At 64.9% G+C, this 41,654-nt stretch carries 36 protein-coding genes and 1 pseudogene; 22 read left to right on the plus strand and 15 right to left on the minus strand.

The annotated features are described in order from the left end of the window. Positions 1 to 617: 617 nt before the first annotated feature. The 6 genes from alaS to GXP39_06720 all read left to right on the plus strand — a co-directional run bounded on the left by alaS (position 618) and on the right by GXP39_06720 (position 9,074). Entirely contained in the window at positions 618 to 3,338 is a 2,721-nt protein-coding gene (gene alaS, locus GXP39_06695; GenBank protein NOZ27725.1) for an alanine--tRNA ligase, read from the plus strand. A 70-nt stretch (positions 3,339 to 3,408) separates the two neighbouring features. Next, on the plus strand, positions 3,409 to 4,992 hold the full coding sequence (locus tag GXP39_06700; GenBank protein NOZ27726.1) for a hypothetical protein: 1,584 nt from the start codon (positions 3,409 to 3,411) through the stop codon (positions 4,990 to 4,992). A gap of 11 nt (positions 4,993 to 5,003) precedes the next feature. Further along, positions 5,004 to 5,447: a Holliday junction resolvase RuvX gene (ruvX, locus tag GXP39_06705; protein ID NOZ27727.1), complete on the plus strand. Its 444-nt coding sequence runs from the start codon at positions 5,004 to 5,006 to the stop codon at positions 5,445 to 5,447. Position 5,448: 1 nt separating this feature from the next. After that, positions 5,449 to 6,708: an endolytic transglycosylase MltG gene (mltG, locus tag GXP39_06710; protein NOZ27728.1), complete on the plus strand. Its 1,260-nt coding sequence runs from the start codon at positions 5,449 to 5,451 to the stop codon at positions 6,706 to 6,708. 1 nt (position 6,709) lies between these two features. Then, the gene (locus GXP39_06715) at positions 6,710 to 7,852 is read left to right on the plus strand and encodes an ABC transporter substrate-binding protein (GenBank protein ID NOZ27729.1); all 1,143 of its coding nucleotides are present in this window, start codon (positions 6,710 to 6,712) and stop codon (positions 7,850 to 7,852) included. Beyond that, the gene (locus GXP39_06720; GenBank protein NOZ27730.1) at positions 7,794 to 9,074 is read left to right on the plus strand and encodes a glycosyltransferase family 4 protein; all 1,281 of its coding nucleotides are present in this window, start codon (positions 7,794 to 7,796) and stop codon (positions 9,072 to 9,074) included. The genes GXP39_06715 and GXP39_06720 overlap by 59 nt, the downstream gene beginning before the upstream one ends. A 6-nt stretch (positions 9,075 to 9,080) precedes the next feature. Here GXP39_06720 and GXP39_06725 read toward each other — a convergent pair whose 3' ends face one another. Both GXP39_06725 and GXP39_06730 read right to left on the minus strand, forming a co-directional pair. Further along, entirely contained in the window at positions 9,081 to 10,397 is a 1,317-nt protein-coding gene (locus GXP39_06725) for a thymidine phosphorylase (GenBank protein ID NOZ27731.1), read from the minus strand. A 43-nt stretch (positions 10,398 to 10,440) separates the two neighbouring features. Beyond that, positions 10,441 to 11,022 (minus strand): hypothetical protein, encoded by a 582-nt coding sequence (locus tag GXP39_06730; protein NOZ27732.1) that lies wholly within the window; start codon positions 11,020 to 11,022, stop codon positions 10,441 to 10,443. A 542-nt stretch (positions 11,023 to 11,564) separates the two neighbouring features. Here GXP39_06730 and rplU point away from each other — a divergent pair. From rplU to GXP39_06750, 4 genes are all read left to right on the plus strand, one after another. Further along, a complete protein-coding gene (rplU, locus tag GXP39_06735; protein NOZ27733.1) occupies positions 11,565 to 11,876 on the plus strand; it encodes a 50S ribosomal protein L21 in 312 nt (103 codons plus the stop codon). 29 nt (positions 11,877 to 11,905) lie between these two features. Then, positions 11,906 to 12,169: a 50S ribosomal protein L27 gene (rpmA, locus tag GXP39_06740; GenBank protein ID NOZ27734.1), complete on the plus strand. Its 264-nt coding sequence runs from the start codon at positions 11,906 to 11,908 to the stop codon at positions 12,167 to 12,169. 23 nt (positions 12,170 to 12,192) lie between these two features. Beyond that, positions 12,193 to 12,546, plus strand: coding sequence for a 50S ribosomal protein L31 (gene rpmE, locus GXP39_06745; protein NOZ27735.1), 354 nt, complete (start codon positions 12,193 to 12,195; stop codon positions 12,544 to 12,546). A gap of 120 nt (positions 12,547 to 12,666) precedes the next feature. Continuing rightward, a complete protein-coding gene (locus GXP39_06750) occupies positions 12,667 to 13,287 on the plus strand; it encodes a thymidine kinase (protein ID NOZ27736.1) in 621 nt (206 codons plus the stop codon). A 58-nt stretch (positions 13,288 to 13,345) separates the two neighbouring features. On the opposite strand, the gene GXP39_06755 is transcribed toward GXP39_06750, so the two are convergent. From GXP39_06755 to GXP39_06780, 6 genes are all read right to left on the minus strand, one after another. Continuing rightward, positions 13,346 to 14,350 (minus strand): inorganic phosphate transporter, encoded by a 1,005-nt coding sequence (locus GXP39_06755; protein ID NOZ27737.1) that lies wholly within the window; start codon positions 14,348 to 14,350, stop codon positions 13,346 to 13,348. A gap of 276 nt (positions 14,351 to 14,626) precedes the next feature. Then, positions 14,627 to 15,343, minus strand: coding sequence for a MoaD family protein (locus tag GXP39_06760; GenBank protein NOZ27738.1), 717 nt, complete (start codon positions 15,341 to 15,343; stop codon positions 14,627 to 14,629). Positions 15,344 to 15,353: 10 nt separating this feature from the next. Continuing rightward, on the minus strand, positions 15,354 to 15,845 hold the full coding sequence (gene moaC / locus GXP39_06765) for a cyclic pyranopterin monophosphate synthase MoaC (protein ID NOZ27739.1): 492 nt from the start codon (positions 15,843 to 15,845) through the stop codon (positions 15,354 to 15,356). Beyond that, positions 15,845 to 16,597 carry a phosphate ABC transporter ATP-binding protein gene (locus tag GXP39_06770; protein NOZ27740.1) on the minus strand — a complete coding sequence of 251 codons (753 nt, stop codon included), beginning with the start codon at positions 16,595 to 16,597 and terminating at the stop codon, positions 15,845 to 15,847. Before GXP39_06770 ends, moaC begins: the two co-directional genes overlap by 1 nt. Then, positions 16,578 to 17,285 (minus strand): ABC transporter permease subunit, encoded by a 708-nt coding sequence (locus GXP39_06775; protein NOZ27741.1) that lies wholly within the window; start codon positions 17,283 to 17,285, stop codon positions 16,578 to 16,580. Before GXP39_06775 ends, GXP39_06770 begins: the two co-directional genes overlap by 20 nt. A 547-nt stretch (positions 17,286 to 17,832) precedes the next feature. Further along, positions 17,833 to 18,696, minus strand: a complete 864-nt coding sequence (locus tag GXP39_06780; GenBank protein ID NOZ27742.1) for a solute-binding protein — start codon at positions 18,694 to 18,696, stop codon at positions 17,833 to 17,835. A gap of 133 nt (positions 18,697 to 18,829) precedes the next feature. On the opposite strand from GXP39_06780, the gene GXP39_06785 reads away from it, so the two are divergent. Beyond that, positions 18,830 to 19,444, plus strand: a complete 615-nt coding sequence (locus GXP39_06785; GenBank protein ID NOZ27743.1) for an MBL fold metallo-hydrolase — start codon at positions 18,830 to 18,832, stop codon at positions 19,442 to 19,444. Positions 19,445 to 19,516: 72 nt separating this feature from the next. Here the strand turns inward: GXP39_06785 and clpX are convergent, their stop codons facing one another. The 6 genes from clpX to GXP39_06815 form a co-directional block, all read right to left on the minus strand. After that, positions 19,517 to 20,806 carry an ATP-dependent Clp protease ATP-binding subunit ClpX gene (gene clpX / locus GXP39_06790; GenBank protein ID NOZ27744.1) on the minus strand — a complete coding sequence of 430 codons (1,290 nt, stop codon included), beginning with the start codon at positions 20,804 to 20,806 and terminating at the stop codon, positions 19,517 to 19,519. A 1-nt stretch (position 20,807) separates the two neighbouring features. Beyond that, positions 20,808 to 21,470 (minus strand): ATP-dependent Clp protease proteolytic subunit, encoded by a 663-nt coding sequence (locus GXP39_06795; protein ID NOZ27745.1) that lies wholly within the window; start codon positions 21,468 to 21,470, stop codon positions 20,808 to 20,810. Between the two features lie 65 nt (positions 21,471 to 21,535). Beyond that, the gene (tig, locus tag GXP39_06800; protein NOZ27746.1) at positions 21,536 to 23,035 is read right to left on the minus strand and encodes a trigger factor; all 1,500 of its coding nucleotides are present in this window, start codon (positions 23,033 to 23,035) and stop codon (positions 21,536 to 21,538) included. A gap of 199 nt (positions 23,036 to 23,234) precedes the next feature. Further along, the gene (gene mutL / locus GXP39_06805) at positions 23,235 to 24,992 is read right to left on the minus strand and encodes a DNA mismatch repair endonuclease MutL (GenBank protein NOZ27747.1); all 1,758 of its coding nucleotides are present in this window, start codon (positions 24,990 to 24,992) and stop codon (positions 23,235 to 23,237) included. Positions 24,993 to 25,188: 196 nt separating this feature from the next. Then, a complete protein-coding gene (locus GXP39_06810; protein ID NOZ27748.1) occupies positions 25,189 to 25,812 on the minus strand; it encodes a superoxide dismutase in 624 nt (207 codons plus the stop codon). A 557-nt stretch (positions 25,813 to 26,369) separates the two neighbouring features. Continuing rightward, positions 26,370 to 26,627, minus strand: a complete 258-nt coding sequence (locus GXP39_06815) for a hypothetical protein (GenBank protein ID NOZ27749.1) — start codon at positions 26,625 to 26,627, stop codon at positions 26,370 to 26,372. A gap of 631 nt (positions 26,628 to 27,258) precedes the next feature. On the opposite strand from GXP39_06815, the gene GXP39_06820 reads away from it, so the two are divergent. After that, on the plus strand, positions 27,259 to 28,152 hold the full coding sequence (locus tag GXP39_06820; protein NOZ27750.1) for a prolipoprotein diacylglyceryl transferase: 894 nt from the start codon (positions 27,259 to 27,261) through the stop codon (positions 28,150 to 28,152). Positions 28,153 to 28,168: 16 nt separating this feature from the next. Here the strand turns inward: GXP39_06820 and GXP39_06825 are convergent, their stop codons facing one another. After that, the gene (locus GXP39_06825; GenBank protein NOZ27751.1) at positions 28,169 to 29,827 is read right to left on the minus strand and encodes an AarF/ABC1/UbiB kinase family protein; all 1,659 of its coding nucleotides are present in this window, start codon (positions 29,825 to 29,827) and stop codon (positions 28,169 to 28,171) included. A gap of 159 nt (positions 29,828 to 29,986) precedes the next feature. On the opposite strand from GXP39_06825, the pseudogene GXP39_06830 reads away from it, so the two are divergent. The 10 genes and pseudogenes from GXP39_06830 to GXP39_06875 form a co-directional block, all read left to right on the plus strand. Further along, positions 29,987 to 33,204: pseudogene (locus GXP39_06830) on the plus strand (isoleucine--tRNA ligase). 122 nt (positions 33,205 to 33,326) lie between these two features. Beyond that, positions 33,327 to 33,665, plus strand: a complete 339-nt coding sequence (locus tag GXP39_06835; protein NOZ27752.1) for a conjugal transfer protein TraR — start codon at positions 33,327 to 33,329, stop codon at positions 33,663 to 33,665. 123 nt (positions 33,666 to 33,788) lie between these two features. Next, positions 33,789 to 34,331 carry a signal peptidase II gene (gene lspA, locus GXP39_06840; GenBank protein ID NOZ27753.1) on the plus strand — a complete coding sequence of 181 codons (543 nt, stop codon included), beginning with the start codon at positions 33,789 to 33,791 and terminating at the stop codon, positions 34,329 to 34,331. Positions 34,332 to 35,038: 707 nt separating this feature from the next. After that, on the plus strand, positions 35,039 to 35,830 hold the full coding sequence (locus GXP39_06845) for an ABC transporter permease (GenBank protein NOZ27754.1): 792 nt from the start codon (positions 35,039 to 35,041) through the stop codon (positions 35,828 to 35,830). Positions 35,831 to 35,832: 2 nt separating this feature from the next. After that, positions 35,833 to 36,636, plus strand: coding sequence for a transporter (locus GXP39_06850; GenBank protein ID NOZ27755.1), 804 nt, complete (start codon positions 35,833 to 35,835; stop codon positions 36,634 to 36,636). Positions 36,637 to 36,650: 14 nt separating this feature from the next. Continuing rightward, positions 36,651 to 37,673: an ATP-binding cassette domain-containing protein gene (locus tag GXP39_06855; protein NOZ27756.1), complete on the plus strand. Its 1,023-nt coding sequence runs from the start codon at positions 36,651 to 36,653 to the stop codon at positions 37,671 to 37,673. 326 nt (positions 37,674 to 37,999) lie between these two features. Then, positions 38,000 to 39,145, plus strand: a complete 1,146-nt coding sequence (locus GXP39_06860) for a PQQ-binding-like beta-propeller repeat protein (protein NOZ27757.1) — start codon at positions 38,000 to 38,002, stop codon at positions 39,143 to 39,145. 276 nt (positions 39,146 to 39,421) lie between these two features. Then, on the plus strand, positions 39,422 to 40,372 hold the full coding sequence (locus GXP39_06865) for a sugar ABC transporter permease (protein ID NOZ27758.1): 951 nt from the start codon (positions 39,422 to 39,424) through the stop codon (positions 40,370 to 40,372). 35 nt (positions 40,373 to 40,407) lie between these two features. Beyond that, positions 40,408 to 41,310 carry a carbohydrate ABC transporter permease gene (locus GXP39_06870; protein NOZ27759.1) on the plus strand — a complete coding sequence of 301 codons (903 nt, stop codon included), beginning with the start codon at positions 40,408 to 40,410 and terminating at the stop codon, positions 41,308 to 41,310. A 183-nt stretch (positions 41,311 to 41,493) separates the two neighbouring features. Then, positions 41,494 to 41,654: hypothetical protein (locus tag GXP39_06875; protein ID NOZ27760.1), on the plus strand; the 161-nt coding region annotated here is incomplete at its 3' end.

Genomic DNA, 41,654 nt, shown 5'->3' on the forward strand with positions numbered 1-41,654 from the left:
TCATCCTGATCTCCTTGGTGTGGACGTGTTAGTATACGACTATGTTAGCAAACTCCCCCTTTCTTTGTAAACCTATATCAGGACGACACAAGCCCCCTTCTCCCGGGCTCGGGAGAAGGGGGTTTGGGGGATGAGGGCCGTTTTCCCGCGGCCGATGATCAGGGGAATCTCTTGCGTCGGGCGACACGCGGGGTGTTCCTACCACCCCGATTTCCATCACTGACTTTGAAAAAGCCCTGCAGAGGGTAGTGTATCCAAAATGTGTGGAAACCTCGCCAGGCCCATTGCAAGCCCACAGGGAAGGTGCGGAGGGGCCTCCCTTCGCCAGCATATCCTCTCTTCCGCCTTGCATCTGCCCTTTCCCGGCCTGATTCGGGTGGGCAAGGCCAGGCGAGGCAGGTGAGGGGCGGAAACTGGGAGATTTCTTTTGAGGGGCGCAGCCCCTCAAAGCTCCCCACCGTATTTCCACCGGAAAAGATGCACGACCCGCAGGGACGTTCTTATCATGGTCATCACCGGAATGTCTTTGACTTTTGTCTAGAGTTGCCTTACAATCCGCGTCAGTCCCATGCCCAAGAAACCCTTTCGCTACGGCCAGGAGTTCGGTACCCATGACGATGACCAGTCAAGAAATCCGACAACGCTTTCTGGACTACTTCGCCCAACACGGCCACACCGTCGTGGAGAGCTCATCCCTGATCCCGGTGGGTGACCCCACCCTGCTGTTTACCAACGCCGGTATGGTGCAGTTCAAGGACGTATTCCTGGGGCTGGAGCGCCGGCCGTACACCCGGGCCACCTCGGTTCAGAAGTGCATGCGCGTCTCGGGAAAGCACAACGACCTGGAGAACGTGGGCCCCTCACCCCGCCATCACACGTTCTTCGAGATGCTGGGCAACTTCTCCTTCGGCGACTACTTCAAACGAGAGGCCATCCACTACGCCTACGAGGTCGTCACGCAGGTCTATGGCGTCGATCCCGAGCGGCTGGTATACACCGTGTATGAGGACGACGACGAGGCCTTTCGCGTCTGGACCGAGGAGATCGGCGTGCCGGCCGAACGGGTCTATCGCATGGGGGAGAAGACGAACTTCTGGATGATGGGCGACACCGGTCCCTGCGGTCCCACCTCGGAGATCCACTACGATTGGGGGCCAGAGGCGTGCACCTGCGGGGATCCCAACTGTAGCGTGGCACTGGACAACGGATGCGACCGCTGGCTGGAGATCTGGAACCTGGTCTTCATGCAATACAACCAAGGGGCTGACGGGACCCGCACCCCATTGCCGAGGCCGGGCGTCGATACCGGCATGGGATTGGAGCGCATCACATCCGTGGTGCAGAACAAGCGCTCCAACTACGAGACGGATCTGTTCACGCCGATCCTGGCCCACATCCAGGCGCTGTTGGGCGACAGCGACGAGGAAGCCGCCCAAAAACAGGTCGCCTACCGGGTGATCGCCGATCACGGACGGGCCGTGACCTTTCTGGTGGGCGATGGGGTGATCCCCAGCAGCGAGGGGCGGGGGTACGTGCTTCGCCTGATCCTGCGACGCGCCGCCCGATACGGCTACAAAGCCGGCTTCGAGGGGCCGTTCCTGGCCAAGATCGCCGAGAAGGTCATCGAGATCATGGGGCACCACTATCACGAGCTACACGAGCGGGCGGCCTTCATTTATAAGACGATCACCGCGGAGGAGGAGCGCTTCTCGCAGACGCTCGCCACCGGGCTCGCCGTCCTGGAGGAGTTGATCGCCGACCCCAAAGTGCAGGAGACGAAGGTGCTGCCCGGCGAGGCGGCCTTCCGACTGTACGATACCTACGGCTTTCCCCTGGACCTGACCCGGGACGTGGCTCGCGAGCACGGGCTGACCATCGACGAGGCGGGCTACCAGCGGGCGATGGCGGAGCAGCGCGAGCGGGCCCGGGCTGCCTCCCGGTTCACAGCGGACCAGGAAGATCGGGCCGCCCGATATCTGAGCGTGTTGGAGGAGCTGCGCTCGGCCGGCCTGCTGCCCGAGGGCACGGTCCAGCACCTCTGCTACGAGACCAGCGAGGTCGAGGCGCCGGTCCTGGCCATCCTCAAAGACTCGCAATCCGTCTCCCTGGCCCGCGCCGGGGAAGCGGTGGAGATCGTGCTGCCCAAGACGCCCTTCTACGTGGAAAGCGGCGGGCAGGTGTCCGACACGGGCGTCATCGCGCAGTATGACGAGCACGGCGACCCGGTATGGAAGGTGCGCGTCGACGAGGCGCGCCAGCCGGTCCCCGGCCTGATCGTCCACGTCGGCGAGGTGGAGGAGGGCACCGTGCGCGTGGGAGACCTGGCGCGGGCGTCCATCGACCAGGAGCGTCGGCGGGACATCATGCGCAACCACACCGCCACCCACCTGCTCCATGCCGCGCTCCGCCGGGTGCTGGGCGAACACGTCCATCAGGCGGGCTCGCTGGTCGCTCCGGACCGGCTGCGCTTCGACTTTACCCACGGCGCCATGCTGACGGAGGAGGAGCTGGCGGCCATCGAGCAAGGGGTGAACGACGCCATCCTGGCCGCATACCCGGTGGAGGCCCGCTGGACGACGTATCGACAGGCCGTGAACGAGGGCGTCATCGCCCTCTTCGGTGAGAAATACGGCGAGGAGGTGCGCGTCATCCGGGTCGGTCCCGCAGATGAACCGCTCAGCCAGGAGCTGTGCGGCGGCACACACGTGAACAACACATCCGAGATCGGCTTCTTCCATATTCTATCCGAGGGCAGCGTGGGCGCGGGCGTGCGCCGCATCGAAGCGGTCACCGGGCGCTGGGCCCACCGGCTGGTCCAGCGACAGCTGGCCCTGCTCCATCGGACGGCCACCTTCCTGGGATGCCAGGACGAGGAGGTCGATCGGAAGGTGCTCAACCTGCTGGATCAGGTCCAGAGCCTGCAGAAGGAGGTCACCCGGTTGCGACAGGCCCTGGCCCTCCGAGAATTCGAGTCGCTGCTCCAGCAGGTGCAGGACATTGACGGCGTGAAAGTGCTGGCCGTGCCCGTCGACGCGGACGACATGGAGACCATGCGACGGATGAGCGACTGGTTCCGCGAGCGCATGGGCTCGGGCGTGATCGTTTTGGGCGCGGCCATCGGCAATCGGCCCAGCTTCGTGGCCGCCGTCACGCCCGACCTGGTGGAGCGCGGGTTCCACGCAGGGCAGATCGTGAAGGTCGTCGCCGAGGCCGTCGGCGGAGGCGGAGGCGGCCGGCCCACGCTGGCTCAGGCCGGGGGCAAGGACCTCAGCCGGATGCACGAGGCGCTGCGACTGGTCCCGCAATGGGTGGAACGCAAGCTGCACGCCGGCTCTTGAGCGGCGGCCGAGGGAATGGGCCCCATATCCAGCTGAAAGGGATCGGAATTTCCGGCGAACGGACGAAGCCGTGGCCCCTTTCGAGGTGCTGCGGCTTCCCTTCGCTTTGGGGGACATGACACAGATCATCCACCTGACGGACGATTGGCAATTACCCGGCCTGTTGGCCCGGCTGGACACGATCCGCGACCCAGCCGTGATCCTGGTGTTGCCCGCGAACAGTCGCTCCTGGGCCAACCCGGTACGGCTGCGCCTGATCCGTCGCCGCGCGGCCCGACGACGGCTGCGCGTGGCGTTGGTCACCGACAACCCGGCCATGCGGCGGCTGGCTCAAGAGGAGGGCCTCCCCACCTTCTACTCCCCCGAGGAGGCCGCCCAGATCGAATCGTTGCCGATCCCCCCGCCTGATGGCCACCTGCCGGAGGATCCACGCAAGGACCAGCGCGCCAAGCTGACGCGCTGGCGCGCGCAGCGCGTGGAGGAGCGCGCCCGCGTGATCGCCCAGGCGCGATCACGCCGCGTCCCCGCCTGGGGTGAGGTCGTGGGGCTCACCCTGCTGCTGGCGGCGCTGACATCGCTGATCCTCCTGACCGCGGCGTTGATCGTGCCCGTCGCCCACGTGACGCTGGTGCCGGCCCGCCAGACCTCGGCGATCACCGTGGACCTAACGGCGACGACGGGCGTGGACTACCCGGATGCCAACCTGCGACTGATCCCGGCCCGGTGGGTGGAGATCCAGATCGAGGGCAACGGCTCTCTGCCCACCACCGGGCGGCGAGACGCACCGGACCAACGAGCGACGGGCTCCGTGGTGTTCATCAACCGGCAGACGGCCTCCCTGGAGATCCCAGCTGGAACGGTGGTGCGAACCTCCACGGGGACCAATGTGCGCTTCCGCACCACGGTGACTGGGACGCTCCCGGCGGGGATCGGGGCGAAGGTGGAGGTCCCCATCGAGGCGGTGGACCCCGGGCCTGCGGGCAACGTGCGCAGCGGCACCATCACCCTGGTCGATGGCCCGCTATCCCCCGTCCTCCGGGTGATCAACGAGAAGCCGACCACCGGCGGTAGCGTTCGCCAGGTCAACGTCGTCACCAACGCGGACAAGGATCGCCTGCGACAGGCGGTACTGCAACAGGTCCAGCAGACGGCCTACCAGCGCCTCAGCGAGCTGCTGGAGGAGGGGGAGTTCCTCCCCCGAGAGTCCATCGTGACGTTGATCCTGGCGGAGACGTTCGACCACTTCGTGGACGATCCGGCCGACACGCTGGGACTGCGCCTGCGCGTACTGGCGCGCGGCGTCGCCGTCGACGGGGAGGCCGGAAAGCAGATCGCCCTCCGGGTCATGCAGGACCAGATCCCCGAACGGGCGCGCCTCCTGGCCGATAGCGTGCGTTACCAGCAGGGGCCGGTGACCGTGCGCGGGGACCGGGTGATGTACTCGCTCACGGCGACCGGCGAGGTGGTGAGCGATATCGATCGGGCGGCGGTACGGGCAGCCATCGCCGGGCTGCCGCTGGACGAGGCCCGGGAGACGTTGATGAGGGAATGGCCGCTGGCCGCCCCGCCGGAGCTGCAGCTGAAGCCCAGCTGGCTCGGCCGGGTGCCGTGGGTCCCCTTCCGCATCCGGGTGGAGGTGGACTGGTCGCGATGATCGGGCCCGTGATGGCATTGGACGTGGGAGAGCGCCGCATCGGGGTGGCCATCTCCGACCCACTAGGCGTTGTGGCCACGCCGGTGACCACCCTGACGCGCCGCTCGTGGGCCAAGGACCTGGCCGCCATTGAACAGATCGTACAGGAGCGCGGCGTCAAGCGCATCATCGTGGGATATCCGCTTCACATGGACGGCAGCGCGAGCGAGCAGGCCCAGATCAGCGAGCGATTCGCCCAACGGCTGAAGGAGGCCCTGGGGCCGTCCGGCCCTCCGGTGGAGCTGTGGGACGAGCGCCTGTCCACCCAGATCGCCAGCGAGCGGCTGCGCGCCACCGGCAGCTCGGCGCGCGCGGGCCTGGACGCCGCCGCGGCCGCGGTCATCCTCCAGGAGTGGCTGGACGCCCGCAGGGGCCCGGCTCTGTTGCCCGAGCCTCCCGATCCGGATCGAGGTTGAGATGTCCATGCGAGTTCCTTCGGGGCCATCGCGCCTCACGGATTCGTCTTCCACTTCTCCCCGCCCCTTTGCCACCTTGGGGCTGATCCTGCGCGTTTTCATCTTCGTCCTGACCATCGGCACCGTCGCCGGCTCGGGGGCCATCGCCTGGGCGCACCTGCGAGAGCAATGGGAGGACAAACCGACCCTGGAGCGCTATCAGGCGCTCGCTCGTGCTGGCGGCCCGCGCCCGCTGACGTTGGAGACGATCGAGGACTACGCCATCGAGCTGTACCTGCGGTTCCGGGAGGCCGATCTGCTGCGCCCGGCGGCGGAGACGGACGCCGTCGTCCGCTTCACGGTGGCCCCCGGTGAGACGGCCACGCAGATCGCGGATCGGCTCGAGCAGGAGGGGCTCATCACCGACGCCGACCTGTTCCGACTCTACATCCGACACGAGGGAATCGACGCCAAATTGGAGGCGGGCGAGTTCGAGCTATCCCCCGGGATGACGATCCCGGAGATCGCCCAGGCCCTCCAGCAGGCCCGCGCCCGGGAGGTCGTCGTCACCGTGCAGGAGGGGCTGCGGGCGGAGGAGGTGGCGGAGCTGCTGGAGCAATCGGAGGTCACGGACGGCGACGCGTTCCTGGCGCTGGTGCGCAGCGGCGACCCGGTGAGCGCCGGACTGGGCAACTATGACTTCCTCGCCGACCGGCCAACGGGGGCTTCCCTGGAGGGGTACCTGTTCCCCGACACGTACCGTTTCCCCATGCACGCCCAGCCCGCCGAGATCCTGCGCATCTTCCTGGACAACTTCGACCGCCGGGTGACGCCGGAGCTGCGGCAGGAGGCGGCCAATCGCGGCCTCTCCCTGTACACCGTGCTCACGCTGGCCTCCATCGTCGAGAGGGAGGCCGCGCTGCCCGAGGAGCGCCCCATCATCGCCAGCGTTTACCTGAACCGGTTGGAGAAGGGCATGTACCTGAACGCCGATCCCACCGTGCAGTACGCCATGGGATACCAGCCGGACACGGGCCAGTGGTGGAAGAGCCCGGTGACGCTGGAGGAGTACAGCAGCGTCGTCTCGCCCTATAACACCTACCTGAACCCCGGGTTGCCGCCGGGCCCCATCTGTAGCCCCGGGCTCTCGGCCATCGAGGCCGTCATCCGGCCGGCCGAGACGGACTACCTCTACTTCGTCGCCACGGGCGATGGCGGCCACGTATTCGCCCGCACGCTAGAGGAACACAAGGCCAACATCAAGCGCTACCAGGGGCAGTAACGTGGATCAGCCGGATCATCAGCGGGAGGCATCGGTTCGACGCGTGCGATGGGCCGCCGGCCCCCCTCCTCGCAGAGGGCGTCGATATCTGCTCGCGCTCGTGCTGATCTCGCTGCTCCTGGCCGGCTGCACGCTTCCCCGCTCGACACCCCCCATCATCAAGATCGGGATGATCGCCCCATTCGAAGGGCTTTACCGGCCGCGAGGCTACGCCGCCCTGTACGCGGTCAAGCTGGCGCTGCGCGAGCGCAACGCCGCGGGCGGCGTTGCCGGCTATGGGGTCATGCTGGTCGCCCTGAACGACGACGGGGACCCGGAGGAGGCCGCTCTACAGGCGCGCAAGCTGGCGGTGGACCCGGACGTGATGGGGGTGATCGGCCCGTTCAGCCGCACGACGGCCGCCGCGGCCGCGCCCCTGCTGGCGGAGGCAGGGCTGGCCTGGATCGCGCCGGTCTCCGTCCCCGATGGGGTGGTGCAGGCTTATCCGAATGCGTTCCGCCTCTTCGCCTCGGATCAGGCGCTGGCGGAGGCGCTGGTGACGTGGGCCCGGGAGACACCCGGAGGGGATGGGAGGATATGGATCGCCCAGGAGGGCCCGTTCTCGCGGCCGCTACAGGAGGCCGCAGAGCAGAGGGGGATCTCCTGGCGCCCTTCCCCCGGCGCGTCCAAGCCCACGCACACGACCGTCGCCCTGGGGGGAGACCCGGAGCAGGTCGCCGATGCGCTGCGGTCGCTGGATCGGGCGATCTACCAGGGTCCGATCGTCGGGGGGCCGGAGTCGGCGGAGGCCGTGGTCCTGCAACGGGCAGGGTCCTCGGCCATGGGGCTGGTGTGGGCGACCAGCCTGCAACCCGCCGTGTGGCCGGACGCCTTCGTCCTGGGCTACCAGGAAATGGCAGGAGGGCCGCCCGGACCGGAGGCAGCTCTGGTGTACGACGCGACCAACGTGTTGCTGGACGCCATCGCCTGGGACATCACGCGCCGGGCGAGGCCCACGCGAGAGGGTGTAGTGGCCGCGGTAGGGGCGACTCATTGGGACGGGCTCAGCGGCTCCATCGCCTTCGATGCGAACGGAAGCTGGCTGTATGCCCCGGTGCACCTGTATCAGATCATCGGCGGACAGCGGTTTGGGCCGGTGCCATGAGGATCATCGAGGAGGAGATGCAACCGTGCGCGTTCTGATGCTTTCATGGGAATACCCCCCCCATGTCGTGGGTGGACTGGGCAAGCACGTGATGGAGCTGTTGCCGGCTATGGCCCGGCGCGAGGATGTGGAGATCCATCTGTTGACCCCGCGTTGGGCCGGCGGGGATCCGACGGAGACCCTGGGGCGTGTGGTGATCCATCGCATCGATCCGCCCCCGGGGAACGGGGATATCTACACCACCGCCTGGCAAACCAACCTGGAGATCGAGGGATACGCGGAGCGGCTGTGGCGCGAGCTCGGCGGCTTCGACCTGATCCACGCCCATGACTGGCTGATGGCCTTCGCCGGCAACGCATTGAAGCGCACTCACAAGACGCCTCTGATCGCGACCATCCACGCGACGGAGAAGGGGCGCGGCCGCGGGCACCTCAACGGCGACCTCTCCCGGGCCATCCATCATGTGGAGTGGTGGCTGACCTATGAGGCATGGCGGGTGATCGCCTGCTCGGAGTACATGGCGGGCGAGATCCGGGAGTTCTTCGGCTGCCCGGCTGATAAGATCGACGTCATCCCCAACGGCGTGGATCCCACCCCCTTCCAGCGAGTCGCCCAGGAGGACCTGCGGGGATTCCGGGCCATGTACGCCCTACCCGACGAGCAGATCGTCTTCAACGTGGGAAGGGTGGTGTACGAGAAGGGAGTCCACGTGCTGGTGGAGGCGGCGCCCAAGGTGCTGGCGCAGACGCCGGCGGCCAAGTTCGTGATCGCGGGCCGCGGGCCGATGGTTGAGCAGCTCCGTCATCGCGCCTGGGAGCTGGGCGTGGGGGAGAAGATCCTGTTCGCCGGCTTCATCTCCGACGAGGACCGCAACCGCCTGTTCCACCTGGCCGATTGCGCCGTCTTCCCCTCGCTCTACGAGCCGTTCGGGATCGTGGCGCTGGAGGCGATGGCCGCGAAGTGCCCGGTGGTCGTCTCCGAGGTGGGAGGGCTGAAGGAGGTGGTGAAGCACGCGGAGACGGGGATCACCGTCTATCCGGACAACCCGGACTCGCTGGCATGGGGCATCGTGCACACGCTCTCCCGGCCCGATTGGGCGCGACAGCGCGCGGAGAACGCCTACCGGATGGTGCTCGAGCTATACAACTGGGACCGTATCGCCGGGCTGACGGTGGATGTGTACAAGCGAGTCGTGGAGGAACGCCGCCACGTGGACTGGTAACGGCGGCTACGGCCTCGCCCGCAGCACCTGGTGGATCAACGGCGGCGGCTCCACGGGCTCCGGGCCGATGGTGAACGCCGAGGCGAGGCGCGCCCGGGCCTGCGCCAGCCGCTCCCCATCGTCGGCGTGGATCTCGCACAGAGGCTGTCCGGCTTCCACCCGATCGCCAATGCGGGCGCGCATGATCACGCCCACCGCCGGATCGATGGGATCCCCCTTCTTCTCGCGGCCGCCCCCCAGGTCCACCACCGCCATGCCGATGGCGGCCGCGTCGATGGCCTGCACGTAGCCGGCCGTCGGCGCCGGGAAAGGCTCCACCCGCGCCGCCCGCGGCAACCGGGTCGGGTCCTCCACGGCGGCCACGTCCCCACCCTGCGCCGCCACGAACTCCCGAAACTTCCGCCACGCCTCCCCGCTATCCAGCGCCTGCTCCGCCTGAACGCGTTCCTCGTCCGGCTCCCCGGCATCCCCTCGCCGCATGGCCAGCATCTCCGCGGACACGGTCAGCACGTGCTCCCGAAAGTCCGCCGGGCCACCGCCGCGCAGCGTCTCGATGGCCTCGATCACCTCCAACGCGTTGCCCACCGCGCGGCCCAACGGCTGGGACATATCACTGATCACGGCCGTCATCCGCCGCCCCAAGCGAACGCCGATCTCCACCATCAACCGGGCCAGCGCCTGCGCCTGGTCCAGCGTCTTCATGAAGGTGCCCGATCCCACCTTCACATCCAGGACGATGGCATCCGCCCCGGCGGCGATCTTCTTGGACATGATGGACGAGGCGATGAGCGGGACGGCGGGCACGGTGCCGGTGACGTCCCGCAGGGCATAGAGCTTGCCGTCGGCAGGGGCCAGATCGTGGGTCTGCCCGGCCACCACCAGGCCCACCTCCCGCAGTTGGCGTCGAAACTCCTCGATGGCCAGATCGGCCCGGAAGCCGGGGATGGATTCCAGCTTATCCAACGTGCCGCCGGAGAAGGCCAGCCCGCGACCGGACATCTTGCCCACAGGCAGCCCGCAGGCGGCGACGATGGGGCCGACGACCAGCGTCGTCTTGTCACCCACCCCGCCGGAGGAATGCTTATCCACGACGAAGGGGGCGATGTCGTGCAGGTCCAGCGTCTCCCCGGAATAGGCCATGGCCAGGGTGAGGTCGGCCGTCTCCCGGGGCGTCATGCCCTGGAAGTAGATGGCCATGCATAGCGCGGCGGCCTGATAGTCGGGGATGTCCCCGGCCGTGTAGCCCCGCACGAAATACTCGATCTCATCCGTGGACAGCTCCACGCCATCCCGTTTCCTCTCGATGATCTCCACAACGCGCATCGTATGTCCTCTGAAATGGGGATTGGGGAACGGTGGCGGAGCGCTACAGCCATATATCCGCGTCGGGTGGCAGTTCCTCCGCCTGGTAGGGCACATCCGGCTCCTCGGCGACTCGGGACGTCGCCGGACGACCCTGCAGCCGGGCGGCCACCTCCCACGCCTGGATGTAACCCGCCACGGCCAGCGCCAGGCGTCGCGCCTGCCAGCGGGTGAGCAGAATGGCGATGCGCACATCTGGCTCGCCGGCCGGCTTGACGGCTCCCTCGCCGATGATCTCGCCCGGTCCGTGGCTGATCTCGATGACGATCGGCTGGCGGGTACGCCTGCCCCGGTCCTCGATCCGCAGCACACGACTCAGCGGCTTGCCCTCCCGCCCGTGAGGCGTGCCTTTGTAATCGACGAACGACTCGGGCAGGTGGCCCCGCGCCAGATCAAAGCAGAGCACGCGGGCGTCCTCCACATCCAGATAATGATCCACCCGCGCCTGAGCGCCCTTCCCCCGCTCGTACTGGAAGAGCAACAACCGCAATTTGCCGATATCCAACGCGTCCTCCACGTGGAGGATGGCGCTCCGAGTGATCTCGGTGTAGATACGCGGTCGTCCCTCCCGCTCCTGATCCGTCATCGCTCCACCTCCCGATTTCAGTATAACACGCACGGAGCGGGACGGAAAGGGGGAATATGGGGGACGGGAACGCCCAGGCCGCCCCCCTCAGCGGCATTGGCGCCCAACTGTGCCCCAGAAAGGGTCGGGCATGGGAGCCCAGCCTGCTTGTCCTATTCGCATCAACTGAACAGCATGAGCGAGGCCCCCGCCGTCGCCTTTTCCCTGCCTGGTTGGGGCTTTGGCCGGTGGCCTCCGGCCCCACAGGGCAGGTGAGGGGCTGAAAGTAAAATTCTTCGGAGGGGCTACCGTCCCTCCGAGCCACCCCAGAGATGCGGGGCCACGCTCCCGCATCGCTTAACTTGATACCAAGGCGTGGGCGCCCGGTCCAACGCCGATGATCCCAGTTTGACAAGCGGGAACAGGACGGGTATAATGCCCATCCGTGGGCAGGCTGGCCCGGTGGCCGCCTGCTTACCGCGTCAAGATCCAACTTGAACCGAACATGTACCGCCAGCACAAAGTTCTGGGACCTCCAGACGCGGTACGGGAGGCATAATCTCATGTATGCAATCATCGAGACGGGCGGGAAACAATACCGCGTGAGCCCGGGAGAGACGATCGAAGTCGAGAAGCTGGACGTGCCCGTAGGAGAAGAGGTCACGTTCGATCGCGTGCTGCTGGTCTCCGATGGGGAGAACGTGCGGGTCGGCCAGCCGCTGGTGGAAGGCGCGACCGTCCGGGCCCGCGTGCTCGATCAGGATCGGCGTCGCAAGGTGATCGTGTTCCGATATCGGGCGGCGCAACGGTACCGACGGAAGAAGGGGCATCGCCAGCCGTTCACGCGATTGCAGATCGATGCGATTGAAGTGTGAGCGTGGGATTGCAGACGGAGGGGTGAGAGATGGCACACAAAAAGGGTGGCGGCTCCAGCCGCAACGGTCGAGATAGCAAGTCCAAGCGCCTGGGTGTGAAGCGCTTTGATGGGGAGTTCGTGACCGCCGGCAGCATCCTGGTGCGCCAGCGCGGCACGAAGATCAAGCCGGGGAAGAACGTAGGTCTGGGGAGCGATTACACCATCTTCGCCACCATCGACGGCTACGTGAAGTTCGAGCCACATTCCCGCAGGCAGAAGCGCGTGAGCGTGTATCCCCAGCGCGTGGCTTAGGCCTCAGACGGAGGACCGGTTTTATGCGTAAAAATATTCATCCGAAATGGTATCCCAACGCGCGGGTGATCTGCGCTTGTGGCAACACCTGGACCGTAGGTGCCACGGTGGAGGAGATCCGCACGGACGTGTGCTCCCAGTGCCATCCGTTCTTCACCGGAGAGCAGCGCATCGTGGACACGGCCGGCCAGGTGGAGCGATTCATGCGCCGCCTGGAGGCGCGGGATCAGCGCGTGGCTGCCCGGAAGGCTCAGGCCGAGGCACAGGCGGCCGTCAAGGAAGCCGAGCGTCGCGCCCGGCGGCGCGGCGAGAGCCCGGAGAAGGCCGCCGAGTTGGCGCGCAAGGCGGCGGAATCGGCCCAGGCGGAACAGGAATAACCGGTAGTTGTATCGCCCTGCAACGAGGGCAGGGTGGCAAGACGATGCTGACGAACGAGATGAGAGGGCAGAGATCGATTCTGCCCTCTCTTTCTGTTCCACGCCTCTGAAGGAGGACGTATGCCGCACATACACCCACACACCGGATGGATCGAGCTGATCTGCGGCAGCATGTTCAGCGGGAAGACCGAGGAGCTGCTGCGCCGGGTGCGGCGAGCCGAGATCGCCCGTCAGAAGGTCCAGCTCTTCAAGCCCTTCCTGGACGACCGATACGGGATCGCCCGCATCGCCTCCCACAACGGCATGGCGCGGGAGAACGTCGTCGTCGTGCACACTGCCGCCGAGATCCTGGAGCGGCTAGACCCGGATACCACCGTCGTCGCCATCGATGAGGTGCAGTTCTTCGACTGGACCATCGCCGACGTGTGCAATGAGCTGGCCGATCGCGGGATCCGGGTGATCTGCGCCGGGCTGGACATGGACTTCCGCGGCGAGCCGTTCGGCCCCGTGCCCCTCCTGATGGCCCAGGCGGAGTACGTGGACAAACTGCACGCGATCTGCGTCCGCTGCGGCGGCGAAGCCTCCCGCACCCAACGGATCATCGACGGCCGCCCGGCCCGCTACGATGATCCCACGATCCTGGTGGGGGCCAATGAGGTGTATGAGGCCCGCTGTCGCCACTGCCATGAAGTGCTCGGGCAGAGGGACCAGGAGAAATCCAACGGGGACCCAGAACCATAAGCTCCATCTTGGGATGGGTGGCGGCAGACAATGTCCTCCGCCACCCGAAAGGCCCAATCTAGAAGACCATATCCAGGCCCAGATAGCGTAGCCCCAGGTAGAACCCCGCGGCGAGCAACCCGGTCAGCGGGATGGTCAGCAGCCACGCCAGCGCGATCTCCCGGGCCACCCCCCAGCGCACCTGCGAGACCCGCTGGGCGGCACCGATGCCCAGGATCGACGAACTGACCACGTGCGTGGTGCTGACGGGTCCACCCATCCAGGAGGCCACAGCCACCACCAGGGCTGAGCTGACCTGGGCCGTGAAGCCGTGTACCGGCCGGATCTTGTAAAAGCGTCCGCCGATGGTGCGGATGATGCGCCATCCCCCAACGCCCGTCCCCAGGGCGAGCCCACCAGCGCTGGCGGCCAACACCCACATCGGGATGTAGAAGCTATCCTGGAGCCCCAGGGTGATCAGCCCCAGCACGATGATGCCCGCCGTCTTCTGCGCATCATTGGAGCCATGACTCAGCGCCAGGGCCACAGCCGTTACCGTCTGGGCGCGCCGAAAGAAGGCATTGATGCGCGGCGTGGCGCCACGGGACAGGAACAAGATCGTCTTCATGGCCAGATACCCCACGAGCAGGCTGACCAGGGGAGCCACGAACAGGGCGATCAGGATCTTCTCCAACCCCGTCACCTGGATCACATGCGGCCCCTTCGCCATGGCGGCCGCGCCGACCAGGCCACCGACCAGGGCGTGGGAGGTGCTGGACGGGATCCCCGCCAGCCAGGTAACCACGTTCCACACGATCGCCGCCAGCATCCCCGCCATGATCACGGCGAATTGAATGGACTCCGGCGCGACGACCTCGCTCCCGATGGTGCGCGCCACAGCCACGCCCAGCAGGAACGGCCCACAGAACTCCGCGATGGCCGTCAGCGTCAACGCCTTGCGTGGGCTCATGGCACGCGAGGAGATGATCGTGGCCACGATGTTACTGCTATCGTGCAGCCCGTTCAGGAAGGCGAACACGAGAGCGACCGCCACCAATCCACCCGCCAGGACCTCTATGGACATATCCACCCCAAGACAAGAAAGGAATCATTATGGTGCATCAAACCGCCTCGATCTTCCGGCCGAGGCAAACGAGGACCGGTCAGGCCCCCGCCGTTACCCTGTCGCTCACATCATCGGCCGTCCGAGAGCGCGTTTGAAAATTCACCGGACAGGTCAAAGGCGGAAAAAAGGCGATTCCCGGAGGGACTCCGCCCTCCGGGCCTCCTCACGCAGGAACAACGGGGTTCCTCCGACACGCTCCGAAAGCGGGACCGCCCTTCCGCCTCGATCCGGGGGTCACGCATGATCCTCGGGACCGGGACGGCTTCCGTCCATCCCATGCGGCCCCTCGATCCAGCTCTCGCCATCGGCCCAGACCTCCTTCTTCCAGATGGGCACGATGGCCTTAATCCGCTCGATGGCGTACCGGCAGGCGTCGAACACCTCCGGGCGATGGGGCGCCAACACGGCGATGATCACCGACGCCTCGCCGATCTCCAGCCTTCCCAGCCGATGCTGGATCCCCACCGCCTGGATGGACGGCCAGCGCTCCCGGATCTCCCGCCCGATCTGAGCCAGCATCTCCTCCGCCATGCCCGGATACGCCTCGTACTCCAGGTGATCGACCTGGCGATCCCCTGTGTGATCCCGAACGACCCCGATGAAGACGGCGACCGCCCCGCACGAGGGCAAGGCGATCCGCCGCATTAAGGCGTCCAACGATAGCGGCTCCGTGGTCAACTCGTATACGTCATGGGATCCTGGGGGAGACCCGCCGCTCACCGGAGGGAAGATCGCAACCTCATCTCCATCCTGGAGCCGGACGTCAGGTGAGGCGTATCGGCGATTCACGGCCAGATGCAACCCACGCCAGCCGATCCCGGCCTCCGGATAGGCCCGATCCAACGCGTCGACCAGGTCCCCCAGAGAGGCACCGGCGGCCAGTTCCCATGCCAGGCCGTCCTTCCCAATCCGCTCCCTGAGCGAGGCGAAGAACCGAACGGTGACCCGGATCCTTCTCTCCTCACCATTCATCTTCTGTCCCGGCATGCCAGTCCCCACTCTTCCCTCCCCGCTTCGCCAGCAAACGGATCTCGCCGATCACCATGCCCCGTTCCACGGCTTTCGCCATATCATAAATCGTCAGCGCGGCCGCGCTCACGGCGGTCAACGCCTCCATCTCCACACCGGTCCTTCCCCGACAACGCACGGTGGCCGTGATGACCACCCGGCTCCTCTCCTCATCCAGCGCGAAGTCCAGGCCCACATAGGAGAGCGACAGCGGATGGCAGAGCGGGATCCACTCCGACGTGCGTTTGGCCGCCATGATCCCCGCGATCCGGGCGGTGGCCAACACATCGCCTTTGGGCAGATCCCCCTCGCGGATCAACCGGAGGGTCTCCGGGCGCATCCGCACCTCCCCGCGAGCGATCGCCTCCCGCTCCGTCTCCGGCTTGCCCCCCACATCGACCATGCGAGCCCGACCCTGCTCATCCAAATGCGTGAGTTCGCCCATCAGTAGACCATCTCCCCCCGGACGAACGCCGCCGTGCGAGGATCTCGCGGCGCCTCGAAGAACGCCTCCACCGGAGCCACCTCGATCAGGTGACCGTCCAGCAACAGCCCGGCTCGGTCCGCCAGCCGACGGGCCTGGAAAACGTTGTGCGTCACCAGCACCACCGTCGTCCCCTGCTCCCGATTCACGCCGGCGATGATCTCCTCGATCAAAGCCACGTTCGCCGGATCCAGATTCGCGGTCGGCTCGTCCAGCAGCAACACCTGCGGCCGGATCACCAGCGCACGCCCCAACGCGACCCGCTGCGCCTCCCCGCCGGAGAGGGTCTGCACGGACATGCGCGCCAGGTCGCTCAGGCCTAGACGTTCCAACGTCTCGCTGACCACCGGCTCCAGCGGCTGCCTCCTCAGCCGAAGCCCATAGGCGACATTGTCGTACACGCTGCCCCGAAAGAGCACCGGCCGCTGAAAGACCATCGTGACCTGGCGCCGTGCCGCCAACGGCACCGGGTTGCGCCCGTTGGATACCAGCGATCGGAAGGTGATCGTGCCCCGATCGGGCCGCTCCAGGAAATTCAGGAGACGAAGCAGCGTGCTCTTGCCCGCCCCGCTGGGCCCGACCAGGACGAACAACTCTCCCTGATAGATGTCGAGAGCCGGCACGCGCAGCACCGTGCGGCCCCCGTACCGTTTCTCCAAGCCTTCCAGGCGATAAGCGATCTCTCGCGTCGGGTCAGCGCGACAATCTTGCATTCAGCCGGCCTTGCAATTGCAACATGGTCGCGTTGGCGAGGAAGGACAGCCCCAGCAACACCAGGCTCAGCGCGATCGCCAGGGCGAAGTCCCCCCGCCGGGTCTCCAACACAATCGCCGTGGTCAGCACCCGCGTGCGCCCGGCGACGTTCCCCCCGACCATCATCACGGCGCCTACCTCGGAGATGATCCCCCCAAAGCCGGCGATCACGGACACCACGACCCCCACCCGCGCCTCGCGCAGGATCGTCGCGGTGGCCTGGCGGGTCGTGGCCCCCAACGACAGAGCCTGCAGGCGCACGGCTGGATCCACGCCCATCACGGCCGCCATCGTGAGCCCGGCCACCAACGGCGTGGCGATGATGACCTGGGCCAGGATCATCGCCTGTGGGGTGAACAGCCACCTCAGATCGCCCAGGGGGCCGCTGCGGGACAGCAGCAGATAGACGAACAGGCCGACGACCACCGGCGGCAATCCCATCCCGGTGTAGAGCAACGCGATGATCAACCGGCGACCCGGGAAGTCATAGAGGGCCAGCCAACTCCCCAGCGGGATGCCGATGATCGTGCTGAACAGCAGGGCCACACCGCTGACCCCCAGGGACAGGCGAACGATCTGCAACAGGGTGGGGTCGCCCTGAGCGATCAGGGAAAGCGCCTGTTGAAAACCCCGAGTGATGATCTCCATCCGTTATCCATCCTCGTTCATGGCGGGGAGGCCCGCTCCGGGGTGGCCTGGATTATAGCATGCGGCCCGACGCATGCCAAGACCACCCCACGCGGCGATTCCCCACGTCGCAGAGCGTGTTCGAGGGTGTGGGTGAGGGCCTGAAAATAGAGTTCTTCGGAGGAGCTTCCGCCCTTCCGGAAAAAGCCCTTCTTCTGCCTTCAACCTGCCTGGCCCCGGCCTGGGCCCTTCGGAAAGGGCCGAGAAAGGCAGGTGCAGGCAGGAAAAAAGAGGTTTCCGTGGAGGGGATCTCCCCTCCACACCTCCCCCTGTAGAGCTGGTAGTTGAGGGAGACCCTCAGACACCGTGCCGGTAAACTTTCAGACACGCTCTTAGTGGCTTCGTGGTGTGTTTTTCAGACACACTCCGAGAAACGCCGGCACTTCCGCTATGGGGAGGCCCGGAGGGGCGGAAACCCTCCGGAGAAAGTCCTGCCTCCACCCTCGACCTGCCCGGCCTCGACCCAGATCCTTCGGAAAGGGCCGAGAGCCGGAGTCTCCCCCGGAGCTCACTTGCGATTGCGCCACTCCTCCGAATCGGGGTAGAACAACGGCTGGCCAAAGCGATCGAGGCCGAATTGGGAGATCTTCTCCTGCGTCTCCACGGAGGTCAACCACTCGACGAACTTGACCGCCAGGTCATAGTTGACACCGGGATGCTTCTCCGGATTCACCGGGATCACGCCATAGGGGTTGAACAGACGGGAATCTCCCTCCACCATGATCTCCAGGGACAGCCCGGGCGGGGTATCCTTCCGGGCCAGGTACGTGCCTCGATCCGTCAGGGTATAGGCCTGCATCTCGTTGGCCATCGTCAACACGGCCCCCATGCCCTGGCCTGCGGAGACGTACCAATCCCCCTGCGGCTCGATGGCCGCCTCCTTCCACAGCGCCTTCTCCTTCTTGTGCGTTCCCGAATCATCACCGCGAGACACAAAGGGCGCCTGCGCCTCGGCGATCTTTCGCAAGGCCGCGACCGCGTCCTTCATGCCGCGAACCCCGGCCGGGTCATCCGGCGGTCCCACGATGATGAAGTCGTTGTACATCACGTCCTTGCGAAAGGCGCCGTGTCCTTCGGCCACAAATGCCTCCTCGGCCGAGCGAGCGTGCACCAGGAGCACATCCGCATCGCCGGCCTTCCCCATCTGGAGCGCCTGGCCAGTCCCGACGGCGATGACATCCACCTGGGCCCCGTACCGGGCCTCGAAATCGGGGAGGATAGCGTCCAGGAGGCCGGAGTCCGCTGTGCTGGTGGTGGTGGCCAGCACCAGCCGACTGTCGTGGCGCTCGGGGGATGCCACCGGTGTCGCAGGCGGCACGCACGCCGTGAGGAAGAAGAGACCCATCAGCAAGGTGGACAAGACAATTCGCATGATATCCTCCTTGAATGTCCGACGCTATGCTATACTGAAAATGCGCCCCACAAAGCCTCCCTGCGATAACCCCATCGGGAAAGGGCACACTATCCGGATAGATGGATCAGCAGAGCAAGCGAAGGAGGGATCTATGGCGGCCCAAATCCATTGGCTGGGACATGACGCCTTTCGACTGGAGGGGGAGAAGATCGTCTACATCGATCCATGGAAGCTGCCGAAGGGAGCCCCGCCGGCAGACGTGATCCTGATCACCCATGAACATTATGACCACTGCTCGCCGGACGACGTGGCCAGGATCCGATCGCCGGGGACCGTGGTGGCGGCACCGGGCGCCGCGGCCGCCCAACTTCAGCCCCCGGTCACCATCGTCAAGCCGGGCGACAGGCTGGAGCTGAACGGCGTACCGGTGGAGGTCGTCCCCGCCTACAACATCGGGAAGCCGTTCCACCCGAAGCAGGCGGGACACGTGGGATACATCGTCACCCTGGAAGGCGAGCGCATCTACCACACCGGCGATACCGACCCCATCCCGGAGATGGATGGACTGCAGGTCGACGTGGCCCTGTTGCCGGTGAGCGGCAAGTACGTCATGGACGCCGACCAGGCGGCGGAGCTGGCCGGACGGCTCCGTCCCAAGCTGGCGATCCCCATGCACTATGGTGAGATCGTCGGCTCTGAGGCGGACGCCCGACGCTTCCAGGAACGATGCCCTGTACCCGTGCGGATCCTTCAGCCGGAGCGGTGATCGCGAGAAGGGGCAGGTTTCGACCTGCCCCTTTCCACACCCAACCCGATTTCACGAAACCCGTGAGACTGCTCAGGCGCTCTCGCGCAACTCCCGATCCTGAGGGGCCGGACGATCCGCCTGCGTCAATAACAAGGGAGGCACCTTTCGCAGGATCGTGTCCGCGTTGACGACGCAGCGCACGATCTCAGGGCGTGATGGGATCTCGTACATCACATCCAACAACGCCTCCTCGATGATGGTGCGCAGGCCACGAGCCCCCGTCTTCCGCTTCATCGCCTCCTCCGCCGTGGCCTCCAGGGCGTCCTGGGTGAAGACCAGCTCCACGCCGTCCAGGTTGAACAGGCGCTCGAACTGCTTCACCACGGCGTTCTTGGGCTCCGTGAGGATGGCGATCAGGGCATCCTTATCCAACGGCTCCAGGCTGACGATGACGGGAAGCCGCCCCACGAATTCGGGGATCAGGCCGTACTCCAACAGGTCCTCCGGCGCCACCTGGCGCAGCAACGCGGCCTTGGCCTCCTCCGCGTTCCGGAAGCGCCTCTGACGGCCGAACCCCACCTGCCCCTTCGCGCCGATGCGGCGGGCGACGATCTTGTCCAGCCCTTCAAACGCGCCGCCACAAATGAACAGGATGTTCTGCGTGTTGATCTGGATGAAGTCCTGCTCCGGATGCTTACGTCCCCCTTGCGGCGGGACGTTGGCCACCGTGCCCTCGATGATCTTGAGCAGCGCCTGCTGAACCCCCTCGCCGGAGACGTCGCGAGTGATGGAGGGGTTGTCGCCGGACTTTCGAGCGATCTTGTCGATCTCGTCGATGTAGACGATCCCCATCTCGGCCCGGGCCACGTCCCAATCCGCGGCCTGGAGCAGGCGAAGCAGGATATTCTCCACGTCCTCGCCCACGTACCCGGCCTCGGTCAAGGTGGTCGCATCCGCTATGGTGATGGGCACGTCCAGGATACGCGCCAGCGTCTGCGCCAATAGCGTCTTGCCACACCCGGTGGGCCCCAGGAGCAGGATATTGCTCTTCTGCAGCTCCACATCGGAGTGATTCTGCCCGGAAGCGATCCGTTTGTAATGGTTGTACACCGCGACGGAGAGGACCTTCTTAGCCCGCTCCTGCCCTACCACGTACTCGTCCAGCTTCTCCACGATCTCCTTGGGCTGGAGGATCCGTTCCCAGACCACGGGCTTGGCCCCCAACCGGATACCGTCCTCCTCCAGGATCTCCTGGCACAACACGACGCATTCATCACAGATGAACACGCCCTCTGGGCCGGCGATCAGCCGCTGTACCTCGTCCTCGCTGCGGTAGCAGAAGGAGCAACGTCGCAGAGCTTCGGTGTCTTGTCCGTCCATCCTATCGTTCCTCATCGCCCTCTGCCGCGTCCTGGCCGTCCTCCGATGCGGATTCCGGCGCCTCGCCGACGACATGGTCAATGATGCCATACTCCAGGGCGCCGCGGGCGTCCATGAAGTAATCCCGCTCGAAGTCGCGCTGGATACGCTCCAATGGCTGCCCCGTATGGCGGGCCAGAAGCCGCTGCAACAGGTTCTGCATTCGCATCAACTCGTTCAGCTGGATCTGCACGTCCGGAGCGGAGCCTCGCGCGCCGCCCATGGCGGAATGCATGTGAATCGTGGCGTGGGGCAACGCATACCGCTTCCCCTTGGCGCCCGCGGCCAGGAGCACGGTGCCCATGCTGGCCGTCCACCCCACCGCAAAGGTGGACACCGGCGCGCTGATCATCTGCATCGTATCATAGATCGCGAGGCCCGGGTAGATCTCCCCCCCAGGGGAGTTGATGTACAGCTGGATATCCCGATCCGGATCCTCACGATCGAGGAAAAGCAACTGAGCCACCACCAGGTTCGCGATCTGATCGGTGATGGGGGTACCCAGGAAGATAATACGCTCCTTCAGGAGGAGGGAGTAAATGTCATAAGCGCGCTCCCCCCGTCCGGTCTGCTCAATCACCATCGGTATCAAAGATTCAGGTCTCATGATCGTATCCCTTGACATACAACTCCTCACCTTCTCTTATCCCTTTTGCGCAATGCCATCGGCAGCGCATCGCCCCCGCGCGGCTACTCCGCCGCCTGCTCGGCGGACTCCTCTTCCTCCGCCGAAGGGGCTTCCATCCCCTCCTCCGCCTCCTGCTCAACGGGCTCGTCGGCCTCCGCCGATGGCTGCGCGCTATCCGACTCCTGCGTCTCCGAGGGCTCCTCGGCCCCCTCCTCCGCCGCGTCGGCTTCCGCCGACTCCTGAGCCTCTTCGCCCTCCGCTTCCGGCTCTTCCTCATCCGCCTCGCCCCGGGCGATGGCCAACAGGCGCTGGAGCGTCTTCTGGGTCATCAGGTCGTCGAAGATCATCCGCCGGCCGGCCGCCGTCCGGAAGAGGTGACGCACACCCTCTCGATCTCCCCCCTCCATCGACTGCACGATCCGCTCGATCTCGGCCTCGATCTCCTCCGGCTCTACGGTGATCCCCTCGGCCTCCGCCACGGCCCCCAGGAGCAGATTCCGCACCAGGCGCCGCTCCGCTTGAGGGCGCAGGCTCTCACGGTACTCCTCGCGCGACGTCTGATTCAACTTCAGGTAATCGTCCAGGCTCATGCCGCGCATGCGCAGCTGCCGGTCCTGCTCCTGGAGGATGTCATCGATCTCCCGCTCAAGCAGCACGGGAGGATATTCCACCACCTCGGCGGCCTCGACCAGGGCGTCCAGGACCTTCTCGATATCCTCGGAGCGAGCCTCTATCTCCCGCTCGCGCTTCAGCCCCTCACGAATGCTCCGACGCAGGTCCTCCAACGACTGGAAATCGCCCACGGATGCGGCGAACTCATCGTTGAGCTCAATGGTCTCCCGCTCCTGCACCTTCTTCAGGGTGGCGACGAAATGGGCCTCCTTGCCGGCCCATCGAGACTCCGCGTCCGCGGGATAACGCAGGGTGAACTCACGCGTCTCGCCCGGCTTCATGCCGATGAAGGCCGCGTCGAATCCGGGGATGATCTCCGTGTCCGCGTCCTCCGACGGGATGAAGTCCCAGTCGGTCTGATCGATGAGGGTCTCATCATCCACCGTGCCCTTGATATCCACGGTCAGCAGGTCGCCATACTGGGCAGGGCGATCCACCTCCTGCCATCGCGCTCGTGACTCACGCAACTCCTCGAGGATCTCATCCACCTCTTCGTCGGAGACCTCGATCTCCTCCCGCTCCACGCGGATGGATCGATAGTCACCCAGCTTCACCTCCGGCGGCAGAGGCACGCGCATCCGGATCACCAACGGCTCCAGCTGCAGATCCTCTAGCTCCGCCTGGGCGATGGGCTCCAACTCGGTCTGGGACAAAGCCTCCTGATATGCCTCGTTGACCAGATCCTCCAGGATCTCGTTGTAAATCGCATCCTTGCCCACCATGGAAACCACAACATGATAAGGGGCCTTCCCCTTACGAAAGCCGGGAATGCGAATCTGGCTGGCCAGCCGCCGCGCGCCGCGACGCAAGAACTTCTCCACGCGTTCCGGCTCAACTTCAATCGTCAAAGCGACTTGACAGTTGTCCAGTTGCTCCGTCGAAACTTTCACGTGACGCCTCTTACTCCTTTTCAAGGTTTGCCGACAATCTCTACCTGGAAGGAAAGACCTCCTGGGCAGCCCATATCTCGCCAGCGCAGACGATTATAGCACATCTCATCCCAATGTGCTAACCCTAGCAAACTATTTTCCACGCCCCAAACGTACCAAAAAGGGCTTCAAACCGCGCGACACACCCCCCTCGTGCCGCTCACTGGCGACCAAATTCGCGGGCCAGCTGGCTGTTGCTGATGTGGATCATGGTGGGCCGCCCATGCGGACAGGTCCGCGGCGCCCGGCAGGCCTCCAACCGGCGGACCATCTCCTGCATCTCCGCCATCGAGAGGATCTGCCCCGCCTTGACCGCCGCTCGCTTGCAGATCAGACGCACCAACGCCTCCTCCCTCGCCTGGTCCACCCGATTCCGCTCCTCCTCCAGGGAGCCCAGCAGGTCCTCCAGCGCCTCTCGGGGATCCCCGCGGCTTAGAATGGAAGGGACGGAGCGTAACAGGAAAGTGTCCGGGCCAAAGGGCTCCAGCTCAAACCCCAAACGGGCCAGTTCATCCCGTTCGGCCTCCGCCACGGCCGCCAGAGTCGGCGGGAGGGTGATCGGTATCGGCTCCAACAACCCCTGGCGCGGCACATCGCCGCTGGCCTGCTGGGCCATCATCTGCTCGTACAGGATGCGCTCGTGAGCCGCGTGCTGGTCGATCAGGTACACCCCCTCCGGCCCCTCCGCGATGATGTAGCTGGCGCCCACCTGCCCCACCACGCGCAGCGCGGGGAGCGCCTCTCCGCCTCCTGCGCCGGTCGTCACCGGCTGGGAGGACTCGGGCATGCGCCCATCGGAGGAAGCGCGCGGCAGATCCAACTCCCCCTGAACGGGAGCCCCCCGGCGCTGACCCGCCTGAAGCAGCGTCTGACGCCGCTCGGCCCAGCCCGACGCGCTGGGCTCCAGCCGGCTGACGGTGGGCACCTCGGCATGAGAGACCAACGCGCTGCGCACCGCCCGCTCCACGGCCCGGAAAGCCGCCCGGGCATCCCGGAAACGCACCTCCGCCTTGGTCGGATGGACGTTCACATCCACCATCTCCGCGGGCATCTCCAGGAAGACCACGGCGATCGGGAACCGCCCCTGTGGCAACAGGGTGTGATAGGCCTGGATGATGGCATAGCTCAGGCTGCTATCGCGGATCCAGCGGCTGTTGAGGAAGAGGGTCAGATAGGACCGGTTCGCACGGTGCAGGCTCGGCTGTGAGACGTAGCCGTGGACCCGGATGCCGTGATACTCCTGCGGCTCTATGGGGATCATCTCCCGGGCGACGTCCATGCCGTAGATCTTGAGCAGCACCTCACGACGATCGCCGGATCCGGTGGTCTGAAACGCCAGCCGTCCATCGTTTACCAGGCTGAAGCGTCGATCGGGGAAGGCCAGTGCGTAGCGGCTGACCACATTCTGAATGTGCGCCGCCTCGGTGGCCGGGCGACGCAGAAATTTCAACCGGGCCGGCGTATTGAAGAAGAGATGCTCGACCACGACGGTGGTCCCCGGAGGGGCCCCGCGCCGCTCCTGTCCCACCATAACGCCGCCCTCAAGGCGGATCTGGACCCCCGTCGTCTCATCGACGTGGCGCGTGAGCATGGTGACGTGCGCGACCGCGGCGATGGAGGCCAGCGCCTCCCCCCGGAAGCCCAACGTCTCGATATGGTCGAGGTCCTCCGCCGTGCGCAGCTTGCTGGTCGCGTGGCGGGTGAAGGCCAGCGGCACCTCAGCGGCCGGGATGCCGTGTCCATCGTCCACGACGCGGATCAGCCGGCGGCCGCCCTCCGCGATCTCCACGCGCACCTCTCGGGCGCCCGCGTCCAGGCTGTTCTCGACCAGCTCCTTGACCACGGAAGCCGGTCGTTCGACCACCTCGCCGGCCGCGATCTTGTCCGCGACCTCCGGCGGCAACAGATGAATGGGCATAGAGGCTCACCGCTCCGTTCTCGTTGGAGGCATTGTACCACAGCCGGTCGGCGGCACAAAGGTCCCATTGGGTAGGATGGCGGGTCCAAAACGGGTGGCAACCTCCAAAGTCCCCCCGCAACAACTTTCACCGAGTAAAGAAAGAAAAAAACCGGCCGACCTCTCGGCCGGCCGGTCCTCAAAAGTGACCACACGCCTATCGCAGGGCCTTTAGAGCCTTCGCGTAATTCTCCGCCACCGCTTCCCAATTCACCACATTCCACCAATTGTTCACATACTCAGGTCGACGATTCTGATACTTCAAGTAGTAAGCATGCTCCCACACATCCAGCCCCAGGAGCGGCGTGTGGCCATCCATGTATGGGCTGTCCTGGTTGGCCGTGGAGTACACGACCAGCTTCCCAAAGGCGGTGAGCGCCAGCCAGGCCCAGCCGCTGCCGAAGCGGGTGGCCGCGGCCTTGGCAAACCGCTCTCGGAAGGCGTCAAAGGATCCAAAGGCCTGCTCGATCGCGGCGGCCAGCTCGCCGCTAGGCACGCCGCCGCCGTCAGGTGCCATCACCGCCCAGAAGAGGGAGTGATTGGCATGCCCGCCGCCGTTGTTGCGCACCGCCGTGCGGATATCTTCGGGCACGCTGTGGATATTCCGCAGCAAGACCTCCAGAGATACCGACTGCAGATCAGGATACTTCTCCAATGCGGCGTTCAGATTGTTGACATAGCCTGCGTGATGCTTCGTGTGATGAATCTCCATCGTGCGGGCATCAATGTGAGGTTCCAGCGCGTCGTACGCGTACGGAAGCGTCGGGAGTTCGTGAGCCATCGGGTCTACCTCCATAGAGATTGGGATGCTACTGCCGACCTATCGCCGCCCCCTCTTGGGCGCATCAGCCAGCCTTTATCAACTTATCAGCTTGTAAATTATACAGCCCTGGCCCACGTTTGTCAAATTTACAAATCTACATGTTTATTTACAGGGACCGCTCTGGGATGGCTCGGAGGGGCTACCGCCGCCCCTCCGAAGAAATCTACTTTCAGCCCCTCACCTGCCCCGCGGGGCCGGAGGCTACCGCCAAAGCCCCAACCAGGTAGGGAAAAGGCGAGGAAAAGCGTTTTCCTGCGGAGGGGCTTCCCCCCCGCGCCTCCCCTTTCGGGTGCGACCGCCCGTGGAGGGAAAAAGCGACAGGCGAGGGCCTCGCCCACGCTGTTAGCTGTTAAGTTGATGCGAATGGGGTCGGCTGGGGGCTCACCGTTGGGGGGAGGCACAGGGGAAATGCGACATGGACTAGGAGGATCCCCGCGCGGGCACGTCAGGGCGGCCAGCTCTGGGAACGCCCTGCTGTCCGTCGGGTCCGCTCGTATTCGGGGCGCGTTGGGCCCCTATCCGCTGGCCTGCCAGATCCCCTCAACCAGCTTGATCACGGAGAGGCAGGAGCGGCATTGGGCCTCGTCCTCGGCGGTACGCTTGGCGTAGTGACCGCACGAGGGACACGTGATGGCCACGCGCTGCGCGGCCTGACGCATCAGCAGATGCAGCACGGACTCTTCATCCGGCAGATCCATCTCCTCTCGCAGCAACTCGATCAATTCCTTCTCTTCCGGCGAAAGGGAGACGGACAAGGAGTTTGACTCGCTCATCCTGGCACCTCGCCAACCTGCAATTCGGGCGGAAAACCTCGCCCGGGCGGCGTTGCACCCACGGTTGGGTGCAAACGGAACAGGGCGTTCACACCGATACCCGCGATGCTACCTCGCCTACATCGTACCCGAGGAATACCCCCGAGCGCAAATCGGGGTTCGGCCGCAAAGCGCGCAGGCTTCCTCGCCGCACAGATGGATGATGACTTGCCATCTCGGGGCCACGTGTTATCATGTACGTGGCCGCTTGCCCCCCGCAAGGGCCAATACCGATACTAACTGCCGGATACCTTTGCGCAGACGACGAGATCGGTTGAATCGTCCTATGGCCAGTATCCGCATCTAAGAGGGAGTCTGAAAGCCGTCGGCGAGATAGCTGTGGGCATTCCTTAGCTACGCGCTCCCCAGGGGGAGTGTGGAGGGGATCCTCCCTCCATACAATCTGCGCTTTCCTGACCTGCACCTGCCTTTCTCAACCCTTTCCGCAGGGATCCGGGTCGAGGCCGGGCGGGTCAGAGAAGGAAACGAGGGCTCTTCCGGAGAGACTTCGCCCCTCCAGGCCTCCCCACGGCAAGAGCGACGGGGTTTCTCAGACACGCTCTAAGACCTGAAGATTCCAGGAGGCATCATCATGCAGCCGCCTTTCCCGCCCGTGATCACCATCGGCCCGATCACGATCCACTGGTATGGGATCCTCATCGTCACCGGCGCCGTGTTGGCCACCATCGTCGCCTCCGCGGAGGCCCGCCGCCGCGGCGAGGATCCGGAGCGCGCCTGGGATGTCCTGGTCTGGTGTCTGCTTCTGGGCATCCTGGGGGCCCGACTGTATCACGTGTTCTCACGCCCGGCGGGCGGCTTCGTCGGCTGGGACTACTACCGGGAGCACCCCATTGACATCATCGCCTTCTGGAAGGGCGGCTTCCGGGGGCTGGGCATCTACGGCGGCGTGATCGGCGGCGTGCTGGCCATCTACATCTACACCTGGCGCCACAAACTCTCCTTCTGGCGCTGGCTGGACATCGTGTCGCCGGGTGTCCTGCTAGCCCAGGCCATCGGCCGTTGGGGCAACTTCATGAATCAGGAGCTGTATGGCCCGCCCATGAAGAACCCCATGCCGTGGGGATTGAAGATCGACGCGCTCCACCGATTCGGCGAGTACACCGACCTGCAAAAATATCCGGTGGAGACGACCCGCTTTCACCCGACGTTCCTGTACGAATCCACGTGGAACGTGATCGGCTTCGCGCTCCTTCTGTGGATCGGGCGACGCTTCGCCCACCGGCTGCGGGACGGCGACATCTTCTTCCTCTACATGATCTGGTATCCGCTGGGCCGGTTCTGGGTGGAGATGTTACGGCCGGACGCGTGGACGATCGGCGGCCTGCCCACCGCACAGTGGATCGCGCTGATCGCGATCGCCGTCGCCATCATCGCGCTGTACATCAATCACAAGCGTCCCCTCCCCGCCTCACCTGCGGAGGCGGCCGACACGGGCGATGAGGCTGGCCCGCAGAATCAGGCGTAGACGCCCTCGCCGACGTCTACAGCCGCCCGGAACGCAGGATGGCCCACATCAGCCAGGCGCCACCCAGCGTGCCCAGGGCCAGCCCGATCAGCCCGAGCACGGATACATCCCCCCAGGTCGGCCCCACACCGAACCCCAACAGGATGCCCGCCGAGAGCAGCGTCCCGGCGATCACCATCGCGGCCGCCAGCCGGTTGACCAACCGGCTGATCTGTGGCAAATTTCGGTCAAAATCGCCCTGCTCGATGACGACGGGCAACTGTCCCCCCTCCAGGCGCTGCAGCAGCACCTGCAGGCGCGTGGGCAACTGGTCCAGGATCCGGGCGGTGATGATGGCATTCCGCCGTATCTCCCGGGTCAGCCGGTCCAGGGAGAACCGCTCCCGGCGCAGCTCGGCGGCCACAGGCTGGGCGATCTCCATCACGCTCAGGTCGGGATCGAGCTGCCTGACGACCCCTTCCAGGGTCATCAGGGTGCGCACCAGTTGGCCCAGCTCCGCCGGTACCTGCACGCCGTACTTTACGGCCAGCGCCAGCACCTGCTGCAGCATCTGTCCTACGGAGACCTGGCTCAGGGGGATCTCGTAATACTGACGTATCAGCCGTTGCAGATCGCGTTGGAGCGCCCGCTGCGGCACGGGGCGGGTCAGGATGCCCAGGTCCTGCAAGGCCAACGACATCCCGACCGGATCGTGATCCACGATCCCGAGCACCAGGGCGATCAGCGCATCCCGCAGGGGCTCGTCCAGGAAGCCCACCAGGCCGAAATCCATCAGCACCAGACGGCCGTCGGGCGTGACCAGGAGGTTCCCGGGGTGAGGGTCCGCATGATACACGCCATCGCGTAGCGCCTGTCGCACCATGGCGCGAGCCAGGACCAGCGCCAGACGGCGACGCTCCTCGGGCTCCGGGCACCGGGCGATCACGTCGGACAGGCGCTCCCCTTCGATGTATTCCAGGGTGAGCACGCGCGGCGTGGTATACGCCCAGTACACCATAGGCACGAGGACGTCGGGATCGTCGGCCAGGGCCTCCCGCACATGGTCCGCATGGCGGCCCTCGATGGTATAATCGAGCTGCTCACGCATCTCCCGGGCCAGGTGGTCGACCAGCTCGGTGAACGAGTACACCTTGCCCCAGGCCGTGCGCCCTTCAGCCAGGCGGGCGATCTCGGCCAGCACCGCCAGGTCGCCCTCGACCTCCGCCGCGAGGCCGGGGCGCTGGACCTTGACGACGACCTGCGTGCCATCGGGCAGCTCGGCCCGATGTACCTGCCCCACGGAGGCCGCGGCGATGGGCTCCGGGTCGAAGCGGGGGAAGAGCGCCTCCAACGGGGCCCCCAGTTCGCTTTCGATCTGGGCCCGGACCTGGTCCATGGGGAAGGGAGGAACGCTATCCTGCAGGCGGGACAGCTCCTCCACCCAGTCGGGGGGCAGGATATCCGCCCGAGTGCTCAGGAGCTGCCCCAGTTTGATGAACGTGGGGCCCAGGTCCTCCAGGGTCGCACGCACACGTGCGGGGATCGTCTCCGGCACCGGCTCAGTCGGCCGGATGCGCTGCGGCAACGGCAGCCCGATCTGGGTGGCCATGTATCCCAGACCGTGCCGCAGCAACACCTCGGCGATCTGCTGCATACGCTGGAGCCGCCGCCGCGGTTGGGTCAGCGGAAATGGCACGGCGTCACCTCCCACGCGGGGGGATGCCTCATTGTAACACTGGACGGAACGGCGGGTCAACGAAGTGGCCATACATCCTTTCCGTATGGAGATATCTCAGCGTGCCCTCCGGACATCTGATCCTGGTCGTATCACCTTCATGAGGAGGACCAAGCGCTTATGTTTGAGCCAGTCTCGTCTTCCGTGAGCTTTCCCGAGCTGGAGGAGAAGATCCTCGCCCTCTGGCGGGAACAGAACGCGTTCCACAAGAGCGTGGAGCAACGGCGGAACGGGCCCCGCTACGTGTTCTATGAGGGGCCGCCCACCGCGAACGGCCGCCCCGGCGCTCATCACGTCCTCGCTCGCGTGTTCAAGGACCTGTTCCCGCGCTACAAGACCATGCGCGGCTACTACGTCCTGCGCAAGGGCGGATGGGATACCCACGGGCTCCCGGTCGAGCTGGAGGTGGAGCGAGAGCTGGGCCTGACCAGCAAGAAGGCCATCGAGGATTACGGCATCGAGCGATTCAACCAGCGATGTCGGGAGTCGGTCTTCCGCTACGTTGAGGACTGGGAACGGATGACCGAGCGCATCGGCTTCTGGATCGACATGGAGCACGCCTACGTCACCCTCCATAACGAGTACATCGAGTCGCTGTGGTGGATCCTGAAGCAGTTCTGGGAGCGCGATCTCATCTACCAGGGTTACAAGGTGGTGCCCTATTGCCCCCGCTGCGGGACCCCGCTCAGCAGCCATGAGCTGGCGCTGGGATACAAGGAGGGCACCCAGGATCCCTCCATTTACGTGAAGTTCCCCCTGAAGGACCGCCCGGGGACCTACTTCCTGGTATGGACGACCACGCCCTGGACCCTGCCCGGCAATGTGGCCCTGGCCGTCGGCCCGGACATCGCTTACGTGGAAGTGGAGCACGAGACCGAGGAGGGACAGAAGGAGCGCCTTATCCTGGCCGAGGCTCGGCTGGACGTATTGGACGGCGCATATCAGATCGTCCGCCGCATGAAGGGCAAGGCGCTGCTGGGCAAGCACTACCAGCCGCTGTATACCTTCCTGCCGGTAGAGGGGATGGACTACGCCTACGTGGTCGAGGGCGACTTCGTCAGCACGGAGGAGGGGACCGGCATCGTCCACATCGCTCCGGCGTTTGGGGCCGACGACATGGAGGTGGCCCAGGAATATGGGCTGCCCATCCTGCAAACGGTCGATCTCTCCGGCCGCTTCATCGACGCCGTCAGCCCCTGGCGAGGGCTGTTCGTGAAGGACGCCGATCCGCTCATCATCGAGGAGCTGAGGGCGCGCGGCCTCCTCTACAAGAGCGGCATCTACGAGCACACGTACCCCTTCTGCTGGCGCTGCGACACGCCGCTGTTGTACTACGCCAAGGCCACGTGGTACATCGCCACCAGTCGCCACAAAGACCGGCTGATCGCCAACAACCGCCAGATCAACTGGTATCCGGAGCACATCAAGGAGGGGCGGTTCGGCAACTGGCTGGAGAACAACGTGGACTGGGCACTGGGCCGCGATCGCTACTGGGGCACGCCGTTGCCGTTCTGGATCTGCGATCGCTGCGGGCACCAGGAGTGCATCGGCTCCGTGGCGGAACTCTCCGAGCGCTCGGGCATCTCCCTGCGCCTGCTGCGGCCGGGCGAGTCGGGCGGCATCGCCCCGCCCGGCGAGCCACAACCCATCGACCTGCATCGGCCGTACGTGGACGCGATCACCTGGCGCTGCCCCCGATGCGGGGATGGCACCATGCGGCGGGTTCAGGAGGTGGCCGACTGCTGGTTCGACTCCGGCTCCATGCCTGTGGCCCAATGGCATTACCCCTTCGAGAACCAGGAGATCTTCACCGAGCAATTCCCGGCCGACTTCATCTGCGAGGCGGTGGACCAGACGCGCGGCTGGTTCTACACGCTCCACGCCGTGTCCACCCTCCTGTTCGACCAGCCGTGCTATCGCAATGTCGTCTGCCTGGGCCTCATCCTGGATGAGAAGGGGCAGAAGATGAGCAAGTCCCGCGGCAACGTAGTCGATCCGTGGGATGTGCTCAAGGCGCACGGCGCCGACGCGCTGCGCTGGTACCTGTACACGGCCACCCCGCCCGGCAACTCCCGCCGCTTCAGCGTGGCCCTGGTGGGCGAGGTGGTGCGCAAGTTCCTGCTCACGCTGTGGAACACGTACAGCTTCTTCGTCAACTACGCCAACATCGATGGCTGGGAGCCCGGGGATGAGCCGCCCGCCATCGATGCGCTCCAGCCGCTGGATCGGTGGATCCTCTCCGAGCTGAACGCGCTGGTGGCCCACGTAACGGAGCGCCTGGACCGATATGACGTGACGAGCGCCGCTCGCGCCATCAACGCCTTCGTGGATGATCTCTCCAACTGGTACGTGCGACGCTCACGGCGCCGCTTCTGGAGCCGCGCCGGCGAGAGCCCGCAGAGCGACGAGGCCAAGAACGCGGCGTACCACACGCTCTACACCTGCCTGGTGACCCTCAGCCACCTGCTGGCGCCCTTCACCCCCTTCATCGCCGAGGCGATCTACCAGAACCTGGTCCGCAGGGTCCGCGCGGATGCCCCCGAGAGCGTGCATCTGGCGGATTGGCCGGAGGCCGACGTGGCGCTGATCGATGAGCAGTTGATGGCGGACGTGCGGCTGGCGCAGCGCCTGGCCAGCCTGGGACACGCGGCGCGCCAAGCATCAAGGTACGCCAGCCGCTGGCCGAGGCGGTGGTCCGGCTGCGCAGCCCGGAGGAGCGCGCCGCGCTGGAACGGATCGCCGATCAGCTCGTGGAGGAGTTGAACGTGAAGGAGCTGCGCGTGGCGGATCGGGCGGAGGATCTGGTGGAGGTCAAGATCCACCCCCTGCCCGCGCAACTGGGCCCGAAGTACGGCTCCCTCCTTCCACGGCTGCGCGCCGCGATCGAGCAGATGGATCCGGTGGAGCTGGCGGAGCGGGTACAGGCCGGACAGCCGTTCACCGTGCAGGTGGGAGCGGAGACGATCGAGGTGCAGCCGGATGAGGTGGAGGTGCGCACCCGGCCGCGGCCTCCCTACAGCGTGGCGGAGGAGGCGGGCTATATGGTAGCGGTCAACACCGAGCTCACGCCCGAGCTGGAGGCCGAAGGGGACGCCCGCGAGCTGGTGCGGCGGATCCAGGACCTGCGCAAGCAGGCGGGCCTGGAGCTCTCCGATCGCATCATCACCTACGTGCAGGGGAGCGATCGGCTCGCCCGCGCGCTGGCCCGGTTCGGCGATTACGTAGCCGGAGAGACGCTCTCCGTCCGCCTGGAGCCCGGCCCACCGCCGCCTACCGCCTTCCAGGACAGCTTCTCGCTGCGTGGCGAACGGGTGACCATCGGCATCGAGCGCGCCTGAGTGAATTCCAAATTGCAGCACCCGTCCAGAAAACTCTATAGTCTTTGGCGATTCGGGCGAGTTGAGGTAAAATGGCGCGCGGTGTCTGGGGCACCAGGAGCCAGGCCGAGGAGATGAGGATCATGCCACGCGATGAAGAGCGACTGAGAAGGATGCTGGTAGCCGAGCGAGATCGTCTAAGGGCTGAACTCTCCCACTATGAGATGGCCGCGCGTCGAAATCTGGGGCTGGGCAACCATATGGCCGACGACGGGACGGAGGCGTTTGATCAGGCCGCCAGCCTGACATTGCACCGGAATCAACAACGCATCCTGGAGGAGGTGGAGCGAGCCCTCCACAAGCTCGACGAGGGCACCTACGGCCGATGCGAGCGCTGTGGGCAAGAGATCGACTTCGCCCGGCTGAAGGCGATCCCCTACGCGATGTACTGCATCGATTGCCAGAGCCGCGTGGAGATGTGACCCGGGCGACATCTCGCGCCGTGTCTGACACGACGGCGTGTCGCGTCGCCCTTCGGCGGCCCTCGCGGGCAACAGGATGCAGTTCTGATCACACATTGGATCCCTCACATCGAGGATACGCGGATGTCGATTCGAGATAAACTGGGCGGATGGACCATCCCCGCCATCGCGGCGGTGATCCTCGCCCTAGATCAGCTCAGCAAGGCATGGGTGCTGAGCCATCTGGGGAGGAACGAGTACTGGAATCCCATCCCCGCCCTATCCCGGTTTCTGACCATCACCCATGTGACCAACACCGGCGCTGCCTTCGGGCTCCTGAGAGACCAGGGCAGCCTGTTTATCATCATCGCCGCCGTCGTTTCGGTGGCCATCATCGTCTATAGCCGCTACCTGCCCCAGGGCCAGTTCTGGGTCCGCTTCAGCCTGGGGCTCCAACTGGGTGGCGCGCTGGGGAATCTGATCGATCGGGTACGGTTCGGGCACGTCACGGATTTCATCACCATCGGCATCGATGACCTGACGTGGCCCACGTTCAACATCGCCGACAGCGCCATCGTGGTCGGCGTCATCCTCCTGGCCTTCATCGTCTTCACGGAGAAGGAGGAGGCCGAGCCGGAGGCCACCGAGCTTCATCAGGCACGTGGGGAGAGTTCGTCCTCCTCATAAACCCGGTCGCTCATACCGGCACGCGATGACATCGGAGAGCCGGGCTCTTGGGCCTGGCTCTTTTCTATTCGCTCACACTTCCTGGTGGTCTCCTGTCTAGTGTTGGTGAGCCCACGGGAGACCATTTTGTGAGCAGCGCTGCATGAATGACGCCTCCTGTGGGCTGTTTCCCAGGCGGGGAATTGATCTGCCGTCACCTACCTGTGGGCAGAGGCGATTCATGAATCGCCCCTGCCCCGGCAACACCCATGAGGGCGGCTACCCACTTCCCATGGACCTCGCATGCAGCCGCATGGGAACATGCGCCTGCACCCCAAGCCCCCACCAGGTAGGGCCTTTTCAAAGTCCAACGTCCATATTGGCATACATGGCGCCTGCAGGGACGAGGCAAGGTGTCGTGTCTGTATACGCATCTTCTTTTCCCCCAGCACACGACGTGGCCAGACGTACCCCCCTGCTATCCCCCCTCCCCAATCCGCTTCGCTAGGAAGGGGGCTCGGGAGAAGGGGGTTTGGGGGATGAGGGCCGTTTTCCCGCGGTCGATGATCAGGGGAATCTCTTGCATCGGGCGACACGCGGGGTGTTCCTACCACCCCGATTTCCATCACTGACTTTGAAAAAGCCCTGCCCACCAGGACGCATTGGACGTTTGCTGGCACCCCGGTTAAAATGAGCCTTCGCGCCATACACTTCGCGCGGGGGGAGCGATGCGTCCCTATGTAGAGCTTGCCAAGCGGTCGTTTCAGAAGCATCTGGCCTATCGGGCGGCCAATATCGCGGGCATCCTCACCAACGGCTTCTTCGGGATGATCTACGTCTTCATCTACATGGCACTCCTGCGCGAACGAGGTCAGTTGGGAGGCTTCGACGCGCACGACGCGGCGACCTATGTGGTCATCAGCCAATCGCTGCTGATGGCGATGTCGGCGTTCGGCAACCGGGAGCTCTCCGATTCCATCGTGCGCGGGGACGTGGTAACCGATCTCAGCCGCCCGATCGACTTCTACGCGCTCTGGGCCGCGATCGACCTGGGCCGGGCGATGTACTACCTGATCTTTCGGGGGATCCCCACGTTCGCCATCGGCTGGGTGCTGTTCCGGGTGCAGATCCCCCGACATGTCGACACCTGGCTCTGGTTCCTGATCAGCATCCTGGCGGGTATGGCGGTCAGCTTCTCCTTCCGCTTCATCACCAACAGCCTGGCTCTGTGGACCACCGACGCACGCGGCATCCAATACCTGACCAACACGTTCGTCCTGTTCTTCGCCGGCTTCGTCATCCCGCTCAACTTCCTGCCCGCTCCCTTGCAAACCGTCGTCCATCTGCTCCCCTTCCGCTCCATGGCCTACCTGCCCATCAGCATCTATCTGGGCAAGACCAGCGGCGGGGCGCTGATCCGGGCGCTGGCGATGGAGGCGGCATGGCTGGTGGTGCTGGTGCTGCTGGGACGCCTCATGCTGCGCCGGATGTTCCGGCGCCTGACCATCCACGGAGGATAACGGTGCGGGAATATGTGCGGCTTTACCCCCAACTGATCGGCGCGCAGATCCGGGCCCAGATGCAATACCGGGCCTCCTTCCTCGCGGAGCTGCTGGGAAATTTCCTGATCACCAGCCTGGACTTCGTCACCCTGGCGATCCTGCTCACCCAATTCCAGGCGATCGGCGGCTGGACGCTGCCCGAGGTCGCCCTGCTGTATGGGACCTCCACCGTCTCCTTCTCTCTGGCGGAGATCCTGGGAGGCATCCTGGACGACTTCGACCGCTGGATCATACGCGGCGAGTTCGATCGACTCCTGATCCGGCCGCTGGGCATGATGTTCCAGGTCATGACCGGCGCGTTCGCGCTGCGCCGCCTGGGCCGGCTCACCCAGGGGGTCGCGGCGCTGATCCTGGCCCTTTGGTGGCTACACCCGAACTGGCAGATCGAGCGCTGGGCCTTCCTGGGGGTGACGCTGATCAGCGGTTTCCTCTTCTTCATGGCCATCTTCATCGCGGGCGCGACCACGTCCTTCTGGACGCCGCAGACGGCCGAGCTGGCGAACATCTTCACCTACGGCGGCAACTTCATGACCAGCTACCCCATGCACATCTACGAGGAGTGGATCCGGAACATCTTCACCTTCCTGCTCCCCATGGCGTTCATCAACTACTATCCCGCCCTGTACCTATTGGGGAAACCCGATCCCTTCGGGCTGCCCGGCTGGGTTCCCTTCCTCTCGCCGCCGATCGCGGGCGGGGTCTTCCTGGCCTCGCTGGCCGTCTGGCGGGTCGGCGTGCGCCATTATCAGAGCACGGGGAGCTGACGAGGAGGCAGAGCATGATCCAGGTCCGAAACCTGCGTAAGGAATTCCGAGTCCACCGCCATCATCGGGGGACGCTGGGGGCGCTGCGTAACCTGTTCACCCGGGATCACCGCATCGTGCGGGCAGTCGATGGGGTCAGCTTCCACATCACGCGCGGCGAGATCGTGGGCTACCTGGGCCCCAACGGCGCCGGGAAATCGACCACCATCAAGATCCTCACAGGCATCCTGGTCCCCACGGCCGGGGAGGTGGTGGTGGACGGGCGCGTGCCTTGGCGGCAACGGATCGAACACGTCCGGCGCATCGGCGTGGTGTTCGGCCAGCGCACGAACCTGTGGTGGGACCTGCCGGTGATCGAGTCGCTAGAGCTGCTGCGCCACATCTATCGCGTCCCGCCGGACCGATATCGCCGCAATCTGAGCGCCTTCGACGATATGCTGGAGCTGGGGCCGTTCCTGGACACGCCCGTGCGCAGCCTCAGCCTGGGCCAGCGCATGCGGGCCGACCTGGCGGCCGCGCTCCTGCACGATCCGCCGCTGCTCTTCCTGGACGAGCCGACCATCGGGCTGGATGTGGTGGCCAAGGAGCGCATCCGACGATTCATCCGGACGATCAACCAAGAGCGAGATACCACGGTGATCCTGACCACCCACGACCTGAACGATGTAGAGAAGCTATGCGAACGGGTGATCATGATCGACCACGGCCGCCTGGTGTTCGACGGAGCCCTGTCCGAGCTGCGGGAGCGGTTCGGGGGTGGGCGCGTCCTGGTGGTGGACTTCGCGGAGGCGCCCGCTCGCGTCGCGCTCCCGGATGCCCAGGTCATCCGGCGAGAGGCCAACCGGGTGTGGCTGCGGGTGCATCGCGGCGACGGCCATATGGCCGATCTCGTGCGGGAGCTCTTCCGCCGCTATCGCGTGCGGGATCTCTCGGTACAGGAGCCCGCCATCGAGGATGTGGTGCGGCAGATCTACGAGGGCCAAATCTCCTGGGAAAATCCCCACCCGCTTTTTGCTGGAAGGGCACGAGCAGATTGACAAACCTATGCCATATGTGGTATTTTAAACATGTCTACTCGGTACAGTTCTTGGCAGTCTCTCGCCCCCTCGCCTCGGTCGGGAGACTGAGGCGAATCTACGAGGGCGTATTTTCATAACGATCATCCTTACGCCAGTGAGAGTTGCCTCACGTCTCAGGCTGGCCTCTTCGGACAGCACCCGCCAGGGCTGATGTCCTAGAATACGAGTCGATGGCACGAAATTTGGACAAAAAACGGTTTCGCTTGACATGGGTGGAAACCCTTCGCTCCCTTATTGATATCGCAAGGACACGTTCTCTCCTCCTTCTCTTGCTGGCATTCTGGGTGCTGAGTTCCAGCGCGTGTGGCAGCGCCCTGGAACGTTCCACACCCGCCGACGCCTCATCCCTCACAGGCGCCTCCTCCCAATACGGCGAATGGGCCATGGAGGGCTACAGCCCCCAGCGCGATCGGGCGACCGTGGACGATGTGCAGCCGCCGTTGAAGTTGCAACGCAAGCTGAGCATCGCGGGCGAAACGCAGCAAGCCAGCCCGGTCGGGGTAGCTCACGGACTGCTGTTCGTGGAGGGCCAGCGCAAGCTGCACGCGATCGCCTTGGACAGCGGGACGGAGCAATGGTACTTCGATCTGCCGGGATCCTTCCTGTCGCCGGCCATCTCCGGCGATCGCGTGTTCGTGCGAGCCGAATCGGGCAAGACCGGATATGTGCTGGCCCTGGCGGTGGAGTCCGGGGCAAAGCTGTGGCAGTTCAAGTTCCCGCGCGTGGGCAGCAGCTATGACAACTTCGGCGGCCACGTGACCTCTCCCGTGGTGGTGGACGGGGTCGTGCTGGTCGGCGCCTCCCGATCCCTATACGCCCTGGACGCGAGCACGGGCGAGCGGAAATGGGTGTTCGGGCTCAAAGGGCCCATCGCCTCGTCGGCCACGGTGGCTGACGACACCGTGTACTTCGCCGATTTCACACGCCTGTACGCCGTCGATCTCGCCACGGGCGAGGAGCGCTGGAGCTACGAGCACGGAACGGTGACCCTCTTCTTCGCCCCCGTGATCGCCGGCGACATGGTCCTCATCACCAGCTACGACACCGCTTACGCTCTGGACCGCCGCACTGGCGCGGTGCTGTGGACGCAGACGATCCAGGATGAGAACATCGTACCCTGCGCGGCAGCAGGGGAGTATGTGTACGTCAAGTCCGTGAATCGCCTGATCGCCCTGGACCGCACCACCGGAGCGATCGCGTGGTCGTACGAGCAGGGGGACTTCGTCTCTCTGCCCGCGGTGGCCGGGCAGCAGATCTACGTGGTCACCCGCGCCGGGGGAACGGGGCATCTGCGAGCGCTCCGGGCTTCGGACGGACAGGAGATCTGGCGATCCGAGCAGATCCCGCTGGCCAACGCGGCCCCTGTGGTGGCCGGTGGGAGCGTCTACGTGCGAACCGTCGACGGGAGCGTGCTCGTATATGCGTCCTAGCCGCTCGCCCAGAGGATGCCATCGCCTTACAAACTGAGAGAAGATCAGAACGAGTGCGGCACGTTCTTCTTCGCCCATCCCCGCTTATGTAGAGGCAGCTTCCCTGTCCTCGACTACAGCGTGAACACCTCAGGGTAGCTACCCTCGTAAGCATCTCTTGAAGGAGAAGTGTCCCCCTCCTCCGCGATCGGCTCCAACTCCCAGGGGGGATTCCGTCCTCGGAATCCTGCACTTGTTCAGAAAATCGAAGAATCCAGAAGAGAAAAGGAGTGGGTAATGATCAGGATCCTGCCACAAGGGAAGCTAGCGAGGAGAGAAGCGCTCTGGTTTTATTTCTTCATCGCACCGTGGATCATAGGATTCATCTTATTCACCGGCGGCCCCATCATCGCCTCCCTTTACCTGAGCTTCACCAAATACAATGCGGCCAATCCGCCCCAGTGGATAGGCTTGACCAACTATACCCGCCTGTTCCGTGACCGCATCTTCTACAAATCCTTGCAGGTTTCCGCCTATTACACCTTTCTGAGCGTGCCCATTGGGATCGTCGCCTCGCTGAGCCTGGCTATCCTCCTCAATCAGCGCGTGCCCTTCCTGGGTGTATACCGCACGCTGTATTACCTGCCCTCGGTGATCACCGGCGTGGCGGTCGCGCTGTTGTTCCAATGGCTGTTGAATCCCAGCTTCGGCATCGTGAACTACGTGATCGCCTGGCTCCTGGGCCCCAATGGGGTCATCCCGCTGGGCATCACGGGGCCGAGATGGTTCTTCGACCCGAAATGGGTGATCCCGGCCTACGTGCTGCTGAGCTTGTGGGGGTTAGGGGGACCTATGCTGATCTACCTGGCCGGGCTGCAGGGTGTGCCCACCGCCCTCTATGAGGCGGCCACCATCGACGGGGCCAACGCCTGGCACCGGTTCCGTCACGTCACCCTGCCCATGATCTCCCCGGTCATCCTGTTCACCTTCATCACCGGCATCATCGGCTCCTTCCAGGTCTTCACCCAAGCCTACGTGATCTCCAACGGCAGCGGTGGGCCGGCCTACGCCTCCATGTTCTATGTGCTCTACCTGTATCTGAACGCCTTCCGGCGTTATCGGTTCGGATACGCGGCTGCCCAGGCGTGGATCCTGTTCCTGGTTATCCTGGGCCTGACGATCCTCATGTTCAAGGTTTCCCGGCGAGCTGTGTATTACGAGGCACCTGGGGAAGAGGAAGCGATCTGAAAGCGTAGGATTGAGATCTCGAGCAGGAGTGAACCATGGCAGAGCAAACCCTTCGTCCAGCTGCAGCGAGTGTAGTGCAACGTAAGCCGCGCTTTTTCAAGAGCAAGAGGTTCCAAGAGGAATTCACGCGCGTAGTAGCCACCATTCTGGCCACCGTTGGAGCGCTCTTCATCCTTTTCCCCGTGGCCTGGATGTTCTCCACCTCCCTGAAGACGGAGCTCGAGGCGCTTAAGATGCCTCCCGTCTGGATCCCGGCCAAGCCTCAATGGCGCAATTACTATGACGCACTGACGTTCAATCCGTTCGGGACCTACTTTAAGAACACGGCCATCTACGCCATCTCCGTGATGATCGGAGAGGCCCTGTCCTGCTCCTTCATCGCATATGGCTTCGCCCGGCTCCGCGCTCCCGGCCGCAACGCCCTGTTCCTGTTCGTCCTGAGCACGATGATGGTGCCCTACCAGGTGACTTTGATCCCGCAATATATCCTATTCTCCAAGCTCCGATGGCTCAACTCGTACAAGCCGCTGATCGTGCCCGCCTGGTTCGGAAGCGCCTATCTGATCTTCCTGCTCCGCCAGTTCTACATGACCCTGCCCAAGGAGTACGATGAGGCGGCCATCATCGATGGGGCCACACCGCTAGGGATCTGGTGGCGGATCATCCTGCCGCTCTCGAAGCCGGCGTTGGGCGCCGTTTCCATCATGTCCTTCATCTGGCATTGGAACAACTACCTGGGTCCGCTGGTCTACCTGAACGACAACAGTAAGTTCACCGTATCCCTGGGGCTATCCATGTTTCGCACGCCGTTCGGTGGCACGCCCTGGCATTGGCTGATGGCCGCGTCGCTGGCCGTGATCATGCCTTGCGTGCTGGTGTTCTTCGTCGCCCAGCGATACTTCATTCAGGGCATCGTCATCACCGGCGTGAAGGGATAAGCCTTGCTCTCCCCCATATATCCATCTCGGTATGAAAGGGGGTGATGAAACAGCATACGGTTTAATCCCAGGCCGCCTCCGGCCCCAAGCGTAGGATGCGAGATCCTACCGATTGATCGGTCTGTATGTGTCTCCACAGACACACCCTGTCTCACACAACCAGCAGTAGAAAGGAGAGGATAGATGTCTAACCGACGCATGAGGCTCATGTTCGGCGTCCTGAGCGTAATGCTGATCGCCATCTTCGTGTTCACCGCCTGTGCCGGAGGCGGCGCGCCCGCGCCGGCGGCGGAGGAGAAGCCGGCCGCCGAAAAGCCTGCGGAGGAAAAGCCTGCGGAGAAGCG

This window comes from Chloroflexota bacterium (assembly GCA_013152435.1).
In the GTDB taxonomy this organism is placed as follows: Bacteria; Chloroflexota; Anaerolineae; order DUEN01; family DUEN01; genus DUEN01.

Bases quoted from the DNA above. Each gene is read 5' to 3' on its own strand.
- alaS (NOZ27725.1), top strand. From the start codon at position 618: ATGACCAGTCAAGAAATCCGACAACGCTTTCTGGACTACTTCGCCCAA.
- ruvX (NOZ27727.1), top strand. From the start codon at position 5,004: ATGGCATTGGACGTGGGAGAGCGCCGCATCGGGGTGGCCATCTCCGAC.
- mltG (NOZ27728.1), top strand. From the start codon at position 5,449: ATGTCCATGCGAGTTCCTTCGGGGCCATCGCGCCTCACGGATTCGTCT.
- GXP39_06720 (NOZ27730.1), top strand. From the start codon at position 7,794: ATGCCCCGGTGCACCTGTATCAGATCATCGGCGGACAGCGGTTTGGGC.
- GXP39_06725 (NOZ27731.1), bottom strand. From the start codon at position 10,397: ATGCGCGTTGTGGAGATCATCGAGAGGAAACGGGATGGCGTGGAGCTG.
- GXP39_06730 (NOZ27732.1), bottom strand. From the start codon at position 11,022: ATGACGGATCAGGAGCGGGAGGGACGACCGCGTATCTACACCGAGATC.
- rplU (NOZ27733.1), top strand. From the start codon at position 11,565: ATGTATGCAATCATCGAGACGGGCGGGAAACAATACCGCGTGAGCCCG.
- rpmA (NOZ27734.1), top strand. From the start codon at position 11,906: ATGGCACACAAAAAGGGTGGCGGCTCCAGCCGCAACGGTCGAGATAGC.
- rpmE (NOZ27735.1), top strand. From the start codon at position 12,193: ATGCGTAAAAATATTCATCCGAAATGGTATCCCAACGCGCGGGTGATC.
- GXP39_06750 (NOZ27736.1), top strand. From the start codon at position 12,667: ATGCCGCACATACACCCACACACCGGATGGATCGAGCTGATCTGCGGC.
- GXP39_06755 (NOZ27737.1), bottom strand. From the start codon at position 14,350: ATGTCCATAGAGGTCCTGGCGGGTGGATTGGTGGCGGTCGCTCTCGTG.
- moaC (NOZ27739.1), bottom strand. From the start codon at position 15,845: ATGGGCGAACTCACGCATTTGGATGAGCAGGGTCGGGCTCGCATGGTC.
- GXP39_06770 (NOZ27740.1), bottom strand. From the start codon at position 16,597: ATGCAAGATTGTCGCGCTGACCCGACGCGAGAGATCGCTTATCGCCTG.
- GXP39_06775 (NOZ27741.1), bottom strand. From the start codon at position 17,285: ATGGAGATCATCACTCGGGGTTTTCAACAGGCGCTTTCCCTGATCGCT.
- GXP39_06780 (NOZ27742.1), bottom strand. From the start codon at position 18,696: ATGCGAATTGTCTTGTCCACCTTGCTGATGGGTCTCTTCTTCCTCACG.
- GXP39_06785 (NOZ27743.1), top strand. From the start codon at position 18,830: ATGGCGGCCCAAATCCATTGGCTGGGACATGACGCCTTTCGACTGGAG.
- clpX (NOZ27744.1), bottom strand. From the start codon at position 20,806: ATGGACGGACAAGACACCGAAGCTCTGCGACGTTGCTCCTTCTGCTAC.
- GXP39_06795 (NOZ27745.1), bottom strand. From the start codon at position 21,470: ATGTCAAGGGATACGATCATGAGACCTGAATCTTTGATACCGATGGTG.
- mutL (NOZ27747.1), bottom strand. From the start codon at position 24,992: ATGCCCATTCATCTGTTGCCGCCGGAGGTCGCGGACAAGATCGCGGCC.
- GXP39_06810 (NOZ27748.1), bottom strand. From the start codon at position 25,812: ATGGCTCACGAACTCCCGACGCTTCCGTACGCGTACGACGCGCTGGAA.
- GXP39_06815 (NOZ27749.1), bottom strand. From the start codon at position 26,627: ATGAGCGAGTCAAACTCCTTGTCCGTCTCCCTTTCGCCGGAAGAGAAG.
- GXP39_06820 (NOZ27750.1), top strand. From the start codon at position 27,259: ATGCAGCCGCCTTTCCCGCCCGTGATCACCATCGGCCCGATCACGATC.
- GXP39_06835 (NOZ27752.1), top strand. From the start codon at position 33,327: ATGCCACGCGATGAAGAGCGACTGAGAAGGATGCTGGTAGCCGAGCGA.
- lspA (NOZ27753.1), top strand. From the start codon at position 33,789: ATGTCGATTCGAGATAAACTGGGCGGATGGACCATCCCCGCCATCGCG.
- GXP39_06845 (NOZ27754.1), top strand. From the start codon at position 35,039: ATGCGTCCCTATGTAGAGCTTGCCAAGCGGTCGTTTCAGAAGCATCTG.
- GXP39_06855 (NOZ27756.1), top strand. From the start codon at position 36,651: ATGATCCAGGTCCGAAACCTGCGTAAGGAATTCCGAGTCCACCGCCAT.
- GXP39_06865 (NOZ27758.1), top strand. From the start codon at position 39,422: ATGATCAGGATCCTGCCACAAGGGAAGCTAGCGAGGAGAGAAGCGCTC.
- GXP39_06870 (NOZ27759.1), top strand. From the start codon at position 40,408: ATGGCAGAGCAAACCCTTCGTCCAGCTGCAGCGAGTGTAGTGCAACGT.